Raw genomic sequence first — 57671 nt, forward strand, 5'->3', positions numbered from 1 at the left:
TGTCCGGCGCGACCGTCACCAGCGACGGCTACCGGGAGTCCCTCCAGGCCGCGATCGACGCGAAGGGCGCCTGACGTGCACCGCGTGGAACACGTCATGGGCTTCCCGGTCTCCCTGCGCATCGACGACGAGGGGGACCACGACGGCCCGGCGGACGCCGTCTTCGCCTGGCTGCGGGAGGTCGACGAACGGTTCAGCCCGTTCAAGCCCGGCAGTGAGGTGTCCCGGTACGGCCGGGGCGAGCTGCCGGCCGCCCGGATCAGCGCCGACCTGGCCGAGGTGATCGGCCTGTGCGAGCGGTACCGGGTGGCGACCGGCGGCGCCTTCGACGCCCGGCTGCCCGGCCGGGGCTTCGACCCCTGCGCCGTCGTCAAGGGCTGGTCGGTGCAGCGGGCGGCGGAGCTGCTGACCGCGGCCGGGGTGCGCCGGTTCTGCCTCAACGCCGGCGGCGACGTGGTCGCCGCCGGCGGCCCGTGGCGGGTCGGCGTACGCCACCCCGAGATCGCCGACCGGCTCTGCACGGTCCTGGAGCTGACGGACGGCGCGGTCGCGACCTCCGCGCGCTACGAGCGCGGCGACCACATCCTCGACGGGCGCACGGGCGCGCCGGCGACCGGACTGCTCAGCGTCACGGTCGTCGCGCCGACGCTGACGGTGGCGGACGCGGTGGCCACCGCCGCCTTCTCGCTGGGCGCGGAGGGCGTCGAGTGGGCGGCCGGGCAGGAAGGCTGCCAGGTCTTCGCGGTGGACACCGGGCGGCGGGTCCTGCGGACGCCGGGGTTCCCGGCGGCGGGGGTGGGGGCCGCCGCGTGAGCGCCGGGGCGGGGGCGCCGGCGGTGACCCTGTGGCCGCTGGGGCGGGGCGCGGCCGTGGTCGCCCGGGCGTGTCCCCGGCGGCACCGCTGAAAGGGGCGGTACGGGATGCCGTACCGCCCTTTCCGGCTTTTCGGCCGGCGCGTCCTCAGCCGTCCTCAGCCGGCGTCGGAGGCGTCCAGCCGGTACAGCCCGCTGTAGTCGCTCACGGCGGTGCCGTGCTTCTTCACCCAGGCCGTGATGTCGCTGCTCGCGGAGTTCTGGCCGCTGTCGCCGACCACGACGTAGTGCAGCTTGCCCGCCTTCACCAGGCTCTTGAGCTTGGCGAGGGTCATGGCCTCGTCGGTGCCCGACCAGCCGCCCATGGAGATCACGGGCTCGCCGGACTCCAGGATGACCGAGGCCGCGGTCTGGTCGGTGGCGACCGCCACGAGCCAGGTGGCACCGTCCTGGTGCTTCTTCAGGTACGTGATCATCGCGGACGACACCTGGGTGCCGCCGCCCATGCCGCCGCCGCCCGTGCCCCCGCCGGTGGACCCGGCTTCGGCGGTGGACCCGGACTCGTCCGTCGACCCGGTCTCGCCGGTGGACCCGGCCCCGGTGGTGGAACCGGAGCCGTCCGTGGACCCGGTCTCGCCGGTGGACCCGGCCCCGGTGCCGGAGGACGGACCGGCACCGCCCGACGGGGGCTGACCCGGCTGCTGCCCGTCGCCCGTGCCGCTGCCCGTGCCCGTCGGCGCCTCGCCGCCGGGACGCTGGCCGCCACCGCCCATGCCGCCCATGCCGCCACCGGTGGTGGGGCCGGCCGTCGGGTTGGTGCCGTCGGGGGTGGAGGCGGCCGCGGACACCGCGTACGCGGCCGGACCGGCCAGCAGCGCCACGACCGCCGCGAGGGCGGCGACCACCGTCAGCCGGCGCCGCCGGGTGAACCGTCCGACCAGCAGCCCGATCACCGCGGCCGTGCCCGCGGCCCCGGCCACGACCTCGGCGACCGTGTACGCCGTCCCCGAGCCGGAGACCCGCTGGAGCAGGACGACCGCCCAGACGGTGCTCGCCGCGACCGCCGCCGGCAGCACCCACCCCCACCGCGCCGCCGAGCCCTCGCGGAAGGCCCGGAACAGCACCACCGCTCCGATACCGGTCAGCGCCGCGACGCCCGGGGCCATGGCGGTCACGTAGTACGGGTGGAAGGTGCCCTCGGCGAGTGAGAACGTCAGGTAGTGCAGGACGAACCAGCCGCCCCAGAGCATCAGGGCCGCCCGCCGGGCGTCGGTGCGCGGGGCGCGGCCGCGCAGCACCAGGCCGCCGACCAGGGCGACCGCGGCGAACGGGATCAGCCAGGAGATCTGGCCGCCCATCGTCTCGTTGAACATCCGGTACAGGCCCGCCTCGCCGCCGAAGCTCGCGCCGTTGCCCTGCGAGCCCGCCGACGAACTCGCCCCGAGGATCCGGCCGAGGCCGTTGTAGCCGACGACCAGGTCCCAGACCGTGTTGTCGGTGGAGCCGCCGATGTAGGGGCGGGACGACGCCGGGATCAGGTCGACGACCACCATCCACCAGGCGCTGGAGACGACCAGGGCGAGCGTGCCGGCGGCGAGGTTGCGGACCCGCCTGCCCAGCGGGGCCCGTGCCGCCCACAGGTACACCAGGAAGAACGCGGGCAGCACGACGTAGGCCTGCATCATCTTCGTGTTGAACGCGAAGCCGATCGCCACGCCCGACCACACCAGCGGCGCCGCCTTCCCGGTGCGCACGGCCTTCAGCAGGGCGGCCGCGCCGAGCAGCATGAGGAAGACCAGGACGGGGTCGGGGTTGGTGTCCCGGGTGATGGCCACCGTGATGGGCGTGAGGGTGAGCGCCAGGGCGGCGATCGTCGCCGCGACCGGGCCGAAGTCCCGCCTTACCATCCGGTGCAGCAGCGCCACCGAGCCCACGCCGGCCGCGACCATGGGCAGCGCCAACTGCCAAGTGCCGTAACCGAACACCCGGGCCGACAGGCCCATCACCCACAGGGCGAAGGGGGGTTTGTCGACGGTGATGAAGCTGCCCGCGTCCAACGCGCCGAAGAAGAACGCCTTCCAGCTCTTGGTGCCGCTGTAGACGGCGGCGTTGTAGAAGGAGTTGCCGGTGACGGAGGTCAGGTTCCAGGCGTACAGGGCCGTGGCCAGCACCAGAATCGCCCACAGGGCGGGGCGGGCCCAGCGCGGGTCGTCCGGGGCGCCGGTGAGCAGCCGGCGCGTACGGGCCGCGAGTCCGCGGGCTGCGGGCGGTCCGGCCCGGTGCGGGGCACCGTCCTCCCGGGCGGGGGCGGGCGGCGGGGCGAGGGTCGTCATGGCGCGTACTCCAAAAGGTGTTCGCCCGGGCCGGGCAGGACGGTGGGACGAGGGAACCGGACGCCTCCCGCGTCCACGCACCCCCATGGCAGTGACGATCGGTGCCGCGTCTGGGGGATCCCTGAGCCGGCTCTGAGGGGAGGGTGAGAACCAGCGAACTCACAGGCGGGTCACAGAGGGGGCCGGTCCGGCTCGTCAAAACCCCCGCAACACAAGAGGTCTAGACTCTCCCCGCAACGGCCCGACCTCACCCGGTCGAGAGCGGGCGGAACTTGCCAGACCCGAAGGGTATTCGGCGTTTTGATACGGATAGATTCAGTCACCAAGCGGTATCCGGACGGCACGGTGGCGGTCGACCACCTCTGCCTGGACATCCCGGACCGTTCGATCACCGTCCTCGTCGGGCCCTCCGGATGCGGCAAGACGACGACCCTGCGGATGATCAACCGGATGGTCGAGCCCAGCGGGGGCCGCATCCTGATCGACGGTCAGGACATCCAGCAGCAGCCGGTCGACACCCTGCGCCGCTCCATGGGGTACGTCATCCAGAACGCCGGGCTGTTCCAGCACCGCACGATCGTCGACAACATCGCCACCGTGCCGCGGCTGCTCGGCTGGAGCAAGGACAAGGCCCGGTTCCGGGCGCGGGAGCTGATGGAGCGGGTCGGACTCGACGCCTCGCTCGCCCGCCGCTACCCCTACCAGCTCTCCGGCGGACAGCAGCAGCGTGTCGGCGTGGCGCGGGCACTCGCCGCCGATCCGCCGGTGCTGCTGATGGACGAGCCGTTCTCGGCCGTCGACCCCGTCGTCCGCAAGGGACTCCAGGACGAACTCCTGCGCATCCAGGACGAGCTGGGCAAGACCATCGTCTTCGTCACCCACGACATCGACGAGGCCGTCAAGCTCGGCACGATGGTCGCCGTCCTGCGCACCGGCGGCCGGCTCGCCCAGTACGCCCCACCCGCCGAGCTGCTGTCCGACCCGGCCGACGCGTTCGTCGAGGACTTCCTCGGCGCCGACCGCGGTATCCGCCGGCTGTCCTTCTTCTCCTCCGCCGGCCTCGCCCTGCTCACCGCGCCGATCGTCGCGATCGACGCGAGCACCGAGACGATCGCCGCCCGGGGGGCCGCGGACGACGTGCCCTACCTCCTCGTCACCGGCGTCGACGGCAAGCCCCTCGGCTGGGGCGAGCCGCGCGACCTGACCGCGGGGAGCATCGACGCCGGCCGGCTGCTGCCGTACGGACGGCCGTTCACGGCCGGTACGGACTCGCTGCGGTCCGCGCTGGACTGCGCCGTGCTCTCGCCGACCGGCTGGGCCGTAGCGGTGGACGCGGAGGGCCGGGCCGCCGGGGTCGTCTCCCAGCAGGCCATCGCCGAGGCGATCCGCGGCGCCCACGCGGAGGGCCGCCGGACCGGCGCGACCACGAAGGCCGCCGGATGAACTGGGACCGTGTCCTCGACATCCCCAGCGACCTCCAGCACAGCTGGATCGGCCTGGTCGGACTGCATCTGCGCGAGGCCCTGCTGCCGGTGCTGGCCGGGCTCGTGATCTCGCTGCCGCTGGCCCAGCTCTGCGTGCGCTTCCGCTGGCTCTACCCGCCGGTGCTGTGGGTGACGACGGTGCTGTACGCCGTCCCCTCGCTGGCGTTCTTCGTCCTCCTCATCGACTACACCGGCCAGACCGAGCTCACGGTCATGATCCCGCTCACCGTCTACAGCCTCGTCGTCCTGGTCCCCGCGATCGTCGACGCCGTCCGCTCGGTGCCGCAGGAGACCCTCGCCGCCGCCACCGCCATGGGCTTCGGGCCCGTACGCCGTTACGTCCAGGTCCAGTTGCCGATCGCGGTGCCCGCGATCATCGCGGGGCTGCGGGTGGCGACCGTCTCCGGCATCAGCCTGGTCAGCATCGGCGCCCTCATCGGCAACCAGGGCGCCCTCGGCAACCTGATCAACGACGCCAGCATCTACAACCGGCCGGAACTCGCGGTGAACGCCGTGTTCAGCATGGCCCTCCTCGCGATCCTCGCCGACGGCCTGCTGGTCCTGGTACGCCTGCTGCTGACGCCGTGGATGCCGCGCCGCGCGGGCAGGACACCGAAGGCGGGCAGGACACCGAGCGCGGGCAAGACACCGAAGGCCGGCCGGCCCGACCCGGCCGCCGCAGCCCTGGAGGACGCAGTCCGGTGAACCTGCTCCACTTCATCAGCGCCTTCTTCGGCGACGGCTCCCACTGGCAGGGCTACGACGGCATCCCCACCCGCGTGGGGGAGCACCTCCAGTACACCCTGGAGGCCCTCGCCATCGCCGCCGCGATCGCCCTGCCGGTCGGCCTCGTCACCGGCCACTACGGGCGCGGCGGCAACGCCCTCGCCCTGATCGCCACCGCCGGGCGGGCGCTGCCCACGTTCGGCCTGCTGGTGCTCATGACCCTGCTGCTGGGGTTCGGCCTGGTGAACGTGATGACCCCGCTGGTCGTCCTCGCCGTCCCGCCGATCCTGGTCACCACCTACGAGGGCATGCGCTCCGTCGACCCCTCCCCGGTGGACGCCGCGCGCGGCATGGGCATGAGCGAGGCCGGAATCCTCTTCCAGGTCGAACTCCCCGCCGCGCTCCCCCTGATCCTCAGCGGCCTGCGCTCCGGCGCCATCCAGATCGTCTCCACGGCCACCATCGCCGCGTACGTCAGCCTCGGCGGCCTCGGCCGCTACATCGTCGACGGCCTCTACCAACGCGACTACGAGAAGGTCGTGGGTGGCGCCACCCTGGTCGCAGGCCTGGCCCTGGTCACCCTCGCGGTGTTCTGGGCCGTCGGGCGGATCGCGGTGTCACCGGGGGTGCGGAGGGGGGCCCAGTAGGCCCATCGGACCCCTGGGCCCGGCTTCCGGCCGTCCCGGGGCCTGGTCGGCATGCCGGGTGAGGGACGCGCCCCGTAAGGGGCGCGGGGAGCTGCGCGACCGGCCCCGGACGGCCCGCGGTGTCGATACGGTCTCCTCCGTCCGGGCGGGTCCGTCCGGGCTTTCTCGGGGCTTCCCCGGGACCGTCTCAGCCCTCCGTGCGTGCCAGTGCCTGTTCCAGGACCACCAGCAGGGCGTCCCGGACCGAGCCTCGTTCGCGGGCGTCGAAGACCAGGACGGGGACGCCGTCGGAGACGTCGAGGGCCCAGCGGACCTCCTCCAGCGCGTGCTCGACGCGGCCGTCGAAGGCGTTGACGGCGACCGCGAACGGGATCCCCTTGTGCTCGAAGTAGTCGACGGCGGCGTAGCAGTCGTCGAGGCGGCGGGTGTCGACGATGACGAGTCCGCCGACCGCGCCCTCCACGATGTCGTCCCACATGAACCCGAACCGCTCCTGGCCGGGCGTGCCGAACAGGTACAGCTTCAGGGTCGGGTCGATGGTGATGCAGCCGAAGTCCATCGCGACCGTCGTGGTCGTCTTGCGCGGGGTGTGGCTGAGGTCGTCGACACCCGCCGCGACCTCGGTGATGGCCGCCTCGGTGGTGAGCGGCTCGATCTCGGAGATCGCGCCGACGGCGGTGGTCTTGCCCACGCCGAAGCCGCCCGCGATCACCAGTTTCACCGGCAGCGGCGGCCGTACGGAGACCTGGCCGGCGGTGTGCCGGACCAGCGGTTCAGTCGGAGTCACGGAGTACCCCCCGGGAGTCGGGGATGGCGCGGAGGCCATCGATGAGCCTGCGCAGGACGGAAGCGTCGTGGGTGGCGCCGGAGTCGGGCACGTGCACCGACAGCTGCCCCGCCGCGCGCAGGTCCTCGGCGAGGACCCGCACCACGTTCAGGTGCAGCCGCAGCCGGGCCGCGATCTCGGCGATCGACTGCGGCACCCGGCAGGCGGCGACGATGTCGTGCTGTTCGAAGGAGAGCAGGCCGAGGGCGTCGAGCCCGGTGGTGGTGGCCACCAGCTGGGTCTCGACGGGCATGGTCCGTCCGGACGACGCCTCACCCGCGCCCGCCACCCGGCCGGCCGTGACCAGGAAGGGCCGGACGGCGGGGGCGGGGCCGACGGGTACGGCACCGTCCTCGCCGGCGCCGCGCGGAGTGCGGCCGTCCGCCATCGGTGGTTCGCTTCCTCTCTGGACCGGCGGTCTTCGCGATGACTGCCGGTCAGCGCGACCTGGTGGCGCCGACGCTGTTCTTCAGCTCCAGGACCAGCTGGGGGCTGAGCGCGCTGCCGGCGCGGTTGGCGAACACCGTCATCTCGTAGGCGATGTTGCCCAGCTTGGCCTCCTTGTCGGTGACCACGCCGAGCACCGCGCCGGAGCCGATCGCGGAGACCAGCACATGGCCGCCCTCGAGGTCGATGATGACCTTGTTCAGACCGCCCAGGCCGTAGTTGCCGGAGGCGCCCGCCGCCAGGCTGGTGATGCCGGACACGATCGCGGCCAGCCGCTCGGAGTCGGCGGGCTCACGCAGCTCCGACACGGCGATCAGCAGGCCGTCGGAGGACACCGCGATGGCGTCCACCACCCCCGCGGTCTCGGTGGCGAAACGGTTGAGCAGCCAGGTGAAGTCGGCTGCGGCGGCCCGCAGATCGGTCGGAGTGGCGGCTCCGGAGGGAGTCTCACCTGTCGACGTGCTCACTGCTCGGCTCCTTCCGGAGTGTGGTTCTGGTGGTGCCCGGGGGTGCGGTGGTGGTCCGCGTGGTCGCTCCGGCCGTTCGGGACGGGCCGGTGGTTCGAGGCGGTCCGGTCGTTCGGGGCGGCCGCCCGGTCGTTCTCTTCGGTGGTGCGCGGGGCGGGAGGGCGGGGGTGCTCCCCCGTGCCGCCGCCGCTGTCGCGGTGTGCGCGTTCGACGGCCGCCTCGAACTCCTCCAGCGCGCTGCGGACGGCGTCCGCGTCGGCGAGGGGCACGGTGCGGCGCGCGGCCTGCTGAGCGGCCGCGTCGACGGTCGTCCGGAGCGTGGCCCCCCGGACACGCCGCCGCAGCGGCCGCGCGCCGCCGCCGGCATCGGCGTCGACGGTCCGGCCCGAGGGCCGCCCGGGTGACCCCGGACGCCCGTCCGGGCTCAGCCGTCCGGAGGCGCCGTCGGCGGGGGTGCGGGCGTCTGCCACAGCCGGGGTGCGGGTGCCCGTGACCGGGGTGCGGGGGGCGTACGGCGTGGGCTCCCCGCCGTCCGCCTCGGCGCGGGGGGCGTCCGCCTCGGCGGCGCGGGAGGCCCCCGTCGGCCGGACGGCGGGCGCCTCGGAGGCGCGGGAGGCGCCCGTCGGCCGGACGGCGGGCGCCTCGGAGGCGTCGATGGCCTCTGCGGTCCCGACGGCCTCCGCCGCCCTGACGGTTTGTGCGCCCCCGACGGCTCGTGCCGCGGCGGCGGCTTCTCCGGCTCCGGTGGAATCCGCGCCCCCGGCAGCCCCGGTGGAATCCGCGGTCTCCGCGGTCTCCGCGGTCTCCGGGGTTTCCACCGCCTCCGCGGCCGCGTCCGTCTTGGGGCGGGCCTGGGTCTCGGTCCCGCCCGGTTCCGCACCCGTACGGGCGTGAACCGGCGTTTCCTCCGCGCGGGGCCCGGGGTCGGCCGTGGGGCCGGGCGCCGTCCGGTGCGGTTCCTCGGCCGCGGCCGCCTCGCGCCGGGGGACCCGGCGGGGGAGGGCGCCCGGTTCGCGGTCGTCCGCCGAAGCGGGCGGCACCGCGAGCGCCGGGGACGGTCCGGCGGACGAGGACGAGGACGGGGACGGGGACGAGGACGAGGACGAGGGCGTGGACGGGGACGGGGACGAGGACGAGGACGAGGGCGTGGACGGGGAAGAGGACGAGGACGAGGGCGTGGACGGGGAAGCGGACGGCTCCTGCGTGGCGGCCGCCTCCACGGCGGACGCGGCGGTCTCCGTCGCCCCCGCGGGCGCCGCCTCCGCTCCGCTCGGCGTGCGCAGCAGCGGGGACGGGAGTGCCACCTCCGCCGTCACACCGCCGCCGGGCGTGCGGGAGAGCGTGACGTCGATGTCCCAGCGGCGGGCCAGGGCGCCGACCACGAACAGGCCCAGCACCTTCGTCGGGACGAGGTCGAGGCGCTCACGGCGGACCAGGCGGGCGTTCTCCTCGGCGAGGCGCTCGGCGCTCATGCCCAGGCCGTGGTCGGCGATGGTGACCGTCGCCCCGTCGTCGTCGGAGTCGACGCCCACCTCGACCGGGCTGCCCTCGGGGGAGAACGACACCGCGTTCTCCAGGAGCTCGGCGATCATCAGCGTCAGGTCGCCGATGATGTCCGGTTGCACCAGGGCCTCGGTGCCGGCGTGCAGCCGTACCCGCTGGAAGCCCTCGATCTGGCCGAGCGCGGCGCGCACCACGTTGGTGAGCGCGGCCGGGCCGGAGTCGAGGACGGTCTCGCGGATGCCGGCCAGCAGCATCAGGCTGTCGGCGTTGCGGCGCAGCCGGACCGCGATGTGGTCGATGGAGTAGAGGCGTTCGAGCAGCGCCGGGTCGGTCTCACCGCGCTCCACGGCGTCGATCAACGACAGCTGACGGGACGTCAGGTTGCTGACGCGGCGTCCGACGTTGCCGAACATCTCGGCGACGTTGCGCCGGCTCAGCGCCTGACGCTCCAGCAGCGCGGCCGCCGTGGTCTGGACGTTGTTGAAGGCCTCGGCGAGCTCGCCGATCTCGTCGTCGGCGGTGACCGGCAGCTCGCGCAGCCGCGGCGGCCCGCCCTCCTCGGCGTCGTCGTCCGCCACCCGCGCGAGCTCGCGCCCGGCGACGTCGGCGACCTCCTGCGCGGCGCCGGTCAGGGCCCGCACCGGCCGGATCACCGAGCGGCGCACCAGCACCGCCAGGGCGATCCAGACGACGAAGCCGAGCAGCGCCATGCTCAGCAGCAGGCCCGCGCGCCACTGCGCGGCGGAGGCGGCGGAGTCGGCCTGCTCGGCGATCTGGTGGATGAGCGAACCGGTGACCTCCAGCCGGGTCTCGGCCTGCTCGTTGTACAGGTGGTAGGAGTCGAGCACCTCCCGCAGCGCCTTGCGGATCTCCTTCTTCGAACCCGCCTGCAGCGCGCTGGGGTCGACGGCCATCTCGGCGTAGTTCCGGCTGATGGTCGCCATCGCGGTGTTGTGCTCGATGCCACCGAACTCCTCGGTCTGCGCCTCGCCGGCGAATCGCGAGAACCGCTCGGCCTGGTAGGCGTACACCTCCTGGGAGCCGACCGCGCCGGTGAACTCGATGAGGGCGTTGCTGTCGCCGGTGCCCGCGGAGAAGACACCGGTCTCGAAGGCGCCGTGCGCGGCGTCGGCGCGCAGCAGCGAGTCGAGCAGGTTGCCGGTGAAGGTGGTGGCGAGCGCGGAGTTGCGGTCGAGGCCGAGGCCGTCGATGAGGCCGTCGGCGGCTCCCGAGTACGCCGGGTCGATGTTGTCGGCGGGCAGATAGCCCTGCTCGATGGTGCTCCGCAGACCGGCGAGGCCCTCGATCTCCCTCAGGGCCTGCGCCTCACCGGCCGGCAGCCGGTCGCCGAAGGTGTCGCGCACCTCCTGGATCTGGGTGTCGACGTCGAGCTGGGCGACCCGGTAGGCGGAGGTGGAGGGCGTGCCCCCGTCGAAGGACGCCTCGTGCCGTACGGACAGGAGGATCGCCTGCTGGTGTTCGGCCTGTACCGCGGCGACGAGTTCGGCGACCTGGGAGCTGTTCCGCACCAGTTGGGCGGCGGTCTCGGCGCGCTCGGACTCCTGCCCCAGGTCGACGATGAGATAGCTCAGCAGCAGGGCGATCACCGTCAGCGGAACGCCGACGAGGACGTTCAGCTTGCGCTGGAAGGGCCACCGGTCGGTGACACCCCGCAGGCCGCGGCGGACGGACGGGGAGGCCGGGGGTGCCGAGGACACCGGGGGTGCCGAGCCGGCGGGCGCGTCCACCGTGTTCGTGGACACCGGGCCTCCTTCATGGGGTCGTGCAAGGCGTGCGCGCCGCTGTGGCAGGCGTCGACGTCCGTGACACTATCGCTTCTCTGTGCGAAGGGGTGTGGCCCCACGTCAAGAATCCATTACGAAGACCCGCCTGATCGGGCCACAACTGGCCATGGATCGAAGCCATTCGGTGACCCGAACGCTCTTGACTGATCGAGAAGAGGGTGGATTGGATCGAGTCAGGGGGCTCGGCTTCCACTTCTCCCCCGCCTTCTCCCCACAGACTCCCCCCATCGATCTCCCCCAGCAACTTCCCCCACAGACTTGCCCATCGACCTCCAGAGCCCGGAACGGGAACCGTGACTTCCAACGCCCACAGCAGCAGGTCCCTCAGGAACCACCCCGGTGCGGCGGCCGTCGCGCTCGCCGCGACGACGGTCCTGCTGGCGGGATGTTCCTCCTCCGACGACACGTCCGACCCGCTCGCCGAGGAGAAGGCCGACGGCAACACCGTCGTCGTCGGATCCAACAACTTCGCCGAGAGCATCCTGCTCGCCGACATCTACGGCGAGGCCCTCAAGGCCAAGGGCATCAAGGTGTCCTACAAGCCGAACATCGGCAGCCGCGAGACCACCTACGGCCTGCTCAAGAACGGCTCCATCACCGTCCTGCCGGAGTACAACGGCTCCCTGCTGGCCTACCTCGACGCGAAGGCCGAGCAGACGTCGCTGGAGGCGGTCAACGCCGCCGCCAAGGCCAAGCTCGACCCCAAGCTGACGCTGCTGGAGTCCTCGCCCGCCGAGGACAAGGACTCCGTCACCGTCAACCAGGAGACCGCGGAGAAGTACGACCTGACGGCGGAGTCGACCCTCGCCGACCTCAAGGACGCCGCCCCCGAGCTGGTCCTCGGCGGTTCCCCCGAGTTCCAGACCCGCCAGCAGGGCATGGTCGGCCTGGAGGAGGTGTACGGCCTGACGTTCAAGTCCTTCAAGGCCCTCGACGCCGGCGGCCCGCTGACCCAGGCCGCGCTGAAGAAGAACACGGTGCAGGCCGCGGACCTCTTCACCACGGACCCGACCATCACCAAGGAGAAGTTCGTCGTCCTCCAGGACCCGGAGAACCTCTTCGGCTTCGCGAACGTGACCCCGCTCGTCTACAAGAGCGGGCTCTCCGACGAGGGCGTCGCCGCGCTGGACGCGGTCTCCGCCAAGCTGGACACCAAGACCCTGCTGGACCTGGACTCCCAGGTGCAGCTGGAGAGCAAGGACCCGCTGGACGTCGCCAAGGCGTGGCTGAAGTCCGCCGGCCTGGCCTGACGTACGCAGGGTGGACACGACGGCATCCGGACCGGCCCGGGTCCCTCCCGCACCGGAGGACACCCGGGTCGTCCTGAACGGCACCACCCTCACCGTCGGCGGGCTGATCGCGCTCGCCGACGGTGAGGCCGTGCCCGCGGTGGCCCCCGAGGCCCGCGAGCGGGCCGCCCGTTCCTGGCACACCGCCCAGCGACTGGCCGCCGCCGGCCGGCTCTACGGCCGCGGCACCGGCGTCGGCGCCCACCGCGCGGTGACCGTCGACGCCGACGACGCGTCGGCGCACGGCCTGCGGCTCCTGCGCAGCCACGCCGGCGGCGCGGGCGCCCTCCTCCCCGCCCGACAGGTCCGCGCGATGCTCGCGATCCGCGCCAACCAGCTCCTGGCCGGCGGTTCCGGCATCCACCCCTCCTTCGTCGACGCGCTCACCGAGGCGCTCCGCCTGGGCGTCCACCCGGCCGTCAACGAGTACGGCGCCGTCGGCACCGGCGACCTCACGGCCCTGGCCCAGACGGGTCTGACCCTGATCGGGGAACGGCCCTGGCTGGACGGCCGCCCGGAGAGCCGGCGGTCCGGCGGGCCGGGCGGCGGCCCGGCGGACACCGCGGACGGCCTCCTCGACGGCCGCTCCACCGCGGGTCTGTACGACTGGCTCGACAGCCGCCCGGCCGACCGCCGGGGCCCGGGCCCGGCCGGCCGTCCACACGACCGAGCGGCCGGAGAGGCGGAGAGGGGCGACGCCTCACCGGCCCGTCTCCCCGCCCCCGTCACCCTGCGCCCCGGAGACGCCCTCGCCCTCCTCAGCAGCAACGCCCTGGCGCTGGCGCAGGCCGCGCTCGGCCGGCACACGCTCGACGTGCTGCTGCGGGCCACGCACGCCGTGGCCGCCCTGTCCCTCGCCGGGGTCTTCGGTGCGGCAGAGGCGTACGCCGCACCCGTGCACGCCCTGCGGCCCTACCCGGGTGCCGCCCGCGCCGCCGGTGAGGTACGGCGGCTGCTGGGGCTGCCCGACCGCCCGGCCGGACCGGGCCGCCGTATCCAGGACCCCTACGGCTTCCGGGCGTTCCCCCAGGTCCACGGCTGTGCGCTCGACGCCGGCGAGAGGCTGCGCGAGGTCGTCGAGGTGGAGATCAACTGCGCCTCGGAGAACCCCGTCGTGATGCCCGACGGCACCGCGGCCTACCACCACGGCGGCTTCTTCGCCGCACCGCTCGGCCTGGCCGTGGAGGCCGCCGGCCTCGCCCTGCTCCAGACCGCCCAGCTCTCCGCCGCCCGCCTGGCGGCGCTGGGCGACCCCCGGCTGACCGGTCTGCCCGCGTTCCTCGCGGCGGGCCCCGCGAGCAGTTCGGGCACGATGATCCTGGAGTACACCGCCCACTCCGCGCTCGCGGAGCTGCGGGCGTGCGCGGCCCCCGCCTCCACGGGGCACGCCGTCCTCTCGCACGGCCTGGAGGAGGCCGCCGGCTTCGCCGGCCAGGCCGCCCGCCAGCTGCTGCGCGCGACCGACGCCTACGCCACCGTCCTGGCCTGCGAACTCGTCGTCGCCGTACGGGCGTTGAGGCTGCACCCGGTGCGGCCGCCGGCCGCCGTCTTCACCGTGGCGGACGCCGCCCTGCCCGACGGACTGGACGACCGCCCGCTGACCGCGGACGTGACGGCAGCCGCCGAACTGCTGCCGCGGCTGGCCCGGTTGTGACAGGACACGGGTGAACGCGTGAACAGGGGAGGGTGGAGGAGAGCGTGAACAGACGCAGACAGAAGAAACTGACGCGGCGTCTCGTGGCGGCGGCCATGCACGGCGACGCCGCCGAGGTCGACGTGCTGCTGCGGGCCGGGGCCGACCCGGCGGCGGGGGACGCCGACGGCACCACACCCCTCTACCTGGCGTCGGTCGAGGGATTCGCAGGGATCGCCGCACGGCTGCTCGCCGCCGGTGCGCCGCCCGACGCCGAGAGCGCCGGCCCCGGTGCGGAGGGAACGCCCCTGTGCGCGGCCGCCGCCTGGGGCCACACCGACACCGTCCGCACCCTCCTCGCCCACGGCGCCGATCCGAGCCTGCGCGAGGACCACGGCACGGGGATGACGCCACTGGAGTGGGCGACCAGGGAGCCCCACCCGGAGACGGTCGCCGTGCTGCGCGCCGCGGGAGCCCGCTGACGGCGGTCAGTCCACCGGACCCGGCCGGGGCGTGACGCTCGCGATCACCCGGTCGATCAGCGCGATCAGCACGTCCCGGCACGAGTCGCGCTCCCGCGCGTCGCACAGCAGCACGGGAACGTCCGCGGGCAGCGCCAGCGACTCCCGGATCTCCTGCGCGGGGTAGGGGTGCAGGCCGTGGAAGCCGTTGACCCCGACGACGAAGGGGATGCCGCGGCGTTCGAAGAAGTCGATCGCGGAGAAGCCGGCCTCCGGCCTGCGCACGTCGATCAGCACCACCGCCCCCAGGGCGCCGACGGCCAGGTCGTTCCACATGAACCAGAACCGCTGCTGGCCCGGGGTGCCGAAGAGGTACAGCACCAGGTCACCGCCGATGGTGATCCGCCCGAAGTCGAGGGCCACGGTGGTGGTCCGCTTCTCCTCGATGCCCTTCAGGTCGTCGACGTCCAGCCCGGCGACGGTCAGCGGCTCCTCCGTGCGCAGCGGCGCGATCTCACTGACCGACCCGACCAGGGTGGTCTTGCCGACGCCGAAACCGCCGGCGACGAGGATCTTCACCGTGTCGGGCGCGGCGACCGGACCGTGCGTCCCGGCCGTCCCGGCGGTGGGATCAGATACGGCCAAGGCCGTCCCTCACTTTCTGCAGCAGCTCCAGGTCCAGGGCGGCGCCGAGGGGACGCGGCGGGCGGGCCGTGATCAGACCCGCCTCCAGCAGGTCGCAGAGCATGATGACGACCACGCTCACCGGCAGGTCCAGCCGGGCCGCGAGCTCCGCCACGGCGACCGGCCGGGCGCACAGCCGCAGGATCCGGGTGTGCTCCGGCTGCGGCCGCACGGCCCGCTCGGGCGGCGGGTCGACCGCGGTCACCGTCGTGATGAGGGTGAAGTCGGCGCGGCTGGGCCGGGTCCGCCCCCCGGTGAGCGTGAAGGGCCGGACGAGCCGGCCCGTGGCGTCGTCTCCGCTCACCTCACCCGCCGTTGGTGCGCACGGCGGGACCGATCCCGGTCCGCGGCGCCGCGCTGAGGTGCTCACCGATCTTCTTCACCAGCATGTTCATCTGGTACGCCACCACGCCGACGTCCGCCTTCGAGCCGGTGAGCACGACGAGATGGGCGCCCGGCCCGGCCGACGTGAGGATGAGGTAGGTGTGGGCCATCTCGATGAGCGCCTGGCGCACCGGGCCGCCGCGGAAGTCCATGCTGACGCCCTTGCTGAGGCTCATCAGGCCGGACGCGGTCGCCGCCAGCCGTTCGGCGTCCTCGCGGGGGAACCCGGTGGACTTGCTGACGACCAGCCCGTCCTCGGAGAGCACGACGGCCTGGTGCACATCGGCGACCCGGTCCACCAGACCGGTGAGCAACTGGTCGAGCTGGGTGTTCGTGGCGGGGGCGGGGTGTGTCATCGCGGTGTCCTTCATCAGCGGTCTGCGGGCGGTGTCGGGGTCTGGGAGGGGCCGGCGGCGCTGCCCGGCGGGCCCGGGTCGGACGCGGCAGCCGTCGTGCCGGGGTGTGTCTCCCCAGGGCCGGACGGCGGCACGCCGGAGTCGTCGCGCGCCCGCAGCGTGCCGCGCTGGAACCCGGCGAGGGAGGAGGCGGCGCGCTCCGCGGTGAAGTCGTCGTCGGGGTGGCCGTCCGCCCCAGGGGGCACGGGAGCCTCGCGCAACTCGTCGGCGAGGCTGGTCTGCGGCACCCGGCGGGGCAGCGGGGTGAGGCCGCCGGGGCGGTCGGGCCCCGCACCGGCCGGGGCCGTCGCCGCCCCACGTGCCCGCGCCTGCGCGCCGACCGGGGGAGTGCGGCGCGCGACGGACGGACCGGCCGACGGACCCGGCACGGTGCCGGACCGCTCCGCCGGGCCGTCCGCGCGTTCCGCCGGGCCGTCCGCGCGTTCCGCCGGGCCGTCCGCGCGTTCCGCCGGGCTGCCCGCGCGTTCCGCCGGGCTGCCCGCGCGTTCCGCCGGGCCGCCCGCCTGGTCCGAGCGGGAGACCCCGGTTCCCGGGGGCCCGTCGTCGGGGCACCCGGGGACCACGATGTCGTGCGGGACCAGCACGATCGCGGTGGTGCCGCCGTACGGGGAGTTGCGCAGGGTCACCGCGACGCCGTGCCGGGTGGCCAGCCGGGCGATGACGAACATGCCCAGCCGCAGGTCGTCGGCGAGCGCCAGCACGTCGAACTGCGGGGACACCGCCAACTGCGCGTTGAACGAGGCGTAGTCCTCCTCGGACAGGCCCAGACCGCGGTCCTCCACCTCGATCGCCAGACCCCGGGCCACCAGCGCGGCACGCACCACGACCGGGCTCGGAGCGGCCGAGTAGGTGGTCGCGTTGTCGATGAGCTCGGCCAGCAGATGGATCAGGTCCGCCACGGCGGGCGGGGCGACGCACACCTCCTCCTCGGTCTGCACCTCCACCCGCCGGTACTCGGCGACCTCGCCGACGGCGCTGCGCAGGATGTCGATGAGCGCCACCGGCTCCGACCAGCTGCGTCCGGGCCGGCCGCCGCTGATGATGACGAGGTTCTCCTCGTAGCGGCGCAACTGGCTCGCCGTGGAGTCGAGTTCGTAGAGCCCCTTGAGGACCTCCGGGTCCTGGTGTCGGCGTTCGAGCGTGTCGAGCTTGCTGAGCTGGAGGTTGACCAGGTTCTGGCTCTGCCGTGCGATGCCCAGGATGACCTTCTGGAAACCGCGCCGGGTGTCGGCGAGTTCGACGGCCGTGTGCACGGCGGTGCGCTGCGCCGTGTTGAACGCCGCCGCCACCTGCCCGAGTTCGTCGCCGCCGTAGTCCAGCGGAGGGGTCGCCGAGTCCACGTCGACAGTCTCCCCCCGGTCCAGCCGGGCCACCACGTCCGGGAGGCGTTCGTGCGCCAGGCTCAGCGTGGCCCTGCGCAGGCCGCGCAGCCGCCGCAGCAGCGAGCGGGTGATCCGCCAGGACATGCCGACGCACAGCAGCAGCGCGACGAGTCCGCCGGCGCTCAGGGACGCGGCCGTGACCAGCAGCGCGCTCGCCTCGTCGGCGCTGGCCCGCAGCAGCGCCGCGGTCTGCCGCCGGATCAGCTCCGCGTACCGGTCGGACACCTCGAGGAGCGCGGCCCGCCACTCCTTCTGCACGTCCGGCAGGGCGATGTCGCCGTTCCCGCGCCGTTCCGCGCGCGCCGCGAGCACCTTGTCCTCGACGGCCTCGAGGGTCTGCCACTCCTCGCTGAGCAGGATCTCTTCCGTCTGGGTCTTGGCGTCGCCGGTCAGCAGGGGGACGATCTGGTCCCGCACGATCCAGCGGCGGGCGTGCACCGTCTCGGCGAACGCGGCCCACTGCTCCTCGTCCATCCGCCGCTCCGGCCCGGCCAGGGTGAGGTACAGGTCCTCCTCGGAGACCAGTTCGGCCGCGTGCTCCAGGGCGACCAGCGGTCCGGCCCGCGAGGTGAGGTCGCCGTCGTCGACCTGGGAGAGCTCCTGGAAGGCGTGGATCTGGTCGTCGATGATCGACGTGTACTGGTCCAGTGCCTGCGCGGCGGTGATGTCGGTGGGATCGTCCACCTGGCCCCGGTAGTACTCCAGACTGCCCACGGAGGCGACGACCGAGTACATCCGGTCCCGCACCCGGGCGGGTGCCTGCTGGATGTCGTCGGCCCGGGTCACCAACTGGGCGACCGCCGCGTCCGTCCTCCTGCGCTGGGCCTCCAGCGGGGCCCGGGAACCGTCGGGATCGGCCAGCCACACGGCCGACAGGCTGCGCTCCTGCTGGAGCGCGAGCGTCGCCTCGGTGCCCATGGCGCCGGTCGACCGGCTCAGTTCGGTCTGCGCGCGCAGCCGCAGCCCTTCCGAGAACATCTGGATCGTCGTCACGCCCCACATGGCGGTGAGGGTGACGCCGGGCACCAGCGCCAGGAGGATCAGGGAGAGACGTATGGAGCCGAGACGGCGGCGGCGCCGGGCACCTGTCCGTGGAGGCATGGTCGTCCTTGGGCGATGAGCGGGGAGCGGGGAGCGGGTGGCGACGGGGGAGAGAGCCGGATGATCCGGGCGGACCGGGTCTCGGTGGTACGGCCGGGGCGGGCGCCCGGTGTCAGCGGGTTCCGGCGGCGGCGAAGCGCGCGACCTCGGCGACGTTGGTCTTCGTGACGAAGGCCGGGCCGGTCAGCACGGGTGCCACCCCGCCGCCGCTGACGTTGCCGTTGGTCCGGTACAGCCAGAGCGCGTCCACGGCGAGGTACCCCTGGAGGTACGGCTGCTGGTCCACCGCGAACTGCACGCCGCCGTCGCGCACGGCGTCGACCAGGTCCTCGTTGAGGTCGAAGGTGGCGACCTCGGCCTCGCTGTCCGCCGTGCCGGCCGCTCGCACCGCGGCGAGCGCGAACTGGGCGCCGTTGGTGACGACCTCGTCGACGCCGGGCTCCTGGCGGAGGCGGGCCGTCACGGCGGTGGTCATCGCGGTCATGTCGGTTCCGTCGACGTACAGCATCTCGGTCGTGCCGGCGAAGGACTTCTTCACGCCGGCGCAGCGCGCCTCCAGGGCGATGTTGCCCCGCTCGTGGATGACGCACAGGGCGTGTCGTGCGCCGAGGGCGTCGAGCTTGTCGCCGACGGCGCGGCCGGCGACGCTCTCGTCCTGGCCGAAGTACTCCAGCAGGCCCGTCGCACGCCAGGCGTCGATCCCGGAGTTCAGGCCGACCACGGGTATGCCCGCCGCGTCGGCCTCGGCCACGGGGCTCTTCATCGCCTGCGGCTTGGCGAGGGTCACCGCGATGCCGTCGACCCCGTCCCGGACGGCGTCCCGCACCAGCTCGGCCTGTCCGGCGGCGTCGGCGTCGCTCGCGTAGGTCAGCTCGACCCCGTCCTTGGCGGCCGCCGCCTCGGCGCCCTTGCGTACCAGCTCCCAGAAGGCGTCCCCCTTCCCGCCGTGGGTGACCAGGGTGATCCTGATCCGGTCGCCGGTCCGGTCCGCCGCCCCTGCCCCGGACGACGCGTCGGAGCAGCCGGCCAGGAGCAGACAGCAGGCCGCGGCCAGGGCGGCGAGCCGCACGGGTCTCCGGGAACCCGGCAGGCGGCGGGCGGGGAGAGGAGTGTTCATGAGGGGCTGTACCTCGGTGTGCACGGCGGAGCAGGGGACGGGCGCGAGCGCCGCCGGAGCGAGGGTGGTGCACCGGTGAAAGGCTTTCGCTGGCTCGGAGCCAACCGCGTGTGACCGCCGGTAGTCAAGTGAACAACCACTGGGGGTGAGGTGCCGCTGCCGCATCGTGATGCGGGAGGACGTCCTGAGCGAGCAGACCTGCGCCGCAGGTGGATTGAGGGGGCGTCAGGACACGTCGACCGCCTGAACGCCGGACCGCCGGCTCTCCGGCCCCCCTTGCCGCACGCGCTCCGGGCGGTGTGACCGCCGGGCGCCCGGCGGGCGGCGGGCGGCGCCCGGCGGGTGGCGGGCGGCGCCCGGCGGGTGGCGGGCGGCGCCCGGCGGGTGGCGGGGCCGACTGGTGTGACCACCGGGCAGGGGGCGCCGGCTCCGAGCGGTGTGACCGCCGGGCGCCCGGCGGTGGGCGGCGGGCGGCGCGCCCGGCGGGCGGCGGGGCCGACTGGTGTGACCGCCGGGCAAGAGTGTCGCTCCGGGCGGAGTGCCCCCCGGGCGCCGCCGGGCACCGGGTCGGGGCGGAACGATCGCCGGCCGGCGGATCGTACGGCCCCGGTACCCGGCCCCGGCGGCGGTGCGCTCAGGCGGGTTCGCCCGTCCTCGGCAGCGGCAGCGTCTCCGTGCCGGTCCGCGCCTCGGCGGCGGCCCGTGCCTCCTTGCGGCGCCGTCGACGGCTCCGGCGCGGCTCCTGGTCGGGGAGCCAGCCGAAGGCCAGACAACTGCCCACGGCCCCGAGGAGCAGGCCGATGAGGAAGCCCCCGAGGTTGGAGGTGAGCCAGGTGCCCAGGGAGACCAGGACGCCGATGATCGAGTAGAAGAGGCGCTGCGACGGGTTGAACAGGATCAGCAGCCCGACCAGCAGCATCAGGGTCGGCAGGAGGTACCCCGCCAGGCCCTGCATCCCGATGTGCAGGATGACCGGGAGCGGAGCCTTCATGGTCACCAGGATCTCCGCGCCGCCCAGGAACAGCAGCAGCCCGCCGGCGAAGGGCCGCCGCCCCCTCCACCGCCGGAAGCGGGTCACTGCGGGCAACCCTTGCTCCCGAACCTCATGTGCAGGTCAGGCAGTTTGAAGACGGCCGCGGTGGCGGCGTAGTTGTGCTGGTACAGGTCGGTGATGACGACCTTCTCGGCCTGCTGGCCGTAGACGCCCGGGTTGCCGCGGGTGTCGACCTTGTCGAAGGTGCTGGCGTCGCGGCCGATCTCGATATTGTTGAACGACGCGTTGCCGGTGATGTCGTCGGAGTCGATGGCCAGGTTCTCCACGCTGACCTTGGTGTCCTTGTCGCCGGCGGTGAGGACGAGCTGGATGCCGCCGAGGTCGACGCTCTGGCAGAGGTTGGTCAGCTTGCCGTTCTTCACCACCGAGGTGACGACGAGCACCTGACCGCCGGTGTCGCCCTGGTTGGGGCTGTCCTCGATCATGTGGTCCAGCGAGCCGAACTGCGCGAAGCCGTCGCCTTCGAGCTTGTCGGCGGTGACCACGAACGGCATGCCGGAGATCGCGAACTGCACGCCCAGCGCTCCCTGGGCCGTGAGGACCGCGAGCGTCGCGGCGACGACGGTCGCCGGCACCGCCATCACGGCGGCCCGGCGCAGCCGGACCCGGCCGTGTCTGTCTGCGGAACCGCTGTCCGGGTTCTCGGGGGTGTTGTCGGCGGACGACGTGACGTCCGGGGACGAGGCCATAACTGCTCCCAGTGGCAAAAGTCTTGCGTGTCGGGCATCAGTGGCGCGTTGTCCTGGCGCGGACAGCGGCTGCCGCGCACGTCTCCTCGCAACTCCCGGAAGCCACGCGGGCTTTCACGTTACGCGGCAGTAGCCAGTTCGGAAGTTACCGATGGTTACACCAAGGGGTCAAGGGAGATGTGGAAAAACGGTGTCCCTTCTGTGTCACCTGCGGGGCGACTCGCCCCCACTCCGCTCGCATATATCTGTCGTTCCATCAACTTCCGTTCAACTGCTTGACTCTGACGAAACATCAGGTTTACAACTCTCGTGGCTCAAGCCCGGATCCGTGGCGCCGGATCCGCCGCGCGGCGACACCGTCCGCGCTCCCGGACCCAAGGCCCGGCCGTCGTTCGCCGGCGGCCGGGCCGCCCGCCAGTACGGGTACATCAGCCCGGGCATCCAGCACGGGCCGCACGCGCCCCGAGTCCGATCTCTCCAAGGCGCCGCCACGGCCGCTTCCCCCCTGCCGGCCGCGTCCGACGCCGTTTCCGCTGTCGGCCCGTCACGTACGGAGAAGGCGTCACGGGCCGGCACCGGCGGACGCGGGACGCGTCCCGGGACCACCACCCTCACCAGTGCGCCGAACCCCCCACCCGTGCGCCCTCATCGCCATCGCATCTCTCGCACGCAACCCCACACAAGAAGAGAGGCCCCGCATGCGCATCCGCTCACTCCTCGCCGCCGCCGGTATCGTCACCGCCCTTTCCCTGACGGCGGTCACCCCCGCCTCCGCGGCCGGCGCGGTGCTCACCACCACGGCCGGCGACGTCGCCGTCGGCAGCGTCCTCACCGCGTCCCTGGCCAGCGGCACCAAGGCCACCTTCTACTCCAGCGCCACCGGCACCAGCGGTGTCTCGTGCACCTCGTCCAGCTTCTCCGCCACCGTCACCGCCAACCCCACCGCGCCCGGCACCGCCACCGAGTCGCTCACCGCGCAGACCTTCACGGGCTGCACCTCGAACGTCGTCGGTGTGCTCGGTGTCACGAGCATCACGGTCAACAACCTGCCGTACACCGCGGCCGTGTCCTCCGGCGGAGCCCTCACGGTGTCCCCGCCCTCCGGCTCCAACATCCGCACGACCGTCGTCCTGAGCACCCTGCTGGGCAGCGTCACCTGCGTCTACGAGGGACCCAGCCTGACCGGCACGGCGAGCGGCAACAGCATCGCCTTCAGCAACCAGCCGTTCACCAAGCTGTCCGGCTCGACGCTCTGCTTCTCCAACGCCTACTTCACGGCCAATTACTCCCCGGTGACCACCGGCGGCCTGGCCGTGACGGTCAACTGAGCACCGTCCGGCCGGACCCGGCGCCCGGTGAACGGGCCGGGCGCCGCCCGGCCGGACTCAGCGCCGCCGCAGGCGCAGCACCAGGGCGGCACCGCCGGTGAGCAGCAGCACCGCACCGGCGCCGCCCGCCGGCAGCGGCGCGGACGGTCCCGCACCCACCCCGGTGGCCTCCGCCGCCGGGGCACCGGCGGGTACGGTCGAGGTGGCGTCCGCCGCCCGGCCGGCGGACGCGGAGGCCGGGGCCGGCGCGCCGGATACGGCCGGGGCCGACGGGCTGCCGGTCGGACGCCCCGGTGTCGAGGCCACCGCGGAGGCCGACGGCGTGGCGGCCGACGCTGCGGCGGCCGGCGGTGCGGAGGTCTTCGCCGGTGCCTCCGGGAAGACCACGTCGGAGCACGAGTAGTACGTGTCCGGGGTGCTGCTGTTCTGCCAGACGGTGTACAGCACCTGACGTCCCGTCCGGTCGGCGGGCAGCGTCGCCGTGATGCGGTAGGCGCCGTCCGTCAGCGCCGGGTCCCTGACCTCGGCGAACGGGCGCGCCGGTAGATCGTCCCAGGTCAGCGGCTGCGTGGGATCGTAGCCCTGGGTCGTCAGGTACAGCTTGAAGGTGCCGGTGTGCGGGATCGTCGAGACGTACGTCATCCGCAGCGTCCCGCCCGGCGTCAGCCGGGTCGACGGCCAGTCGGCGCGGGCGAGGTCGAGGCCCCGGTAGGCGGACAGGCCGCCGCTGCACAGGTGCCCGTCGGGCACGGCCCGCCGGTCACGGCCGTCGACGTCCGCGATCTGCAGGTTGTCCCAGGCCGTGAAGGGGGCGCCGTTGGCCGCGACGGCGGCCCGGCAGGCCGCGGACCGGGACGGCGCGCCGCCGTCGGGGGAGCAGGCGTACACCCGGCTGACCGGGTCGGTGGGCGCGCCGTGCGCGTGCGCGGGACCCGCGCCCCACAGCACCGCCGGCAGCGGGCTCAGGGCGGCGACCGCCAGGGCGGCGGTCCGGTGTGCGGTCGTGCGGGGCATCGGGGACGTCTCCTCGGCCGGCGCGGGAACGGTCTGCCGTGCAGTACGGCCCACCGGCCCGGCGCGTTCACCGCCCCGCGAGCCCCATGAGCTCGACCAAGTGCCCCATGAGCTCGGCCTTGTACCCCATGAGCCCGACCATGTGCCCCATGTGCCCCATGAGGCAGGCCCTCAGGAAGCCGCCCGTTCCAGCGAGGCCAGCACGCGTTCCCCCCGGTCGGCTCGGGCGTCGAGGCCGGGGAGCAGACCGGGCACCGCGATGCTCGGCAGGATGTGCGCCCACAGGACCGACAGCCGTCCGGCGAGGTCGGCCCGGTCGGTCAGGGCCCGGGACATCAACTGGATCCCGGTGAAGGCGCCCACCAGCAGCTCCACCGTCTCCCGCGGCCGCACCGTCGGCAGCAGCTCGCCGCGTTCCCGGGCCAGCTCCAGCAGCTCGGTCAGTGCCTGCGCCCACTGCCGGAACGGCTCGCCGTGGTCGACGCCGGACGGTGTCTCCTGGTCCACCGCCAGCCGTACGCTGCCCCGCAACAGGGCATTGCTCAACAGCCGTTGGCCCACCACGAACGTCATGTCGACGATCTCCTGCAACTTGCAGGGCTGCGGCGGGACCGCACCGAAGGGGACCTGCTCGTCGAGCACCGCCTGGGCGAGGGACTCCTTCGACGGGAAGTGGAAGTACAAGGCGCCCTTGGTGACTTCGGCGCGCTCCAGGACCATCGCGATCGTGGTGGACGTGTAGCCGTGCTCGTCGAAGACCGCGCCGGCCGCTTCCAGGATCGCCCTGCGCGTCCTGATCGCGCGCTCCTGTTTCGCCATAAGAGCCCCTTCACGGCGCCGAGACGGCACCTTCCCGCGATCACGCGCGGTTTCAGCCCGATCATAGGATGCCGTCGACTGATCTCATTGAAAACAAACCGGTCGCCTCGTACTCTAACGCTCACCGGAGCGGGCGGTTCGCCGTCTGCCGTGGCCTTCGGGGGACCGTAGGGAGAGACATGACTCGACCGCGGCAGCTTGCCGACGCCCCCGCCCTGACGGCAACCGTGCCACGCCAACTCGTCCACCGCGCCGCCGTCGCCGAGACGCTCCTCACCGGCTGGCGGCGCACCGGGGCCGACCGCTTCTCGGTCACCGCCCAGTGGCCCCGGGCGCACGGACTGCACGTGTCGTCCGACTGGTCCGCGTACGACCCGCTCCTCGTCGTCGAGACGATCCGGCAGAGCGGCACACTGATCACCCATGCCGAGTACGGCGTGCCCCTGGATCACCAGTTCGTGCTCCAGGAGTTCCAAGTCGGCACTGTTCCAGGGCAGTTGGCGGTGGGCGCGCTGCCCGCGGAGCCGCAGGTCGACGTCGTCTTCACCGACGTCCAGTACCGCGGCCGCCGCCCCGCCTCCGCCCGCTACACCGCGCACGTCCTGCGCGAGGGCGAGCGCGTCGCCACCGCCGACGTCGCCTTCATGTGCGTCGGCGGGCCGGTCTACCGCAGGCTCCGCGGCGGCCGCACCCCGGACGCCGTGACCGCCGTACCCGTGCCGGCGGGCCTGCCCGCCGGTGTCGTCGGGCGTGCCCTGCCCTCGGACGTGGTCCTGGCCGCCACCGGCCGGCCCGACCGCTGGCAGCTGAGAGTAGATACCGCACACCCCGTTTTCTTCGATCACCCCCTCGATCACGTCCCCGGAATGCTGCTGCTGGAGGGCGCCCGCCAGGCGGCCTGGCTGAGAACGGACCCCGCGCGGGCGCCGGTCGCCTACCACGCGCACTTCCACCGGTACGCGGAACTGGACGAACCGGTATGGATCGAAGCGAAGGGAGGGCGGGGAACGGATGTCCAAGTCCTCGGAACGCAGGGCGAGTCGGCCGTCTTCGAATGCCTCGTCGGCACCGCGTGAGGGTGAGCTATTGTGTCCCAGGGGCAAGAAACAAACGGCATGACCCGTTCTTTACCGGCCCGGGAGAATCCAGTCGATGGCGAGGCAGCTACGTGCCGAACAGACCCGCGCGACGATCATCACGGCGGCGGCCGACCTGTTCGACCGGCACGGCTACGAGTCGACCAGCCTGAGTGACATCGTCGAGCACGCCCAAGTCACCAAGGGAGCCCTCTACTTCCACTTCGCGGCCAAGGAGGACCTCGCCCACGCCATCATGGAGTTGCAGTCCCAGGCTTCCCTGAGGGTGGCCGGCGAGATCGACGGCCGGGGCTACCCCTCCCTCGAAGCCCTGATGCGTCTCACCTTCGCCATCGCCCGGCTGTCGGTGGAGGGTCCCGTGGCCCGCGCCGGACTGCGGCTCGCCACCGGAGGCCTGCCGGTCCGGCCACCCGTGCCGCACCCCTTCGCCGAGTGGCTGGACCTGGTCTCCCGGCGGCTGGTGGGCGCGGTCAGGGAGGCGGACATCCATCCGGACGTCGACGTGGACGCGGTCGCGCACTCCCTGGTCTGTTTCTTCGTCGGCACCCGCGTGGTGGGCCGCTCCCGCGAACCCGGCGCACGCCTCCCGCGCCGTATGGCCGAGATGTGGCACGTCCTGATCCGCGGGCTCGTCCCGGTACCGCGCCGCCCCCGCTACCTGACCCTCGCGGTCCGGCTGGAGCGGGAGGTCATGGCGGCGGTGTGAGCCGGGGGCCGGGGCGGTGGCACCTGGGCGGCGGGGGAGCGGAGCCGACGGTGGATCAGCCGCCGGGCGGTGGGGGAGCGAAGCCGACGGTGGAGCAGCCGCCGGGCGGCCCGGGGGAGCGAAGCCGACGGTGGATCAGCCGCCGGGCGGCGGGTGAGCGAAGCCGACGGTGGAGCAGCCGCCGCGCTGCGGGTGATCCGAAGCTGACGGTAAGTCAGCTGCTCCGGCGGAGGGTGAGCGGACCCGGCTCGACGTGGCGGGACCCGGCGCGGCGAGCGGGGCCGGCGGCGGAGTCGCAGGCGGTGGTCCTCCAAGCGGTGGTCCTCTTACCGCGCGCGGTCTCCTCGGCTACCGGGCGCGGTCCCCTCGGCTACCGCGCGCGGTCTCGTCGGCGGCGCCGACCGGGGGTCGCGCGCCGCGGACGCCGTACGTCCCCGCGGGGGCGGCCCGCCGAGCCGCTACGGTGAGCCGCATGCCCGACACGCCCGCCCCGCCCGTGCTCACCGGCGACGAGCCCGGCTCCTTCCCCCACGGTGTCCTGGCCGAACGGCACCCCGCGATCATCCGGCAGGTGCGCGACGCCCTCCCGTACGGACCTGACGTCCACCGCGCCCTGGACGCCCTGCTGGCGAGCTGTACCGAGGGCGTGATCGAACCACTCCCCGCCGACGCCCACGACCAAGACCGGTGGCGGACCTGGGGACTCGACACGTACGCGGGACGCTCCTGGTTCGAGGTGCCGTGGCTGTGGTCGGAGAGCTACTTCTACCGGCGGCTCCTGCACGCCGTCGGATACTCCGGCCCCGGACCGTGGCAGGGCGTCGACCCGTTCCGCCCGGCCAAGCTCGCCGAACTCGACGCCCCCGAGACGGACGAGGAACTCGCCGCCCTCGACGGCCTCGCCGCCCGCCCGGTCGAGGAACGGGGCCGGGCGCTGCTGCACGGCTCGCTGTGGGGCAACCGCGCCGACCTGGGCTTCCGGCTGTCCGACGCCGGGGCGGAGGAACGGGCCGCCGCGCCCGCGCTGGTCGCCGACGACAGCGAGGCCCTCCACCCGCTGCTGGCCCCGTCCCGGCCCGCCACCGGGACCCTGTGCCTGGTCGCCGACAACGCGGGCCGCGAACTGATCCCCGACCTGCTCCTCGCCGCCCACCTCCTCGCCCACGGCCGGGTCGCGCGCGTGGTCCTGCACGTCAAGCCCTGCCCGTACTACGTCTCCGACGCCACGACGGCCGACGTCGTCGACGCGCTGCGCCGGCTGACGGCCGCGCCGGGCGAGGCCGCCTCCTACGGCCGGCGCCTGTGGGCGGCGATGACGGACGGCACCCTCACGGTCCGCGCCCACCCCTTCGCCGCCGCCCCGCTGCCGTACGACCGGATGCCGGACGACCTGCGCGCGGAGTTCGCCGCGGCCACCCTGACGATCACGAAGGGCGACCTCAACTACCGCCGGCTCGTGGGCGACCGGCCCTGGCCCGCGACGACGCCCTTCGCGGACGTCACCGCGTACTTCCCCGGCCCGGTCGCCGCCCTGCGCACCCTGAAGTCCGACGTGGTCACCGGCCTGTCCGAGGACACCGAGGCCGCCCTGGACGCCGCGGAGGACGGGCGGTGGCGCACGGGCGGCACCCACGCGCTGATCCAGGTCAGGACCTGACACCGCCCCCGCCCCGACAACCGCCGGGGGCGTGCCCGGGACGCCCACCAGGGGCGCGCGTCTCGCACGCATTCCCGGCACGTTCACGCGATGGTGTGATCATGTGTGGCCCCGGGGATGCCCGTGGGAGGCCGCGGGTAGGGCCCGGCCATGACTCAGCCGTTCGAACTCCCGCACTTCTACATGCCGTATCCCGCGCGGCTGAACCCGCACGTCGAGGAGGCCCGCGCCCATTCGACGGCGTGGGCGCGCGAGATGGGCATGCTGGAGGGATCGGGGATCTGGGACCAGGCCGACCTGGAGGCGCACGACTACGGCCTGCTGTGCGCCTACACCCACCCCGACTGCGACGGCCCCGCCCTGTCGCTGATCACCGATTGGTACGTGTGGGTGTTCTTCTTCGACGACCACTTCCTCGACATGTTCAAGCGCACCCCGGACCGCGCCGCCGGCAAGGCACACCTGGACCGGCTGCCGCTGTTCATGCCGCAGGACCTGTCGACCGCGGTGCCCGAGCCGCAGAACCCGGTCGAGGCGGGCCTCGCCGACCTGTGGGCGCGCACGGTGCCGGCGATGTCCGCCGACTGGCGCCGCCGGTTCGCCGTCGCCACCGAACACCTGCTCAACGAGTCGATGTGGGAGCTCGCCAACATCGACGAGGGGCGCATCGCCAACCCCGTCGAGTACATCGAGATGCGCCGCAAGGTGGGCGGCGCCCCCTGGTCGGCCGGCCTCGTCGAGTACGCGACCGCCGAAGTCCCCGGCGCCGTCGCGGAGACCAGGCCGCTGCGGGTGCTGATGGAGACCTTCTCCGACGCCGTCCACCTGCGCAACGACCTCTTCTCCTACCAGCGCGAGGTCGAGGACGAGGGCGAGAACAGCAACGGCGTGCTCGTCCTGGAGACGTTCTTCGGCTGCACCACCCAGGAGGCCGCCGACACCGTCAACGACATCCTCACCTCCCGCCTCCACCAGTTCGAGCACACGGCCCTCACCGAAGTGCCCGCGCTGGCCCTGGAGAACGGGCTGCGGCCCGACGAGACCGCCGCGATCGCCGCCTACACCAAGGGACTCCAGGACTGGCAGTCCGGCGGCCACGAGTGGCACCTGCGCTCCAGCCGCTACATGAACCAGAACGTCACCTCCACACCCCTCTGGCAGGCGCCGAGCGGCCCCGGCACCTCCGCCTCCGACGTCGGCGCGCTGCTCGCCTCGGCCGCCGCCGACCGCCTGCGCGCCCACACCCACGTGCCGTACCAGAAGGTCGGCCCGTCCCGGCTGCCCGACTTCCACATGCCCTTCCCGGTGCAGCTGAGCCCCCATCTCGACGGAGCCCGGCACCGCCTCGCCGAGTGGAGCCACCGCATGGGCATCCTGACGGAGGGCGTGTGGGACGAGGACAAGCTCGACTCCTGCGACCTCGCCCTGTGCTCGGCCGGACTCGACCCCGACGCCACCCCCGAGGCCCTCGACCTCAGCGCCGCGTGGCTGGCGTTCGGGACGTACGGCGACGACTACTACCCGCTCGTCTACGGCCACCGCCGCGACCTGGCCGCCGCCCGCCTGACCACGGCCCGGCTCTCCGCGTGCATGACCCTCGACGGCGAGGAGCCGCCCGGCGTCCCCGCCAACGCCATGGAGCGCTCCCTGATCGACCTCTGGGCCCGCACCACGGCCGACATGACCCCGGACCAGCGGCGCACCCTGAAGGAGTCCGTCGACAAGATGACCGAGAGCTGGGTGTGGGAGGTGGCCAACCAGCTCCACCACCGCGTCCCCGACCCGGTCGACTACCTGGAGATGCGGCGCGCCACCTTCGGCTCCGACCTCACCCTGAGCCTGTGCCGCATGGGCCACGGCCCCGCCGTCCCGCCGGAGATCTACCGCAGCGGCCCCGTCCGCTCCCTGGAGAACTCCGCCATCGACTACGGCTGCCTGATCAACGACGTCTTCTCGTACCAGAAGGAGATCGAGTACGAGGGCGAGGTCCACAACGCGATCCTCGTCGTGCAGAACTTCTTCGGCTGCGACTACCCGGCCGCGCTCGGCGTCGTCCACGATCTGATGACCCAGCGCATGCAGCAGTTCGAGCACGTCGTCGCGCACGAACTGCCCGTCCTCTACGACGACTTCGACCTGTCGGCCGAAGGCCGTGCGGCGATGGACGGATATGTGGCCGACCTGCGCAACTGGCTGGCCGGCATCCTGAACTGGCACCGCGAGGTCGACCGCTACAAGTCCGCCTACCTGGCCCGCCGGGCCCACGGCTTCCTGCCGGACCGCTCGCCGGCCCTCCCCGCACCGCCCCCCGCCGCCCCCGCCGTCTCCGCCGTCTCCGCCGTCTCCGCCCCCGGTGTCCCGGCCGTCTCCGCCGTCTCTGCCCCCGGCGTCCCGGCCGTCTCCGCCGTTTCCGCCCCCGGCGTCCCGGCGCTGTCCGGCGTCCGCTCGGTGTTCGTCGCCCCCGTGGCGCCGGCCGCGCCCGTCCTGCCGGTGGGCTGACGCCTCACACGGGCCGACCCGCCGCACCCCGGTCGGCGAGCCGACCCGCCGACCGGCGTGCGGCGTGCTCGGCCGCGGCTCGGGCCAGCCCCCGGACCATCGGGTGCGGGCGCGAGCCGTCGCCGTACAGCTCCGGCTGGAAGAGGGAGGTCAGGAAGAAGGGGTGCCCGGGGAGCTCCGCCATCCGTACGGCGCCCGTCGTGTCCCGCCCGGAGAACCGCAGACCGTGGGCGCTCAGCGTGTCGAGGTGGCGGGACGGCCCGTAGTGGCAGGAGTAGCGCTCGACCGTGCGGTCCGCCCCCAGCAGTGAGTGGGCGAGCGAGTCCGGCTCCAGCACGACGGTGTCCTCGTGCCCTGCGAGGGAGCAGGCCAGTGGCTCGATGAGGAAGTCCCCGGCGCCGGGGTCGTTCTCGGCGTGCGCCACGTGCGGCAGCCCGCAGACGTTCCGGGCGAACTCCAGCAGGGCGTGCTGGAAGCCGCCGCAGGTGCCGAGGAAGGGGATGCCCTCCTCGCGGGCGGTGCGGATCGCGGCCAGTACGCCCGCCTCGCTCCGGTAGGGGCTGCCCGGCACCACCCACACCGCGTCGAAGCCACGTACGGCGTCCTCGGCCCCGGCGTCCGGCGAGGGGATCCAGTAGGCGTCGAGGACCAGCCGGTCCCGTGAGGCGAGGGCGTCCAGCAGGAGCGGGACACGGGTGTGCGAGACGACGTGCGGGGAATGGTCGCCGACCAGGGCGACCTTGGCGATCTGAGCTGCGCTGTCGGTCATGCCCCCATCCTCGGAGCGGCCCGCGCTTCACGTCCAACGATGATTCCTGCACCCTCCATAAGCAGCACTGATACAGCTGCCACAAGCTGGACCGAAGCGAGGATGATGCGGCCTGGGACCCTGACCCCATGGACCCGCACCTCCTGCGCACCTATGTCGCCGTGGCCCGCCTCGCCTCCTTCTCCGCGGCCGCCCGCGCACTCGGCTACACCCAGTCGGCCGTGTCCCAGCACATCGCGGCCCTCGAACAGGACCTGGGCGCCCCGCTGCTCACCCGCCGCCCCGTCGCGCCCACGGCGGCCGGCGAACGGCTCCTGGAACACGCGGGCCCGCTGCTGCTGCGCCTGGACGCCGCCCGCGCGGACGTCGCCCGGATGGCCGCCGTGCCCGCGCACGGCCTGACGCTGGCCGCCTCACCGACCGCCCTCGTCCCCGTGGCGGCGGCCGCCCTGCCGCCCGCCGGGGTGACGCTGCGGGTCATCGCCCGGGACGAGGTGCCCACCGCCGTCGCCGCGGGCAGCGCCGACCTGGGCCTCGTCGACGGCCTGGCCGCCCCCAGCGATCCGCTCCGCCTCCCCGACGTGGCCCCGCTGACCACGTACGGCGTCCTGGAGGAGCCGGTCTGCGTGCTGCTGCCCGCCGGTCACCCCCTGGCCCGGCGCGCCGGTCTGCGTCTGGGCGACCTCGCCGACGCGCGCTGGATCGACGCCCCCGACACGGGCCTGCCCCTGCCCGCCCTGCGGGCCGCCCACGGCGGCCCCGGTTTCCGCCCCGCCCTGCGCTACGACGGCACCGACGTCCGCGTCCTGACCGCCCTGGCCGCGGCCGGTCACGGCCTGACCCTCCTGCCCCGCTCGGCGGCGGCCGGCGTGCCGGGAGCGGCCGCCGTTCCCCTCGCCACGCCCCACCTCGTCCACCGGGTGGAACTCGTGCAGTCGGGGACGCCGACGGGCGCGGCGGCGGCCCTGGCGCGGGTGCTGTCGGCGCGGGGGTGAGCGTGCGGGGGTGGTGCGGGGCCGTCAGTCTCACTCGTTCGTGGCTCGTGGTGCGCCGGTGCGCCGGGTAGGGCACCAGCCGGAGGCGATCGATGGAACAGATGGCGTTGCGTCCCAAGCCCATGCCCGGACAGGAGCCCGGCGACGACCGCTCCGGCGGACCGGCCCACCGCCCGCACGCCGCGCCCCGGCGCGGCCGGCGGCTGACGACCCTGCTGCTCGGCCTGTTCGCCGGCGCGGTCCTGGTCCTGTCCGGCGTCGGGCTGGGAACCGTCGGGGCGAGCGTGATCGCCATGAGCAGACTGGCCGAGCTGCAACGGCAGGCCGCGCAGCACGGACCGGGAGGCCCGGGCGCCGCGCCGGCCCCGGACCGCCCGGACCCGTCCGCCTCGACCGGGTCCGCCCCGGCGCGGGGCTCCACCGGCGCCACGTTGGGGGTGGAGGCCGTCGACGCCGAGAAGGCGGGCGCCGAGATCGTCGCCGTCCACGTCCCCGGCCCCGGCTACGCGGCCGGACTGGTGCGCGGCGACGTCCTGCTGGTGTTCGGCCGTACCCGTGTCGACTCGGCGACGGACCTGGCGCGGGCGGTCGACGAGGCCCGGCCGGGCCGCGAGGTGAAACTGACGGTCCGGCACGAAAGCGGCGGCTACCAGCAGCTGACCGTGATCCCGGGAGTCGTCACCTGACCGGGAGCACCCGCGGGCCGTCCGGCGTCAGGCGACCGTCCGGAGCCCCCGGCCGTCCGGCGCCCCCCAGCCGTCCAGCGTCACGCGGCCGTCCGGTGTCACGCGGCCGGGCGGCCGTCCGGCGTCCCCCGGCCGTCCGGCGCCAGACGGCCGTCCGGCGGTGCCCCGCGCGCCCGCGGACGCGCACGCGGGCTCAGACGACCACCCGGAAGTGGCTCGTGAGCCGCCGCTCGTCGTCCAGGACGTGGAAGGCCAGCCCGACCGGCGCTTCCCGGTCGGCGACCTGGTCGCCCTCCCACGGCAGCCGCAGCGTCCACGTCACCCCGGGCCCGACGACCAGCGGCCGGCCGGCGAAGGCGGTGGCGGCCGGTGTGTGGGCGTGGCCGGCGATGATCCCGGCGATCTCCGGCCGCCGTTGCAGGAGCGCGGCCAGCCGGCCGGGATCGCCCAGCCGGTACGCGTCGGGCAGGGGGTGGTGCAGGGCCACCGGCGGGTGGTGCAGGGCGAGCAGGGCCGGTACGTCCCCGCCCAGCTCGTCGAGGGTCTGCTCGATCCAGTCGTACGTGTCGTCCGTCAGGGCCCCGTCGTCCTCGCCGGGGATGCTGGAGTCGCACATCAGCACCGCACCGCCGTCGAACACCTGGACGCTGTTGACCGGCCCGTCGGAGGGCGGTTCGCCGAGCAGGGCCTTGCGGTAGGGCGCGCGGCGGTCGTGGTTGCCCGGGCAGGTGAGCACCGGGAAGGGGCCGCTCGGATCGCGCAGACCGAGGATCCGCGCGGCCTCCTCGTACTCCGCCTCCGCCCCGTGGTCCGCGATGTCGCCGGTGACCAGCAGCGCGTCCACCCTCCCCGGCAGGCTCCGCAGCCGGTCGCGCACCCGCTCGGCCCGCTCGGTGGCCCGGGGGCTCCCGTCCAGGTGCAGATCGCTGATGTGGGCGAGTACGAGCACGGTGGTGGGCCTTCCTGACGTCCTGACGTGATGGGCCGGCGGAACACGGAGATCTAACCATCGGATCTAATGACACGGCAATCATCAACCATTAATCCGTCGTCGTCCGTGTCGACCGGCTCGCGTCGCCCCCGCTGTCCGGGCAGGATGCTGCCCGTAGCCCCACGCCTCGAGGAAGCCCGTCAGGGAGGCCCGGATGACCGGCAGCACGCCCGCGCCCTTCACCGCCGACGACTACCGGGCCCGCATGGAGCGGGCCGCCCGCGCGGCCGACGACGCGGGGCTGGCCGGCCTGCTGGTGGCGCCCGGCCCCGACCTCGTCTGGCTCACCGGCTACGCTCCCCCCGCCGCCACCGAACGGCTCACTCTGCTCGTCCTCGCCCCCGGCCGGGACCCCGTCCTCGTCGTCCCCGCCCTGGAGGCCCCCGACGCCGCGAAGGCGACCGGCGCCCCCGCCCTGTCCCTGCGGGACTGGACCGACGGCACGGACCCCTACACCACCGCCGCCGCCCTCCTCGGCACCGGCGGACGGTACGGCGTCAGCGACAACGCCTGGGCGATGCACCTGCTCGGCCTCCAGAAGGTCCTCCCCGGCAGCTCCTACGCCTCCCTCACCGAGGTCCTGCCGATGCTGCGGGCCGTCAAGGACGCGGCCGAGCTGGAGCTGATGGCCGCGGCGGGAGCGGCCGCCGACCGGACCTTCGAGGAGATCCGCACGGTCCCCTTCGCCGGCCGCAGGGAGTCCGACGTCGGCGCCGACCTCGCCGACCTGCTGCGGCGCTTCGGCCACTCCCAGGTCGACTTCACCATCGTCGCCTCCGGCCCCAACGGGGCGAACCCGCACCACGAGGTCGGCGACCGCGTCATCGAACACGGTGACATGGTCGTCCTCGACTTCGGCGGCCTGAAGGACGGCTACGGCTCCGACACCTCCCGCACCGTCCACGTCGGCGAACCCACCGACGAGGAGCGCCGTGTCCACGACCTCGTGCGCGAGGCCCAGGAGGCCGGCTTCCGCGCGGTCCGGCCCGGTGTCGCCTGCCAGGAGGTCGACCGGGCCGCCCGCGCGGTCATCGCCGACGCCGGCCACGGCGCCCACTTCATCCACCGCACCGGCCACGGCATCGGCGTCACCACCCACGAACCGCCGTACATGATCGAGGGCGAGGAACAGCCTCTCGTGCCCGGCATGTGCTTCTCCGTCGAACCCGGCGTCTACCTGCCCGGTCGTTTCGGCGTCCGCATCGAGGACATCGTCACGGTGACGGAGGACGGCGGCCGCCGCCTCAACGACACCACCCGCGAACTGGTCATAGTGGACTGAACCCCCGCAGGAGCCCCTGGCACCCATCCGAACGGCGACGCGCGACCATGACCCAGGCACCCACCCCCACCGCGGACACCGTCCGCCGGCTCGTCCACGCCCTCCTCGCGGAGGGCGTGGGAGGCACCAGGGGCAGGAACGGCGCGGGCGGCGCCGTCGGCCCCGACGTACGGCCCGTCCACGAGGAGGCCGGCGAACAGTGCGCGTGGTGGGTCGGCGCACGCCATGTGCTGCGGCTGGCCCCCGACCGGGACGCGGCCGTCCGCCAGCGCCGCGAACTGCGGCTGCGCGACCTCGTCCGCCCGCACGTCCCCGTCACGGTGCCCACGAGCGTCGCCCACGGCGAGTGGTCGCCGGGCCTGACCTACACCCTGGACACCAGGGTGCCCGGCGGCACCGGCGAGGAGCACGAGGTGTCGGCCCTCGGCGAGGCCGACCTCGCCGGACTGCTCGCCGGACTGCGCGAGGTGCCGCCGCGCCAGGCCGAGACCCTCGGCGTGCCGCGCGCCGCCCCCCGCTCGCTGGAGGCCCTGCGCCGCATGGCCGTGGCCGCCGCGGAACACCTCGCCCACGCCGACGAGTTCGATCCCGCCCGCCTGTACCAGCTCACCCCGCCGGGAGCGGCCCAGCTGGCCGCCCAGCCCGCCCCCGCCGTCCTCGTCCACCACGCCCTGCGGGGCGAACACCTCGTCGTCAGCGCCGACGGCCGGGTCCGCGGCGTCCTCGACTGGACCGGCGCGGTCCTCGGCGACCCGGCCGAGGACATCGCCGGCCTCGCGCTCGCGGTGGGCTCCGGCGCCGCCGTCCGCGCCGCCACCCTCGCCGGCTACGGCGCCCGCCCCTGCCTGCGCGGCCTCTGGCTCGCCCGCTGCGACACCGTCGTCCACCTCGCCGAACGCCTCGACGGCCACGGCACCGCCCCCCTGCCCCCGCTCCGCACCCGACTGCGCCGGGCCTGGGAGACGATCCTGCTGGAGCGGGTGACGGAGTTCCGGGAGGACGACGAGAGCTGGTAGTCCCTTCTACGGGCGCTTCCGGTGGTCGTCCCTTCCACGGGCGCTTCTGATGGATTTCCGCGGCGTCGCCGCGGAAATCCATCGCAGCGGGGTGCCGATCGGGGCGGGCCCGCAGTCGGCGTCCAGGGGTGCGGGCCGGCGCATCTCCTGTGTGCCCAGCTGCCGGCCCCGCCGGGGCCTACGGGCTCTGCGGCCATCGTGAGGGAGAACGCCGGGTCCAGGGCCGTCCCGGCTGACGCGTTCGTCATCTCCCGGCCATACCGGCGCCATTGAATAGACGCGATTGAATAGACGCGACGACTAGTCTAATCTCCAGAGTAGACGCAACGGTAAGTCTCGGCATCTGCCGCGCCCGCCGTTCCTTCCGCACACTCAATCGCTCACGAGAGGCCACTTCAGTGGGGAACTCCACCGTCCGCGCCGTCGATGGGACCGGCGCTCCAGAGAGGGCACGCGGCGGCGGCCTCGCCGTGTTCAGCGTGGCCTTCGCCTTCTGGATCACCATGGCGGGCACCACGGCGCCCACCCCGCTCTACCCGCTCTACGGCGAGGAGTTCGGCTTCACGCCGTTCACCGTGACGGTGGTCTTCGCCGTCTACGCGCTCGGTGTCGTCCTCGGGCTGCTGGTCTTCGGCCGGCTCTCGGACCAGGTGGGACGCCGTCCCGTCCTGGTCGCGGCCACCCTGCTGTCCGTGGGCGCCGCGGTGGTCTTCCTGCTGGCCGAGAACGTCGCCGCGATGCTCGTCGGCCGGGTCGTCTCCGGTTTCTCGGCGGCCCTGGTGACCGGCGCCGCCACCGCCTCGCTCACCGAGCGGCTCGGGCAGCACCGCCGTATCAAGCCCGCCACACTCGCGCTGTTCGCGAACATGGGCGGGCTCGCGTGCGGCACGCTGATCGCAGGCATCCTGGCGGACCTCGCGCCCTCGCCGCTGCGCACCCCGTGGGTCGTCATGCTCGCCCTCGCCGCCATCGGCGCGCTCGGTGTCGTCGTGAACGGGGAGAGCTCCGCCCACCGTTCCGGCTTCTCCCTCCAGTTCCAGCCGCTGCACATCCCGGCCGAGATCCGGTCGGACTTCCTGCGCTCCGCGATGGCGGCGGGCGCGGGCTTCGCCGTGCTCGGCGTCCTGACCGCGGTGACGGGTCTGTTCCTGGGGACGGTGCTGCACGAGTCCAGCCACTCGCTGACCGGACTCGTGGTCTTCATCGCCTTCGCGTGCACCGCTCTCGGCCAACTCCTCGTCCGCACCCTCAAGCCCGCCACCGCCCTGCCCGCGGCGTGCCTGGGCCTGATCGTCGCAGCCGGCCTGATCGCCGTCGCGATGGCCACCAGCTCCCTGGCCCCCCTGCTCGTCGGAGCCGCGGTCAACGGACTGGCGACGGGCGTCGCCGTCGGTCACGGCCTCGGCGGCATCACCACGCGCAGCGCTCCCCAGCACCGGGGCGCCTCGGTCTCCACCTTCTTCGCCATCCTGTACTCGATGCTGGCGGTGCCGGCGATCGGAGTGGGCGTCCTGATCCGCGAGACCAGCCTGCGCCCGGCCGGCGAGACGTTCAGCGCCGTGGTCGCCGCGCTCTCCCTGGGCGTCCTGCTCAGCCTGGTGCGGAGCGGCCGGAAGGCCGCCTGAGCGAGGTCCGCCGCGAACCGGTTCGCGGCGGACCCCGCTGTGCCAGAATCACAGCGACGGACACGATGCGAAGGGTCGGCGGAACCATCAGCGCCACGCGGAAACCACAACCTGCCTGTGCGAAGAGCACGGTCATCAGCCGAACCGGTCCACGCCGCAGTGAGAGCGTCCGGCTCGCGGTGCTGCACGCCGCGGACGACCTGCTGGTCGAGCGGGGCTTCGCGGCCCTGACCATCGAGGGCATCGCCCAGCGCGCGGGCGTGGCCAAGCAGACGATCTACCGCTGGTGGAAGTCGAAGGTCGACATCCTCCTCGACACCCTCACCGACGACGCCCGCGAGGCCCTGGAGTGGCGCGTGGACGAGGACGGCAGCGTCGAGGAGAGCCTCACCTCCCACCTGCGGCGCGTGGCCGACTTCTTCGACGAGCCGGCCGGCCAGGTACTGCTGGCACTCCTCGGTCACGCCCAACTGGACAGCGAGACGGCCGCGTCGCTGCGGTCCGGGTTCCTGCGGGAGCAGCGGGAACGTGACGTGGCCGGCCTGCGCCACCTGCTCGCCCGCGACCAGGGGCTCGTCGTCGACGACCGTACGCTCGACCATCTCGTGGATCTGCTGCTCGGTCCGTTGTACTACCGCGTGCTCGTGTTCGGTTCCCCGATCGACAGGGAGCTGGTGGATGCCACGGCCCGCCTCGTCCTCGGGCTCGCCCGCGAGCCGTCGAACCGGGATTCCTGACCTCGCCCCGACCTGAACGAGTGGCCCCCGGCGTTTTCCGTCGGGAGCCACTCGCGTAAGAGGGTCAGTGCAGGCTGATACATCCGCTCCTTATTCCCTCGATAACCGCTTCGGTACGTGATGCCGCGCCCCGCTTGATGAAGATCGAGTGCAGATGGACCTTGACCGTGCGCTCGGAAATGCCGAGCAATCGGGCGACCATCCTGTTGGAGTTCCCCTCCTTGACGTCAGGACCTGACGCTCCCGCGGAGTGAGTGCCGAGACCGTTCTGGTCGCCATGCGACCTGGCACCTGCTCGGAGTCGAGAGTGGTCACTAGTCCTTCGGGCGTCGGACGGGATGCGTGAGACATGTACTTCCCCCTGTCATGCATGATCATCACTCATCAAGACGTGCACGCAAGCGCCATTGCCCACGCGGCCGCATCTTCAACGATTGCTCGTCGCGCAAGCAGTATATTTTATGGGTTCACCGCCATTCATATCGCGGCGGCACTCCGCGACAACGGATCGGGGACGCTGTACACCGTGGATCTCACGAAGGAAAGTGCGCGGCGGCCCGGGAGCATCTGAGATCCGCGGGCGTGGACGAGTCGTGGCCGGCCGTCGCCGCGCTCGGTATGTGCGTCATGCTGGTGTTCGGTCTCGGCGCCGGCGTGAACCTGGCGGTCGGCCGACTGGCCACCAGCGCGCTGCACCCGACGCCGACCGAGGTGCTGTGGATCGTCGACAGCTATCTCATCGTCTTCGGCTGTCTGCTGATTCCGAGCGGAGCCGTGGGAGACCACTTCGGACGAAAAGGAGCCCTGCTCACCGGCCTGGCCCTGATGGTCGTGGGATCCCTCGGATCCACCGTCTCCCCGACCGTCGCCCTGCTGCTCGTGGCCCGGGCGGTGACCGGCGCCGGCGCCGCCCTGATTCTGCCCAACAGCCTTCCACTCCTCATCGGCTGCTATCCGCCCGCCAAACGCGGTCACGCCGTCGCGCTGTGGACCGCGTTGAGCGGCGGCGGGGTGGCGGGCAATATCGTGGCCGGCGCCGTTCTCCACTTCCTCGACTGGCAGGCCCTGTTCGTGGTCGCCGCCCCCCTCGCCGCATTCGGAATCGTCGTGGCGGCGAAGTCCCTGCCCCGGGTCGAACGCCATCAGCACTCGCTGGACGCGGGCGGGGTTCTGCTCCTCGTGACCGCGGTCTTCGGTGTGCTGTTCGGCATCATCGAGGGGTCCGAACTCGGCTGGACGTCCCCCGGCGTACTGCTCGGTTTTGCCGCCGGCGCGGTTTTTCTCGCGCTTTCCGCCGGTACGAACTCCGCCAGGAGCAGCCTCTGCTGGACCCCCGCGTATTCCGCCGTCCCGGAATGCGCGCCGGGACCCTCGGCATCGTCGTGTCCTTCGTCGCCATGTACTCGGTGTTCTGTCTCAACGGCCAATACCTGATGAACGTCAAGGACTGTCCTGCCGTGCCGGCGGGACTGGGCACGGCCCCGCTGGCCGTCGTGATCTTCCTGGTCCCGCCGCGGGCCGCCCGACTGGCCGACCGGTACGGCTCGCCTCCCGTCGTCGCCTGCGGGCTGCTCATGGTCGTCGTCGGGCTGGGGCTCTTCTCCCTGTGCGGTCCCGATACCGCCTACGTCTCGTACGCCGGGTGCATCGTCGTGGTCGGCGTCGGGTCGGGGCTGTCCAACCCGCCGCTGTCCCGGGCCGTCGTCAGCTCGGTGCCCGCGCGTCAGGCGGGCGTCGGCTCCGGCCTGACCAGCTTCAGCCGGGAGATCGGCGGGGCGTTGGGGTTCGCCGTGTTCGGCACGCTGCTCGACGCCCGGTTCACCGAGGCCCTCCCGGCCGGGCTGCGGCACCTGAGCGGGGCGTCCGGAGGACAGGCACTGGGCACCGTCCTGCGCGGTGCGGAACACTCCGGGTCCGCCGCGGCAGTACTCTCCGCGCAGGCACGGGAGGCGTTCACCACGGGGATGGCCGAGTCGTTGCGGTGGATCGCCCTGCTGTTGCTTTTGGCGGCACTCCTGGTCATAGCGTGGCTGCGTCCCCATGCCGCGGAGCGGACCACTTCCCAGGAGCAGCCTTGAGCGGAACCGGCGTCGACGACCCCGGCCAGGACGGTGACTGGGCCCACGAGCTGCCCGGCGTCCCGGCGCCCCACGTGGACCTGCGGCTGCTGCCCGCCCTGGACGCGCTGCTCCAGGAGGGCAGTGTCACCGGGGCGGCGGAGCGGCTGGCGCTGTCCCCGCCCGCCATGAGCCGGACCCTGTCCAAGATCCGCCGTGTTCTCGGCGACCCCGTGCTGGTGCGCGCCGGGCGGGGGCTGGTTCCCACGCCGCGGGCGCTGGAGCTCCAGCCGAAGGTGCGGGCCCTGATGCGGGAGGCCGAAGCCCTCCTCGCCCCGAGCCGGCAGGAGGACCTCACCCAGGTCAGCAGGACCCTGACCATCGTCGCGGACGAGGCCTACGCGGCGGTGCTGGCTCCGGCGCTGCTGAACCGGGCGAGCGCGGAGGTGCCGCTCGCCCGGTTCACGTTCACGGTGGAGAGAACCCACGGCAGCGCGCCCCTGCGGGAGGGGGCCGTGGACATCGAGGTGGGCGTCATCGACGAGTGCAGCCCGGAACTGCGCATCGAACCGCGCTTCGAGGACCGCTTCGTGGGAGTGGCGCGATCAGGACATCCTCTGCTGGACACGGCCGTGAGCGCGGCGGCGTTCGCCTCCGTACGGCACGTCAGCGTCTCCCGCAAGGGCCGTATGACGGGCCCGATCGACGAGGCGCTGCACGCGCGTGGTCTGCGCCGGGACGTCATCGCCTCCGTGCCGAACTACGGCGAGGCGCTGCTGATGATCGCGTCGAGCGACCTGGTGACCGCGATGCCCCACTCGCTCGCCGCCCGCGCGCGGGAGTGCGTGGGCATCGAGCTGTTCGACCTTCCGGTGGAGACCGAGCCCGTCAACATCTGCCAGGCCTGGCACCCCCGCCGTGAGACCGAGCCCGTCCACGTATGGCTCCGCCACGCCGTCCGCTCCGCACTGACCCGGTCGGCGCCCCCGGCCCGCCCCGCCGACCAGGACGTCCACGGCCGGCGGTGACGCCGGCGTGCCCGGCCGGGCACCGACGACCGCTTCGACACCGGCCCGTCGAGCAGGACGTCCACGGCCGGCGGTGACGCCGGCGTGCCCGGCCCGGCGACGGCGCCGACGAGCAGTCGGGCGGCCAGGTGGGGAGCGATGTCGCCGCGTATGCCGCCGCCCTCGACGGCCCGTTCCAGCAGTTCCGTCAGCCGCCGGACCACCGCTGCACGGCACACGGCGTCGGGGGCGCGCGGGCCCGGCTCGCCGTCCGGTCGGTCAGAAGAGGGCGTACCGGCCCGGGTGGGCCGCCGCGGCGCCGGCCAACCCGTGCAGCAGCGCGACGAGTCGGTCGACGGGCCGGCCCGCCCCGGCGGCGCTCTCGGCCAGCAACGCCCGCACGTCCGCGCGGACCGGCCGCGTGATCGCCCGCCGCAGTTCGGCCTTGCCCTTCACGTGCCGGTACAGCGCCGCCTTGGTGAAGCCGAGGCGCGCGGCGATGTCGCTCATGCTCGTCGCGTCGTAGCCCCGCTCGTGGAACAAGGCCGTCGCGGCCGTGAGGACGTCCTCACGGCCGCGACGGAGGCGGGGCGACGACGGCGTCGTCGGTGGCGGGCTCACCGCGGTGACCGCCCCCGGCACAGCTCCAGCAGCGCCTCGGCGACGCCCCGCTCCGCCTTCCCCCAACTCTTCGGCGTACCTGCCCCGTACGGAGAGCTCGCGCCCGGAGTCGACCTGGGAGCCGCCGCCTCCGGTACGGATCCGCTGGATCTCCCGGGACGTCTTCAGCCGTTCCTTGAGCGTGCCGATGAGGAAGCGGTCCAGGGCGTCGATCTGTTCGCGCAGCCGGGCGATGTCCCCGGACGCGATGTCCCCGGACGCGGTGTCCGCGGAGCCGTCGGCTTCGCCGGTGATCTCGGTGTGCATCGTCTTGCTCCGTTCGTACGACGGGACATGGGTCGCCGAGGGATACGACCCCAGGGATCTCAGCCCGGGCACACGCAGGCGCAGCAGCCCGGCGGCGCGCTCGGTCGCGGCCGGTTCGGCGCCGCCCGGGCAGTCGGCGAACAGGACCGAGCCGCCGCGCCCGTCGGGCACGGTCCGCAGGGACACGGACCGCAGGAAGGGGTGGCGCCGCAGGCCGTCGAGCAGCCCGCCGAGTTCCTCGGGCCGGCCCGGGAGACGCCCGACCAGCGAGGTGCGGTCGGCGGCGGGCCGCGGGCCGCTCCGCCCACCGGGACGCGCGCACAGCAGGAACCGGGTGGCCGCGCCGGCGGTGTCCTGTATCCCGGTGACCAGGACCTGAAGGCCGTAGTGCGCGGCGGTGAAGTCCCCGGCCACCGCGGCGTCGCACTCCCGGTCCCGGACCCGGCGAGCGGCCTCGGCGTTGGACGGTGCCGGCGTCCAACGCGCCCGCGGCACCCGCCTGTCGAGCCATCCGCCGACCTGTGCCCCGGCGTGCGGATGGCCGCTCACCGTGCGGATCTGCGCGAGCCGCGTGCCGGGGCGGACCAGGAGGGCGAACTCGACGGGCAGCACGACCTCCCTGAGCACGGTCAGCGCGGGTGACTCGGAGAGGGCGCGCACCGTGTCCGCCACCAACCCGGCCACCGTGTTGTGCACGGGCAGCATGGCCGCGTCCACGGCACCCCGGCACACCAGCGTCAGGGCCTCGGCGGCTGTGGCGGCCGGTGACAGCCGGGAGCCCGCGGCCTCCGGGAGGGACCGCAGGGCCAGTTCGGTGAAGGTGCCTTCCGGGCCCAGATAGGCGAACCGCCGCTCCGGGTACGGGAGTCGTCCCGGTGCGGGAAACACCTGGATGTCCGGTGTCGGCGTCCTCATGTCACGCGGTGGCCAGCGCGGCGTCCATCGTGCTCGCCACCGCGCTCTTGGCCCGCCGCAGCTCCTTCTCCTCCAGCAGCCCGGGGGCGAACGCGGCCGCGTCGATGGTGACGGCGGCGGCGGTCCGCCCGGCCTGCTCCACCTCCACCGTCGTACGGAACGTGAGCCGGCTGGGCTCCGACACCTGCGACTCGTCCACCGTCAGCCGCACGGTGGCGCCCACGGGGAAGAGGAAGTTGGAGAACGTGGTGTTCATGGAGTTGAGGACGATGTAGTAGCGCTGCTGCGGCCAGCGTGCCGTGAAGTAGCGCTCCACCACCGCGACGAACATCTGGCGGGCCGCCTCGACGGCCACCATGCCCTGCACGTGCACCCGGTCCTGGACGTCGACGAGCAGTTCGTTGTGGTCGTGCAGCCCTAAGGAGGCCTCGAACGGCGCGTAGTGCTCCTTGTTCGATCCCAGGGTGGACAGGAACGCGGCCTTGAAGTCGGGGGTGCGGCCCAGCCAGCCGTACGTCATGCGCGCCCACTCCTCCATGGCCCGTGCGGCGGCGCGCAGGTCGCCGGAGGTGTACGGGGCCTTGAAGCAGGGGTGGGTGAAACCGCCGTTGCCGGTGTCGGTGGGGACGACCAGTTTGCTGTTGCGCTCGGGGTCGTGGAGCGCGTCGAAGAGCCGGGCCACCATGCGGGAGTTGTTGCGGAAGGCCGCGTGGCTCGTGACGTCCCGCACCTTCTCGCCGTAGATCCTCACCTCCCGGCCGTCCCGGCCGTGTGGGTGTGCGACCCGATGCACGGCAACACCTTCACCGCGCCGAGCGGCCACAAGAGCCGGCGCTTCGAGGACGTCCTGGACGAGATCACGGGCTTCTTCGAGGTGCACCGGGCGCTGGGTACGCATCCCGGCGGGGTGCACGTGGAGCTCACCGGCGAGGACGTCACCGAGTGCGTGGGCGGGAGCAACGAGGTCCTCTCCGACGACCTGCACCTGTGGTACGAGACCGCGTGCGACCCCCGCCTGAACCGCGGGCAGTCGATGGACCTGGCCTTCCGGGTCGCCGAGTGGTTCAGCGCCGAGAAGCGCCGCCTCGGCCGCCCCCGCCCGGAGCCCGCCTCGATCCGCCCGGCGGGCGTGCCGGTGTACGCGGCCTACGCGGCGTCCCCCGGCTGAGCGCCGGATCCCGACCGTCGCGAGACTCCCCGAGAGGAAGGACCACTTACCGTGCGGCACTTCGAGTACTTCCGCGTCGGCAGCACCTACGAGCTGGGGGCCACCCGGCTCACGAGCGAGGACATCATCGGCTATGCGCGGGCGTGGGATCCGATGCCCTTCCACCTGGATCCCGAGGCGGCGGCCCGCTCCCCTTTCGGCGGCCTGGTGGCCAGCGGCTGGCACACCGGCGCCGTGGTCATGGGGCAGTTCGTCCGCGCCCTGCTCGCCGGCTCCGCCTGCCAGGGCTCCTACGGCATGGACGAGGTCCGGTTCCTGCGCCCGGTGCGCCCCGGCGACGAGCTGCGCGGACGGGCCACCGTGGAGGAGGCCGCGCCGCATCCCCGGCGCCCGGACACGGGCACGGTCCGTTTCGTCGTCGAGGCGGACAACCAGCAGGGCGAAGCGGTGTACCGGATGCGTACGCGGCTGCTGTTCGGACGCGCGGAGACCAGCGGCGCCCCGCGTGAGGAGGCGGTCGTGCACCGCTGAGGGCGCCCGTGCCGCCCGTCGACTCCCGTTTCCCTTCGGATTCCCCCGGTCCGGGGGAAACGGGGCACCTCCCGAAGGACCTGGCGGATGCCTGGGCTTTGACCATACGCACCGTTGCGTCTAGTCTCGTAGGGGCGATCTTCCGGACCGGTCCTCGCCGACCGCCCGGGACGGACGCCGCGACGCGAGGAGGAGGGCACGCCATCGACGCCCCACACGACACCCGGCAGCCGGCCGACGCGCCCGCGGTGCGCACCAGGAGCGGCCCGCGGCGCAGCGAGGCCGCACGCGTCGCGGTCCTGCGAGCGGCCGACGACCTGCTGATGGACGTCGGCTTCCACGCGATGACGGTGAGCGCGATCGCCGAGCGGGCGGGAGTCGCCAAGCAGACCATCTACCGGTGGTGGCGGTCGAAGGTGGCCATCCTCCTCGACGTCCTGGAGGAGGACCTGCACGACAGGGCGTCCTGGCCGGAGCTCCCGGACTCCGCGCAAGCCGCCCTGGAGCAGCATGTGACACACCTGAGCCGGGTCTTCACCCAGTCCCCCACCGGCCACGTGCTGTTCGTGCTCATCGGTCACGCCCTGCACGACGCGAAGACCGCCACGGTCCTGCGCGACCAGGTGCTGCCCCGTCAGCGGCAGTACGACCGCTCGCGCGTCCGGCAGGCCCTCGCCCCCCTTCCCGGCCGCGAGGTGACCCCGGACGAGGCCGACCAGCTCCTCGACCTGCTCATCGGCCCCGCCTTCCACCGGGCCTTCACCACGGGACAGCCGCTGGACCCGCGGTTCGTCGAGCGCCTGACCGCCACCGTCCTGGCCTGCCGGCACGGCGTCCCGCAGGCACCCCCCTCCACCTGAAGGGCTGTTCCCCATGTTCCGCACCCGTCGCACCCGCCATACCGCCACGGTGGAGGCGGTCTCCCTGATCGCCCCGCGCATGGCCCGCATCACCCTGTCCGGACCCGGCATGTCCGCCTTCCACCCCGACGAACCCACGCAGTGGGTGAAGCTGTTCGTGACCGACCCCCTCGACGGCCGGTCGGTGGGCCGCGCCTACACCGTGCGCCACTACCGTCCCGCCGAACCGCGGCTGGACGTCGACGTGGTGCTGCACGGCAACGGTCCGGCCGCACGCTGGGCCGAAGCCGCCCGCCCGGGCCAGGAGGTCTCCTTCGGCGGCCCCAAGGGGTCCTTCCGCCCCGTCCCCGGCACGGACTACTACCTCCTGGCCGGCGACGAGAGCGCCCAGCCCGCGATCCTCACCATCGCCGAGAGCCTGCCGCCCGGTCAGCGCGGCGCGGTCTACCTGGAGGTGGAAGGCCCCGAGGCCGAGACCGAGGTGAGCCGCCCGGCCGGCCTGGACGTCGTGTGGGTCCACCGGGGCGCCGGCCGTCCGAAGGGCGAGGCGCTGCGCGACGCCGTCCTCCGAGCCACCGTCCCGCACGCGCGCGTCACCGCGTGGGCGGCCGGCGAGTCCGGTGCCGTCAGGGCCATCCGCCGCCACTTCACGGAAGCCCTCGGCCTGGACCGCCACCACGCCTACGCGAAGGGCTACTGGAAACAGGACGAGGCGGACCACCGCGATCCACTGGCCTCGGATCAGCAGTGCTTCCTCATCGTGCGGAGGCCACCGCCGGGCAGGCCTTCCCCACGCTCGGGCGGCCCGGCCCACCGGCACACGCCCGGGTCTGACCCGCCACCCCTGCTCCAGCACCGAACACGCCCTACTCCTGCTCCAGCACCACACACGCCTCCCCCGGCACATGCAGCAACCCGTCCGCCCCCGGCGCCGCCACCGGCTCCCACGCGGCCAGGACGCGGGCGGGGCGTGGCCCCAGGGGGATCGCCGCCGTCTCCTTGCCGAGGTTGACGGCCACCCGTACGTCCCCGCGCCGGAAGGCCAGCCAGCGGGCCTGGGGGTCGTGGGCGGTCTTCAGGTCGGTGAGGTCGGGGTCGGTGAGGTCGGTCTGGGCGTGGCGCAGGGCGATGAGTTCGCGGTACCAGGCCAGCACGCGCGCGTGGGGCTCGCGGCGCGGCTCGGACCAGTCCAGGCAGGAGCGGTCGCGCGTCGCCGGGTCCTGCGGGTCGGGCACCTCCTCCTCGGCCCAGCCGTGCGCGGCGAACTCCCGCCGTCTGCCCCGCCGTACGGCCTCGGCGAGGTCGGGGTCGGTGTGGTCGGTGAAGAACTGCCAGGGGGTGCCCGCCGCCCACTCCTCGCCCATGAAGAGCATCGGGGTGAAGGGGGCGGTGAGGACCAGGGCGGCGGCGCAGGCCAGCAGGCCGGGGGAGAGGGTGGCCGACAGGCGGTCGCCCTGGGCGCGGTTGCCGATCTGGTCGTGGGTCTGGCCGTAGCCGAGGAGCCGGTGCGCGGGCAGCCGGGTGCGGTCCAGGGGACGGCCGTGGTGGCGGTTCCGGAAGCTCGAATACGTCCCGTCGTGGAACCAGCCGCCCGTGAGGGTCTTGACGAGCGCGGCGAACGGGTCGCGGGCGAAGTCGGCGTAGTACCCCTGGGACTCGCCGGTGAGGGCGGTGTGCAGGGCGTGGTGGAAGTCGTCGTTCCACTGCGCGTGCAGGCCCAGCCCGCCCTCCCGGCGGGGGGTGATCAGCCGCGGGTCGTTCAGATCGGACTCGGCGATCAGGAACAGGGGCCGGCCCGTCTCGGCGGCCAGGGCGTCCACGGCCGCCGACAGCTCCTCCAGGAAGGGGTACGCGCGCGTGTCGGCCAGCGCGTGCACCGCGTCCAGGCGCAGCCCGTCCAGCCGGTGGTCGCGCAGCCACGCCAGCGCGCTCTCCAGCAGGTACGCGCGGACCTCGTCCGAGCCGGGCGCGTCGAGGTTGACGGCCGACCCCCACGGCGTGTGGTGCGTGTCGGTGAAGTACGGGCCGAAGGCCGGGAGGTGGTTGCCGGACGGGCCGAGGTGGTTGTGCACGACGTCCAGGACGACGCCGAGCCCGAGGCCGTGCGCCCGGTCCACGAACCGCTTCAGCGCCTCCGGCCCGCCGTACGGCTCGTGCACCGCCCACAGCGAGACACCGTCGTAGCCCCAGCCGTGCCGGCCGGGGAAGGGGCACAGGGGGAGCAACTCGACGTGTGTGACGCCCAGTTCCGCGAGGTGCCCGAGCCGCTCGGCGGCCGCGTCCAGGGTGCCCTCGGGGGTGTAGGTGCCCACGTGCAGCTCGTACAGGACCGCGCCCCGCAGCGGGCGGCCCGGCCACGGCGTGCGCCAGGTGAAGCGCGACTGGTCCACCACGGCGCTCAGGCCGTCGGGGCCGTCCGGCTGACGGCGGGAGCGCGGGTCGGGCAGGACCGGGCCGTCGTCCACCGCGAAGCCGTACCGCGAGCCGTCCGCGGCCTCCGCCTCGCCGGTCCACCAGCCCGCCCGCCCGGGATCACGCTCCAGCGCGCGCGTGGCCCCGTCGCACTGGAGCGTCACTCGTTCGGCCTGCGGTGCCCACACCTCGAACTGCACGGACGGTTCCCCTTCGTCTGCTCACCGTGATGCCCCAGCCCTCCCATCGTGCTCCACCCGCGGTGGATCCGCCGGGCGAACACCCGGGCACGCGCGCGAGGAGCACGGATTTCCCGTTTCCTGGACACCCGGGGTTCACTGACCGACAATCACCAGCGTGACGTCGTCCTTCGAGTTCAACACGTACCCCGCGCGGCTGTCCGACGCGGAGCGCGACAGGGCGCTGAAGGTGCTGCGTGACGGCGTCGCCATGGGCCGCCTGTCGCACGACACGTTCATCCGCCGGATGGAGCTGGCGCTCACCGCCCGGCGCTCCGACGAACTCGCCGCCCTCACCGCCGACCTGCCCCGGGAGAACCGCTTCTCCCGGGTCGTCTTCGGCACCGTCGAGGCCGTCTCCGGGTTCACCGTCCGGCTGCGGCGGGCCTGGCAGGCCGAGCGGCTGCCCAAGCTGCTCCTGCCGCACCCCGGCACCGAGCACACCCTGCGCATCGGCCGGGACCCCGCGAGCGGCCTGCGGCTCACCCACGAGAGCGTCTCCCGCGTGCACGCCGAGCTCTGCCGCCAGGGCGGCATGTGGGTGCTGCGCGACCTCGGCTCCACCAACGGCACGACCGTCAACGGGCGCCGTGTCATCGGCGCGGCCGTCGTCCGCGAGGGGGACCAGGTCGCCTTCGGACAGCTGGCGTTCCGCCTCTCGGCGAACTGAACACCGCCCCAAGTCCTCGCGCCCGCGGCGGTGTTGACGTACCCCCCGCGCCATGACTCACTGTGCGTACACCGCGCACTCCCGGTGAACCGACGAACCGACGAACCGACGAACCGGCGAACCGGCGAACCGACGAACCGACGGCGCTCCGACGCGGAGGTGTGCCCTGCCGCCACTCCTGCGCTACCCCACCGTGGACGAGATCGCGGCCCGCGCGGCCGCGCTCGCCGCCCGCCGGCCCGGGGACGCCCGGCTGCGCCGCGTCGGGCTCTCCCGCGCGGGCACGCCCCTGTGGCTGCTGTCCGTCGGACACGGCACCCGCCAGGCGCTCGTCGTGGCCGGACCGCACGCCAACGAGCCCGTCGGCGGCGCCACCGTCCTGCGGCTGGCCGAACGCGTCCTCGCCGACCCCCGCCTCGCCGAGGGCGCCGACGCCACCTGGAACCTGCTGCTGTGCCTGGACCCCGACGGCCTGCGCCACAACGAGGGCTGGCTGACCGGTCCGTACACCCTCGGCCGCTACTTCCGGCGGTTCTTCCGCCCGGGCTTCCTCGAACAGCCCGAGTGGCTGCCCGAGGGAGCGGCCGCCGCCGCCCTGCCCGAGACCCGCGCGCTGCTCCGCCTCCAGGACGAGCTGAAACCTTTCTTCCAGTGCTCGCTGCACGGCGTCGACGTCGGCGGCGGCTTCGTGGAACTCACCCGTGACCTGCCCGGACTCGCCCAGCGGACGGCCCACGCCGCCGCCCGCCTCGGCATCCCCCGCGAACTCGGCGCCTACGACACCCTGTACTGGCCCCGCCTCGGACCCGCCGTCTACCGCATCCCGCCGCCACGCCCGCGCGACCTGGCCGCCGCCATCACCGAGGGCCGTCGAGTCGACCTGGTACCACCCGCACCGGCACGGCACGGTCACCGCCGTCGTCGAGTCGCCCATGTGGGGGGTCGCCGCCGTCGAGGACGCCTCCCCGCCCGCCGACCGGGACGCGGCGCTGCGCACGGTCAGCGGGACCCTGCGGCACGACACCCGCCTCCTGGAACGGCTCCTCACCCGGGTACGGCCCCACCTCCCCGGCACCCCCGACGCCGCACGCCTGCTCGCGCCGGTCGACGACTATCTCCTGGTCTGCCCCGGCCTCGCCACCGCCTGGGACCCGGACACCGCCGACCCCACCCATCCGCTCCCGCCGCTCAGCACCGCCCATCTGACCGCCCTGCGCATCGCCGGCCGCCGCATCGCCGTCCGGACGGCCGGTCTGCTGCACCAGCTCGTCACCGGCGCCGGACACGACCCGGCCGGGGCGCTGCCGGAGCTGGACGGGCTCATCGACCGGTGGTGCGCCGACTACCGCGACGGCTTCCAGGCGCGCTGGATCCCCGTCGCCCGCCAGGTGGAGTACCAGGTGCGGGTCGTGCTCGCGGCGTTCGACCTCGCCGGGCGCCACGCCGCCGGTCCCGCACGATCGGGTGAGCCGGACTGGGGAAGCCGGCCCGCCGTGCCGATGCACCGGGAATGAGGCACTTCCCCCCACACCCCGTGCTCGGCGCCCTCTCCGCCGCCACCGCGCTCCTCCTCGCCGCCGCCCCGGTGCCGGCCGCCGCGCCCCGCGACGGGCTGCCCGGCGACTGGGTCCGGCTGACGGTCACCGGGGGCGGCCCCCGTTCCGCCGGCACCCGCGGCACCCTGCTGCTGTGCGACCCGCCCCGGGGCCACTCCCGCGCCGCCGAGGCCTGCGCCGACCTCGACGCGGCGCGCGGTGACATCCGCTCCATCCCCGCGGGGGACGGCATCTGCTCCCTGGTGTACGCCCCGGTGACCGCCGAGGCCCACGGGCGGTGGAAGGGCCGCACCGTCACGTACACCGAGGACTTCGCCAACGCCTGCGTGATGTACGCCGAGACGGGCGCCGTGTTCGCCCTGGACGACGAGCGGCCGCCCGGCCTTCCCGGTCTTCCGCCCGCCCTCCCCGGTCCTGCCGAGCGGTCGGGGGACTGACCTCCGCGGTCCGCTTCGGGGCTCCCCGTAGGCGGGCGGGCGGCTCCGGGGGCGTACGGCCGTGTGCGCACCCGTCCACCTGTGCAGCCGTGGCACCTGTGCAGCCGTGGCACCTGTGCAGCCGTGGCACCAGTGCAGCCGTGGCACCAGTGCGGCTGTAGCACCTGTGCACCTGCATGTTCCGCGTGCCGCCCGCGGTCTGCCGCGTGCCCGCGCCTACGCCGCCCCCTCGCGCGCGTGCAGCGCCGCCGCCACGACCGTACGGGACTGGTGCTCCACCTGGTGCTCCACCGGCACCCAGCGGGCACGGAAGCGTTCGGCGAAGGACTCGCTCCAGGCCGCGACGAGGTGCTCCAGCCGGGGGGCCGCCCGGTCCTCCCGCTCCCGCAGGACCCGCCACAGCATCGCCGCCGCCCGCAGCGGCAGCCGCCGGGCGAAGGCGTCCACGCTGCCGACGTACGCCATCGTCGTGTCGGCCGGTGGGGTGTGGGTCAGGTCCGCGGCCAGACCCGGCACCAGCTCCAGTCCCCACCGGGCCGCTCTGAGCAACGGCCCGTCCACCCCCTCCAGGCGCGGCAGCGCCTCCGCCAGCACCCGCTCCACCTCCCACGCGTCCCGCAGCAGCCGGTGCGCCAGGCGGCGGATCGCCGCGGCCGGGGCGGGGTGCGGGGCGGGGTCGTCCACCATGTCGCTCGCCCACATCGGCACCTCGACGACCGCGGTCAGACCGCCGTAGCGGTGGGCGTGGTACCAGGTGCTGTGCCGGGCGTCGTCCGGCATGCTCGGGTACGCCGCGCCCGCCCCCGGCTCCGGCATCACGTGCACCCCGGGCCCGGACGCCGGCCAGCCCGCCGCGTCGGAGGAGCCCGTCTCCACCGGTATGTGCAACTGCGCCGCCGACTTGGCGAACGGCTCGGCCAGCCCCGGGATGTCCTTCGTCAGCTGCACCCAGCTGCCGCCCAGGTCGGTGCCGTGCAGCGTCACCTGGAGGTAGGGCCGCAGCTCGTCGATGACCCGGGTCAGCGCGCGCGTCTCGGGCGGCAGCCGGTCCGGCGGGAGGACGGCGGGCGACCACTCCGGCTGCTCCGGGCCCGCGGGCCGGAAGAAGCCGAGGTGGTAGTCGAGCAGGCTGCGCGGCGACGGGGCGCGGTGCAGGCTCGCCCCGTCGGGGTCGGCGCACAGCAGGAAGTGCCAGGACAGACCGTCCCGCAACTCCCTCTCGTGCACCACCCGTTCGGCGAGCGCGAGCAGGGTCGGCCCGCCGGTCGGCTCGTTCGCGTGCGCCCCGGCGACCACCAGCACCGCGCGTCGGGCACGGCCCACGGACAGCAGGTGCAGCGGCCGTCCCGCACGGGAGAGCCCCACCCGGCGCAGCGCGCACAGACCGGGTTGGAGCGCGGTCAACGACCCCGCGAGCGAGGTCAGTTCGCGCACCGTGGGGTAGCGCTGCTCCGGCACCAGACTCACCCCCGTCACGTCAGCCCGGCCTTCGCCATCCGCAGTACCCCATGGACGCCCCGCGCTGTCAAGAACGCCCAGGGGAGCCTCCCCGGGGCGCCCGGATGCGCGTACCGGACCGCGTCGGAGCGGCCGGCGCGCTCAGGGCGCTCCCGACGGATCTCCGCGACGCCGCGGGCGGCCGGCAGGCGACGGGCGGGAGCGCCGGCCGGCGACCCGCTGCCGCCGCCCGTCCACAACCTCCCAGGACAGAACACCTAGTCGGCCACCCGTTCCAGCAGCGCCACCGGCAGCCGGTGGAACAGCTCCGCCACGCGCGCGTGCCCGGTGAACTTCCGTCCGCCGTCCAGGGCGTCGGCCCACCGCCCCGGCGGCAGCGCGAGCCGGGTGTCCCGCCAGCCGCCCGCCTCCGCCAGCCGCAGCGACAGACGTGTCACGGCCGTGACGACCTCCCCGGAGCGCGCGAACGCCAGACAGTGGCCGGCGGCCGGCCCCTCGGCGGTCAGCGGCGCGTACGTCGCCGACTCCCCGAAGACGTCCGGCCGCCGCCGGCGCAGCCGCAGCGCCGCCGCCGTCACCTCGCCCTTGGCACCGGGAGCCTCCGGCGGCAGGGACACGGGCCGGCGGTTGTCCGGGTCCACCAGGGCCCGGTACTCGCCCTCCGTGCCCTGGTAGACGTCCGGCACCCCCGGCATCGTCAGGTGCACCAGCGCCGTACCCAGCACGTTCGCCCGGATGTGCGGCTCCAACGCCTCCCGCAGCGCGGCCACCCGCTCGCCGGGCGCCCCGCACGGCCCCGCCGCGACGAACGCGGCCACCGCCTCCTCGTACGGCGGCTCCTGCTCCGTCCAGCTCGTGTACAGCCCCGCCTCGCGCACGTGCTTGAGCAGCGCCTCCCCGACCCGCTCGGGGGCCGCCGGCCCGAGCCCGAACACCGTCTGCCAGACCACCCACGCCGTCTGCCCGTCCGGCACGGCCTCCTCGGCCCGCGTCACCTGCTCCAGGACCTCCTCCCAGCGCCGCGGGCACTGCGACAGCACGGCCAGCGCGGCCCGCACGTCGGCACTGCGCTTGGTGTCGTGCGTCGACACCACCGTCCCGGTCGCCGGCCAGTCGCGCTGCACGCGCGCGCAGTAGGCGTGGAACCGGTCCGGGGACACGCCCGGCCGGCCCGGATCGCCGCCCACCTCGTTCACCGACAGCAGCGGCACGTACCGGTAGAACGCCGTGTCCTCGAGAGCCTTGGCCCGCAGCGCGGACGCCGTCTGCGCGAACCGCGTCCGGAACTCCACCGCCGCCGGGCCCGAGCCGCCGCCCAGCACCAGGGCGCGCACCACGTCGACCGCGCCCGCCTCCTCGGGGACCACGAAGGCGTGCCGCGCCTCCCCGGCGGCCTCCTCGGTGACCACCTCGGACGCGTCACCCGAGGCGTAAGGCCGGTACACCTCCAGCCGGACCAGCAGCTCCTCCAGGGCCGTGCGCAGCGCCCAGGGCGCCCGGTCGCGCAGCGCAGGGTCCGGGGAGGCGGCGCACACCCGCACCGCCGTCCGGGTCAGCCGGTCCAGCTCGGTGGCCAGCTCGTGCGCGAGCACCCCGTACGCCGCCCGCCGGGCCGTCGCCGCCCACTGGCCGCCCCGGTCGGTCTGCGGGGCCGCGAAACGCCGGTACAGCGCGAGCAGCTCGCCGGCGCCGCGCGGGTCGGTGAAGAGCCCGTCGACGTGGCGCAGGGCGTCGTAGCCCGTGGTGCCGGCGACCGGCCAGGAGTCCGGCAGGCGTTCCTCGTCCGCAAGGATCTTCTCCACGACCGTCCAGCGGCCCCCGCTCGCCCCGTGCAGCCGCTCCAGATAGGTGTCGGGGTCGGCGAGGCCGTCGGGGTGGTCGACGCGCAGCCCGTCCACCACGCCCTCGTGCAGCAGCTGGAGGACCTTCGCGTGCGTGGCCTCGAACACCTCGGGGTCCTCCACCCGCACCCCGATCAGCTCGGAGATGCTGAAGAACCGCCGGTAGTTGAGCTCGGTGCGGGCCAGCCGCCACCACACCGGCCGGTACCACTGCGCGTCCAGCAGCTGGGGCAGCGGCAGGTCCTCGGTGCCCTCGCGCAGCGGCAGCTCGTGGTCGTGGTAGCGCAGGACACCGCCGTCGACGCGGAGCCGGCCGAGTTCGTCGCCGACCGGCCCGCCCAGCACCGGCAGCAGCAGCTGGCCGCCCTGCGCCTCCCAGTCGATGTCGAACCAGCGCGCGTACGGCGACCTCGGGCCCTCCCGCAGCACCTCCCACAGGGCCCGGTTGTGGCGCGGGGCCACCGCCATGTGGTTCGGCACGATGTCCACGACCAGTCCGAGCCCGTGCTCCCGCGCGGTGCGGGACAGCGCCCGCAGACCCTCCTCCCCGCCGAGCTCCTCGCGCACGCGCGTGGGGTCCACGACGTCGTACCCGTGCGGGGAGCCGGGCACGGCCTCCAGCACGGGCGACAGGTGCAGGTGCGACACCCCCAGCGACGCCAGGTACGGCACGGCCGCCGCCGCGGCCGCGAACGGGAACGCCGGCTGCACCTGGAGCCGGTAGGTGGCCGTGGGCACGACAGGGGCGGTGCGCTCAGAGGTCATGCAGACCTACGTACCCGCCGCGCCCCTGATCGTGTCACCGCACCCGCCAGGTGGACGGACGCCGGCCCACCCGGGACAGCACTGCTAGGCCGGTCGCTGGAGCACCGTCATGCCGCGGTCCACCAGGGTCAGCCGGTCCCCGGCCGCGACCTTGGCGCCCACGCCCCGCGCCGGTGCCGCCGGGTCCGCCGTGTCCACGACCACCTGCCACTGCCGCCCGTGGTCGACCGGCACCACGAACTCCAGCGGCCGCGGCGAGGCGTTGAACATCAGCAGGAAGGAGTCGTCGGTGATCCGCTCCCCGCGCGCGCCCGGCTCGGAGATCGCGTTGCCGTTGAGGAACACGGTCAGCGCCGACGCCTGCGCCGAGTTCCAGTCCCGCTGGGTCATCTCCTTGCCCTCGGGGGTGAACCAGGCGATGTCCGACAGCTCGTCGTGGGTGCCCTCCACGGGCCGCCCGTGGAAGAAGCGGCGCCGGCGGAAGACGGGGTGCTCCGCGCGCAGCCGGACGAGCGCCCGGGTGAACTCCAGCAGGCCGGCGCCGTCGTCCTGGCCGGGGTCGGGCCACCGCACCCAGGACAGTTCGCTGTCCTGGCAGTAGGCGTTGTTGTTGCCGCGCTGGGTGCGGGCCATCTCGTCGCCGTGGCTGATCATGGGCACGCCCTGGGACAGCATCAGCGTGGCGAGGAAGTTGCGCATCTGGCGGGCGCGCAGCTCCAGGACCGCCGGGTCGTCGGTGTCGCCCTCCGCACCGCAGTTCCAGGACCGGTTGTGGCTCTCGCCGTCCCGGTTGTCCTCGCCGTTGGCCTCGTTGTGCTTGTGGTCGTAGGAGACCAGGTCGTGCAGGGTGAAGCCGTCGTGGCAGGTCACGAAGTTGATCGAGGCCAGCGGGCGGCGGCCGTCGTCCTGGTAGAGGTCGGAGGAGCCGGTCAGCCGGGAGGCGAACTCCGCGAGCGCGCGCGGCTCGCCGCGCCACAGGTCCCGCACGGTGTCGCGGTACTTGCCGTTCCACTCGGTCCACAGGGGCGGGAAGTTGCCCACCTGGTAGCCGCCCTCGCCGACGTCCCACGGCTCGGCGATCAGCTTCACCTGCGAGACGACGGGGTCCTGCTGCACCAGGTCGAAGAACGACGACAGCCGGTCCACCTCGTGGAACTGGCGGGCCAGGGTCGCCGCCAGGTCGAAGCGGAACCCGTCGACGTGCATCTCGGTGACCCAGTACCGCAGCGAGTCCATGATGAGCTGGAGGACGTGCGGGGACCGCATGAGCAGCGAGTTCCCGGTGCCCGTGGTGTCCATGTAGTAGCGCGGATCGTCGGTCAGCCGGTAGTACTGCGGATTGTCCAGGCCCCGGAAGGACAGCGTCGGGCCCAGGTGGTTGCCCTCGGCGGTGTGGTTGTAGACCACGTCGAGGATGACCTCTATCCCCGCCTCGTGCAGCGCCCGCACCGCCGACTTGAACTCCAGGACCTGCTGCCCGCGGTCGCCCCAGGAGGCGTAGGCGTTGTGGGGGGCGAAGAAACCGATGGTGTTGTAGCCCCAGTAGTTGTTCAGGCCCATGTCGACCAGCCGGTGGTCGTTGACGAACTGGTGTACGGGCATCAGCTCCAGTGCCGTGACGCCCAGCTCGGTGAGGTGTTCGATGATCGCCGGGTGCGCGAGGGCCGCGTAGGTGCCGCGCAGTTCGTCCGGCAGCCCGGGGTGGCGCATCGTCAGGCCCTTGACGTGGGCCTCGTAGATCACCGTGTGGTGGTACTCGGTGCGCGGGCTCCGGTCGTCGCCCCAGTCGAAGTAGGGGTTGACCACGACCGACGTCATCGTGTGGGGAGCCGAGTCGAGGTCGTTGCGCCGGTCGGGCGAGCCGAAGTGGTAGCCGTACACCTCCTCGCCCCACCGGACCGAGCCGCTGATCGCCTTCGCGTAGGGGTCGAGCAGCAGCTTCGCCGAGTTGCAGCGCAGCCCGCGCTCCGGCGCGTACGGGCCGTGCACCCGGAAGCCGTAGCGCTGTCCGGGCATGATGCCGGGCACGTACGCGTGCCGCACGAACGCGTCGCTCTCGCGCAGTTCCACGGCCGTCTCGGAGCCGTCGTCGTGCAACAGACACAGCTCCACTCGGTCCGCGGCCTCGGTGAAGACCGCGAAGTTCGTACCGGCGCCGTCGTACGTGGCGCCGAGGGGATATGCCTCTCCAGGCCAGACCTGCATGGATACGACTCTTTCAGGTGTGCCGCCCCGCTGGGGGTGCCTTGGCATCGAGTCTCCCGGAAAGTGAGGGAACCACCTGTGACGTATGTCCCTCTTACCCGTCGACCGGTGCATACGCCGGAAATCGGTGTGTGCCGAACCA

48 protein-coding genes and 4 pseudogenes are annotated in these 57671 nt (G+C 73.7%); 29 read left to right on the forward strand and 23 right to left on the reverse strand.

The features are described 5' to 3' along the window. Nucleotides 1-74, forward strand: a pseudogene (locus tag ACIP67_RS19205) (FMN-binding protein); the annotation flags it as partial. Between the two features lies 1 nt (nt 75). Further along, nucleotides 76-813, forward strand: coding sequence for an FAD:protein FMN transferase (locus tag ACIP67_RS19210; protein WP_401693054.1), 738 nt, complete (start codon nt 76-78; stop codon nt 811-813). 157 nt (nt 814-970) lie between these two features. Here the strand turns inward: ACIP67_RS19210 and ACIP67_RS19215 are convergent, their stop codons facing one another. After that, the gene (locus tag ACIP67_RS19215; RefSeq protein ID WP_401693055.1) at nt 971-3145 is read right to left on the reverse strand and encodes a glycosyltransferase family 39 protein; all 2175 of its coding nucleotides are present in this window, start codon (nt 3143-3145) and stop codon (nt 971-973) included. A gap of 300 nt (nt 3146-3445) precedes the next feature. On the opposite strand from ACIP67_RS19215, the gene ACIP67_RS19220 reads away from it, so the two are divergent. Genes ACIP67_RS19220 through ACIP67_RS19230 form a run of 3 tightly spaced genes read left to right on the forward strand, consistent with a single transcriptional unit; the run spans nt 3446 to nt 6002 of the window. Next, nucleotides 3446-4588, forward strand: coding sequence for an ABC transporter ATP-binding protein (locus ACIP67_RS19220; RefSeq protein WP_401693056.1), 1143 nt, complete (start codon nt 3446-3448; stop codon nt 4586-4588). Further along, complete coding sequence (locus ACIP67_RS19225) at nt 4585-5334, forward strand: ABC transporter permease (RefSeq protein ID WP_401693057.1); 750 nt, start codon at nt 4585-4587, stop codon at nt 5332-5334. The genes ACIP67_RS19220 and ACIP67_RS19225 overlap by 4 nt, the downstream gene beginning before the upstream one ends. Next, complete coding sequence (locus tag ACIP67_RS19230) at nt 5331-6002, forward strand: ABC transporter permease (RefSeq protein ID WP_401693058.1); 672 nt, start codon at nt 5331-5333, stop codon at nt 6000-6002. The genes ACIP67_RS19225 and ACIP67_RS19230 overlap by 4 nt, the downstream gene beginning before the upstream one ends. A gap of 187 nt (nt 6003-6189) precedes the next feature. Here ACIP67_RS19230 and ACIP67_RS19235 read toward each other — a convergent pair whose 3' ends face one another. From ACIP67_RS19235 to ACIP67_RS19250, 4 genes are read right to left on the reverse strand one after another with little or no spacing between them, the layout of a single operon-like run. After that, the gene (locus ACIP67_RS19235) at nt 6190-6789 is read right to left on the reverse strand and encodes an ATP/GTP-binding protein (RefSeq protein WP_389515323.1); all 600 of its coding nucleotides are present in this window, start codon (nt 6787-6789) and stop codon (nt 6190-6192) included. Continuing rightward, entirely contained in the window at nt 6776-7216 is a 441-nt protein-coding gene (locus ACIP67_RS19240) for a DUF742 domain-containing protein (RefSeq protein ID WP_401693059.1), read from the reverse strand. The genes ACIP67_RS19235 and ACIP67_RS19240 overlap by 14 nt, the downstream gene beginning before the upstream one ends. 49 nt (nt 7217-7265) lie before the next feature. Continuing rightward, entirely contained in the window at nt 7266-7742 is a 477-nt protein-coding gene (locus ACIP67_RS19245) for a roadblock/LC7 domain-containing protein (RefSeq protein ID WP_401693060.1), read from the reverse strand. After that, complete coding sequence (locus ACIP67_RS19250; RefSeq protein ID WP_401693062.1) at nt 7739-11008, reverse strand: ATP-binding protein; 3270 nt, start codon at nt 11006-11008, stop codon at nt 7739-7741. The genes ACIP67_RS19245 and ACIP67_RS19250 overlap by 4 nt, the downstream gene beginning before the upstream one ends. A 335-nt stretch (nt 11009-11343) precedes the next feature. On the opposite strand from ACIP67_RS19250, the gene ACIP67_RS19255 reads away from it, so the two are divergent. Genes ACIP67_RS19255 through ACIP67_RS19265 form a run of 3 tightly spaced genes read left to right on the forward strand, consistent with a single transcriptional unit; the run spans nt 11344 to nt 14454 of the window. After that, entirely contained in the window at nt 11344-12300 is a 957-nt protein-coding gene (locus tag ACIP67_RS19255) for an ABC transporter substrate-binding protein (protein WP_401693064.1), read from the forward strand. Between the two features lie 10 nt (nt 12301-12310). Then, nucleotides 12311-13993, forward strand: coding sequence for an aromatic amino acid ammonia-lyase (locus ACIP67_RS19260; RefSeq protein ID WP_401693065.1), 1683 nt, complete (start codon nt 12311-12313; stop codon nt 13991-13993). A 44-nt stretch (nt 13994-14037) separates the two neighbouring features. After that, nucleotides 14038-14454, forward strand: coding sequence for an ankyrin repeat domain-containing protein (locus ACIP67_RS19265; RefSeq protein WP_401693066.1), 417 nt, complete (start codon nt 14038-14040; stop codon nt 14452-14454). 6 nt (nt 14455-14460) lie between these two features. Here ACIP67_RS19265 and ACIP67_RS19270 read toward each other — a convergent pair whose 3' ends face one another. The 7 genes from ACIP67_RS19270 to ACIP67_RS19300 all read right to left on the reverse strand — a co-directional run bounded on the left by ACIP67_RS19270 (nt 14461) and on the right by ACIP67_RS19300 (nt 21260). Continuing rightward, entirely contained in the window at nt 14461-15078 is a 618-nt protein-coding gene (locus ACIP67_RS19270) for a GTP-binding protein (RefSeq protein WP_401693067.1), read from the reverse strand. Continuing rightward, nucleotides 15065-15421 carry a DUF742 domain-containing protein gene (locus ACIP67_RS19275; RefSeq protein WP_401693068.1) on the reverse strand — a complete coding sequence of 119 codons (357 nt, stop codon included), beginning with the start codon at nt 15419-15421 and terminating at the stop codon, nt 15065-15067. Before ACIP67_RS19275 ends, ACIP67_RS19270 begins: the two co-directional genes overlap by 14 nt. 1 nt (nt 15422) lies before the next feature. After that, nucleotides 15423-15857, reverse strand: a complete 435-nt coding sequence (locus ACIP67_RS19280; RefSeq protein ID WP_401693069.1) for a roadblock/LC7 domain-containing protein — start codon at nt 15855-15857, stop codon at nt 15423-15425. Nucleotides 15858-15871: 14 nt separating this feature from the next. Continuing rightward, nucleotides 15872-18400 (reverse strand): nitrate- and nitrite sensing domain-containing protein, encoded by a 2529-nt coding sequence (locus ACIP67_RS19285; protein WP_401693070.1) that lies wholly within the window; start codon nt 18398-18400, stop codon nt 15872-15874. A gap of 112 nt (nt 18401-18512) precedes the next feature. Further along, entirely contained in the window at nt 18513-19517 is a 1005-nt protein-coding gene (locus ACIP67_RS19290; RefSeq protein ID WP_401693071.1) for a substrate-binding domain-containing protein, read from the reverse strand. Nucleotides 19518-20151: 634 nt separating this feature from the next. Next, nucleotides 20152-20595: a DUF6114 domain-containing protein gene (locus ACIP67_RS19295; RefSeq protein ID WP_401693279.1), complete on the reverse strand. Its 444-nt coding sequence runs from the start codon at nt 20593-20595 to the stop codon at nt 20152-20154. Then, entirely contained in the window at nt 20592-21260 is a 669-nt protein-coding gene (locus tag ACIP67_RS19300) for a DUF6230 family protein (RefSeq protein WP_401693073.1), read from the reverse strand. The genes ACIP67_RS19295 and ACIP67_RS19300 overlap by 4 nt, the downstream gene beginning before the upstream one ends. Nucleotides 21261-21958: 698 nt before the next feature. On the opposite strand from ACIP67_RS19300, the gene ACIP67_RS19305 reads away from it, so the two are divergent. Then, nucleotides 21959-22588: a Tat pathway signal sequence domain protein gene (locus ACIP67_RS19305; RefSeq protein WP_401693075.1), complete on the forward strand. Its 630-nt coding sequence runs from the start codon at nt 21959-21961 to the stop codon at nt 22586-22588. A 57-nt stretch (nt 22589-22645) separates the two neighbouring features. Here the strand turns inward: ACIP67_RS19305 and ACIP67_RS19310 are convergent, their stop codons facing one another. Both ACIP67_RS19310 and ACIP67_RS19315 read right to left on the reverse strand, forming a co-directional pair. Further along, complete coding sequence (locus tag ACIP67_RS19310) at nt 22646-23602, reverse strand: lytic polysaccharide monooxygenase (protein ID WP_401693077.1); 957 nt, start codon at nt 23600-23602, stop codon at nt 22646-22648. A gap of 171 nt (nt 23603-23773) precedes the next feature. Next, nucleotides 23774-24421 (reverse strand): ScbR family autoregulator-binding transcription factor, encoded by a 648-nt coding sequence (locus ACIP67_RS19315; RefSeq protein ID WP_401693078.1) that lies wholly within the window; start codon nt 24419-24421, stop codon nt 23774-23776. Between the two features lie 179 nt (nt 24422-24600). Here ACIP67_RS19315 and ACIP67_RS19320 point away from each other — a divergent pair, with 179 nt between their 5' ends. The 4 genes from ACIP67_RS19320 to cyc2 all read left to right on the forward strand — a co-directional run bounded on the left by ACIP67_RS19320 (nt 24601) and on the right by cyc2 (nt 30380). Then, nucleotides 24601-25497, forward strand: coding sequence for a ScbA/BarX family gamma-butyrolactone biosynthesis protein (locus ACIP67_RS19320; RefSeq protein ID WP_401693079.1), 897 nt, complete (start codon nt 24601-24603; stop codon nt 25495-25497). Nucleotides 25498-25573: 76 nt separating this feature from the next. Next, the gene (locus ACIP67_RS19325) at nt 25574-26224 is read left to right on the forward strand and encodes a ScbR family autoregulator-binding transcription factor (RefSeq protein WP_401693080.1); all 651 of its coding nucleotides are present in this window, start codon (nt 25574-25576) and stop codon (nt 26222-26224) included. 472 nt (nt 26225-26696) lie between these two features. Next, the gene (locus ACIP67_RS19330) at nt 26697-27881 is read left to right on the forward strand and encodes a damage-control phosphatase ARMT1 family protein (protein WP_401693082.1); all 1185 of its coding nucleotides are present in this window, start codon (nt 26697-26699) and stop codon (nt 27879-27881) included. A 150-nt stretch (nt 27882-28031) separates the two neighbouring features. After that, complete coding sequence (gene cyc2, locus ACIP67_RS19335; RefSeq protein WP_401693083.1) at nt 28032-30380, forward strand: germacradienol/geosmin synthase Cyc2; 2349 nt, start codon at nt 28032-28034, stop codon at nt 30378-30380. A gap of 4 nt (nt 30381-30384) precedes the next feature. Here cyc2 and ACIP67_RS19340 read toward each other — a convergent pair whose 3' ends face one another. Further along, the gene (locus ACIP67_RS19340; RefSeq protein WP_401693085.1) at nt 30385-31149 is read right to left on the reverse strand and encodes a hypothetical protein; all 765 of its coding nucleotides are present in this window, start codon (nt 31147-31149) and stop codon (nt 30385-30387) included. 128 nt (nt 31150-31277) lie between these two features. Here ACIP67_RS19340 and ACIP67_RS19345 point away from each other — a divergent pair, with 128 nt between their 5' ends. Together ACIP67_RS19345 and ACIP67_RS19350 are read left to right on the forward strand one after the other, a co-directional pair. After that, complete coding sequence (locus ACIP67_RS19345; protein WP_401693086.1) at nt 31278-32144, forward strand: LysR family transcriptional regulator; 867 nt, start codon at nt 31278-31280, stop codon at nt 32142-32144. A gap of 92 nt (nt 32145-32236) precedes the next feature. Continuing rightward, nucleotides 32237-32830: a PDZ domain-containing protein gene (locus tag ACIP67_RS19350; RefSeq protein ID WP_401693088.1), complete on the forward strand. Its 594-nt coding sequence runs from the start codon at nt 32237-32239 to the stop codon at nt 32828-32830. Between the two features lie 193 nt (nt 32831-33023). Here ACIP67_RS19350 and ACIP67_RS19355 read toward each other — a convergent pair whose 3' ends face one another. Continuing rightward, nucleotides 33024-33779 carry a metallophosphoesterase gene (locus ACIP67_RS19355; RefSeq protein ID WP_401693089.1) on the reverse strand — a complete coding sequence of 252 codons (756 nt, stop codon included), beginning with the start codon at nt 33777-33779 and terminating at the stop codon, nt 33024-33026. A gap of 196 nt (nt 33780-33975) precedes the next feature. Between ACIP67_RS19355 and ACIP67_RS19360 the strand changes: the two genes are divergently transcribed. The 4 genes from ACIP67_RS19360 to ACIP67_RS19375 all read left to right on the forward strand — a co-directional run bounded on the left by ACIP67_RS19360 (nt 33976) and on the right by ACIP67_RS19375 (nt 38481). Then, the gene (locus ACIP67_RS19360; RefSeq protein ID WP_401693090.1) at nt 33976-35103 is read left to right on the forward strand and encodes an aminopeptidase P family protein; all 1128 of its coding nucleotides are present in this window, start codon (nt 33976-33978) and stop codon (nt 35101-35103) included. Between the two features lie 47 nt (nt 35104-35150). Then, nucleotides 35151-36119, forward strand: coding sequence for an aminoglycoside phosphotransferase family protein (locus ACIP67_RS19365; protein WP_401693092.1), 969 nt, complete (start codon nt 35151-35153; stop codon nt 36117-36119). Nucleotides 36120-36517: 398 nt separating this feature from the next. Continuing rightward, complete coding sequence (locus ACIP67_RS19370; RefSeq protein ID WP_401693094.1) at nt 36518-37744, forward strand: MFS transporter; 1227 nt, start codon at nt 36518-36520, stop codon at nt 37742-37744. Nucleotides 37745-37923: 179 nt separating this feature from the next. Continuing rightward, nucleotides 37924-38481: a TetR/AcrR family transcriptional regulator gene (locus tag ACIP67_RS19375; protein ID WP_401693096.1), complete on the forward strand. Its 558-nt coding sequence runs from the start codon at nt 37924-37926 to the stop codon at nt 38479-38481. Nucleotides 38482-38545: 64 nt separating this feature from the next. On the opposite strand, the gene ACIP67_RS19380 is transcribed toward ACIP67_RS19375, so the two are convergent. Next, nucleotides 38546-38821 carry a response regulator transcription factor gene (locus tag ACIP67_RS19380; protein WP_401693281.1) on the reverse strand — a complete coding sequence of 92 codons (276 nt, stop codon included), beginning with the start codon at nt 38819-38821 and terminating at the stop codon, nt 38546-38548. Nucleotides 38822-39108: 287 nt separating this feature from the next. Between ACIP67_RS19380 and ACIP67_RS19385 the strand changes: the two genes are divergently transcribed. Genes ACIP67_RS19385 through ACIP67_RS19395 form a run of 3 tightly spaced genes read left to right on the forward strand, consistent with a single transcriptional unit; the run spans nt 39109 to nt 41566 of the window. Then, nucleotides 39109-39915 carry an MFS transporter gene (locus ACIP67_RS19385; RefSeq protein WP_401693097.1) on the forward strand — a complete coding sequence of 269 codons (807 nt, stop codon included), beginning with the start codon at nt 39109-39111 and terminating at the stop codon, nt 39913-39915. Next, complete coding sequence (locus tag ACIP67_RS19390; RefSeq protein WP_401693098.1) at nt 39837-40559, forward strand: MFS transporter; 723 nt, start codon at nt 39837-39839, stop codon at nt 40557-40559. Before ACIP67_RS19385 ends, ACIP67_RS19390 begins: the two co-directional genes overlap by 79 nt. Further along, nucleotides 40556-41566, forward strand: a complete 1011-nt coding sequence (locus ACIP67_RS19395) for a LysR family transcriptional regulator (RefSeq protein WP_401693100.1) — start codon at nt 40556-40558, stop codon at nt 41564-41566. Before ACIP67_RS19390 ends, ACIP67_RS19395 begins: the two co-directional genes overlap by 4 nt. Nucleotides 41567-41824: 258 nt before the next feature. Here the strand turns inward: ACIP67_RS19395 and ACIP67_RS19400 are convergent, their stop codons facing one another. Further along, on the reverse strand, nt 41825-43387 hold the full coding sequence (locus ACIP67_RS19400; RefSeq protein WP_401693101.1) for a prephenate dehydratase domain-containing protein: 1563 nt from the start codon (nt 43385-43387) through the stop codon (nt 41825-41827). 1 nt (nt 43388) lies between these two features. After that, nucleotides 43389-44267 carry a 4-hydroxyphenylacetate 3-hydroxylase N-terminal domain-containing protein gene (locus ACIP67_RS19405; protein WP_401693102.1) on the reverse strand — a complete coding sequence of 293 codons (879 nt, stop codon included), beginning with the start codon at nt 44265-44267 and terminating at the stop codon, nt 43389-43391. On the opposite strand from ACIP67_RS19405, the pseudogene ACIP67_RS19410 reads away from it, so the two are divergent. The 4 genes and pseudogenes from ACIP67_RS19410 to ACIP67_RS19425 all read left to right on the forward strand — a co-directional run. After that, nucleotides 44154-44453, forward strand: a pseudogene (locus ACIP67_RS19410) (3-deoxy-7-phosphoheptulonate synthase); the annotation flags it as partial. The gene ACIP67_RS19405 and the pseudogene ACIP67_RS19410 sit on opposite strands and share 114 nt — an antisense overlap. A gap of 153 nt (nt 44454-44606) precedes the next feature. Next, nucleotides 44607-45086 carry a MaoC family dehydratase gene (locus ACIP67_RS19415; RefSeq protein WP_401693103.1) on the forward strand — a complete coding sequence of 160 codons (480 nt, stop codon included), beginning with the start codon at nt 44607-44609 and terminating at the stop codon, nt 45084-45086. A gap of 248 nt (nt 45087-45334) precedes the next feature. Then, a complete protein-coding gene (locus ACIP67_RS19420; protein WP_401693104.1) occupies nt 45335-45946 on the forward strand; it encodes a TetR/AcrR family transcriptional regulator in 612 nt (203 codons plus the stop codon). Nucleotides 45947-46055: 109 nt separating this feature from the next. Continuing rightward, nucleotides 46056-46640 (forward strand): annotated as a pseudogene (locus ACIP67_RS19425) (siderophore-interacting protein); the annotation flags it as partial. Nucleotides 46641-46812: 172 nt separating this feature from the next. Here ACIP67_RS19425 and treZ read toward each other — a convergent pair. Next, the gene (gene treZ, locus ACIP67_RS19430) at nt 46813-48558 is read right to left on the reverse strand and encodes a malto-oligosyltrehalose trehalohydrolase (RefSeq protein WP_401693106.1); all 1746 of its coding nucleotides are present in this window, start codon (nt 48556-48558) and stop codon (nt 46813-46815) included. 157 nt (nt 48559-48715) lie between these two features. Between treZ and ACIP67_RS19435 the strand changes: the two genes are divergently transcribed. The 3 genes and pseudogenes from ACIP67_RS19435 to ACIP67_RS19445 all read left to right on the forward strand — a co-directional run bounded on the left by ACIP67_RS19435 (nt 48716) and on the right by ACIP67_RS19445 (nt 51260). Beyond that, the gene (locus ACIP67_RS19435) at nt 48716-49267 is read left to right on the forward strand and encodes an FHA domain-containing protein (RefSeq protein ID WP_401693107.1); all 552 of its coding nucleotides are present in this window, start codon (nt 48716-48718) and stop codon (nt 49265-49267) included. Nucleotides 49268-49460: 193 nt separating this feature from the next. Further along, nucleotides 49461-50781: pseudogene (locus ACIP67_RS19440) on the forward strand (M14 family zinc carboxypeptidase). After that, entirely contained in the window at nt 50778-51260 is a 483-nt protein-coding gene (locus ACIP67_RS19445; protein WP_401693109.1) for an SSI family serine proteinase inhibitor, read from the forward strand. Before ACIP67_RS19440 ends, ACIP67_RS19445 begins: the two are co-directional and overlap by 4 nt. A gap of 216 nt (nt 51261-51476) precedes the next feature. Here ACIP67_RS19445 and ACIP67_RS19450 read toward each other — a convergent pair whose 3' ends face one another. The 3 genes from ACIP67_RS19450 to glgX form a co-directional block, all read right to left on the reverse strand. Beyond that, on the reverse strand, nt 51477-52727 hold the full coding sequence (locus tag ACIP67_RS19450; protein ID WP_401693282.1) for a M14 family zinc carboxypeptidase: 1251 nt from the start codon (nt 52725-52727) through the stop codon (nt 51477-51479). A 248-nt stretch (nt 52728-52975) separates the two neighbouring features. Continuing rightward, nucleotides 52976-55324 (reverse strand): malto-oligosyltrehalose synthase, encoded by a 2349-nt coding sequence (gene treY / locus ACIP67_RS19455; RefSeq protein WP_401693111.1) that lies wholly within the window; start codon nt 55322-55324, stop codon nt 52976-52978. Between the two features lie 84 nt (nt 55325-55408). Further along, entirely contained in the window at nt 55409-57529 is a 2121-nt protein-coding gene (gene glgX / locus ACIP67_RS19460) for a glycogen debranching protein GlgX (protein ID WP_401693113.1), read from the reverse strand. Nucleotides 57530-57671 lie beyond the last annotated feature (142 nt).

The organism is Streptomyces sp. NPDC088812 (genome assembly GCF_044750285.1).
Lineage (GTDB): Bacteria > Actinomycetota > Actinomycetes > Streptomycetales > Streptomycetaceae > Streptomyces.

Coding starts and splice junctions, on each gene's coding strand:
- ACIP67_RS19310 (WP_401693077.1), bottom strand. CDS start 23,602: ATGCCCCGCACGACCGCACACCGGACCGCCGCCCTGGCGGTCGCCGCC.
- ACIP67_RS19365 (WP_401693092.1), top strand. CDS start 35,151: ATGACCCAGGCACCCACCCCCACCGCGGACACCGTCCGCCGGCTCGTC.
- ACIP67_RS19445 (WP_401693109.1), top strand. CDS start 50,778: ATGAGGCACTTCCCCCCACACCCCGTGCTCGGCGCCCTCTCCGCCGCC.
- ACIP67_RS19390 (WP_401693098.1), top strand. CDS start 39,837: ATGCGCGCCGGGACCCTCGGCATCGTCGTGTCCTTCGTCGCCATGTAC.
- ACIP67_RS19340 (WP_401693085.1), bottom strand. CDS start 31,149: ATGACCGACAGCGCAGCTCAGATCGCCAAGGTCGCCCTGGTCGGCGAC.
- ACIP67_RS19300 (WP_401693073.1), bottom strand. CDS start 21,260: ATGGCCTCGTCCCCGGACGTCACGTCGTCCGCCGACAACACCCCCGAG.
- ACIP67_RS19285 (WP_401693070.1), bottom strand. CDS start 18,400: ATGCCTCCACGGACAGGTGCCCGGCGCCGCCGCCGTCTCGGCTCCATA.
- treY (WP_401693111.1), bottom strand. CDS start 55,324: ATGACCTCTGAGCGCACCGCCCCTGTCGTGCCCACGGCCACCTACCGG.
- ACIP67_RS19225 (WP_401693057.1), top strand. CDS start 4,585: ATGAACTGGGACCGTGTCCTCGACATCCCCAGCGACCTCCAGCACAGC.
- ACIP67_RS19320 (WP_401693079.1), top strand. CDS start 24,601: ATGACTCGACCGCGGCAGCTTGCCGACGCCCCCGCCCTGACGGCAACC.
- ACIP67_RS19315 (WP_401693078.1), bottom strand. CDS start 24,421: ATGGCGAAACAGGAGCGCGCGATCAGGACGCGCAGGGCGATCCTGGAA.
- glgX (WP_401693113.1), bottom strand. CDS start 57,529: ATGCAGGTCTGGCCTGGAGAGGCATATCCCCTCGGCGCCACGTACGAC.
- ACIP67_RS19215 (WP_401693055.1), bottom strand. CDS start 3,145: ATGACGACCCTCGCCCCGCCGCCCGCCCCCGCCCGGGAGGACGGTGCC.
- ACIP67_RS19400 (WP_401693101.1), bottom strand. CDS start 43,387: ATGAGGACGCCGACACCGGACATCCAGGTGTTTCCCGCACCGGGACGA.
- ACIP67_RS19290 (WP_401693071.1), bottom strand. CDS start 19,517: ATGAACACTCCTCTCCCCGCCCGCCGCCTGCCGGGTTCCCGGAGACCC.
- ACIP67_RS19345 (WP_401693086.1), top strand. CDS start 31,278: ATGGACCCGCACCTCCTGCGCACCTATGTCGCCGTGGCCCGCCTCGCC.
- ACIP67_RS19360 (WP_401693090.1), top strand. CDS start 33,976: ATGACCGGCAGCACGCCCGCGCCCTTCACCGCCGACGACTACCGGGCC.
- ACIP67_RS19350 (WP_401693088.1), top strand. CDS start 32,237: ATGGAACAGATGGCGTTGCGTCCCAAGCCCATGCCCGGACAGGAGCCC.
- ACIP67_RS19330 (WP_401693082.1), top strand. CDS start 26,697: ATGCCCGACACGCCCGCCCCGCCCGTGCTCACCGGCGACGAGCCCGGC.
- cyc2 (WP_401693083.1), top strand. CDS start 28,032: ATGACTCAGCCGTTCGAACTCCCGCACTTCTACATGCCGTATCCCGCG.
- ACIP67_RS19325 (WP_401693080.1), top strand. CDS start 25,574: ATGGCGAGGCAGCTACGTGCCGAACAGACCCGCGCGACGATCATCACG.
- ACIP67_RS19305 (WP_401693075.1), top strand. CDS start 21,959: ATGCGCATCCGCTCACTCCTCGCCGCCGCCGGTATCGTCACCGCCCTT.
- ACIP67_RS19280 (WP_401693069.1), bottom strand. CDS start 15,857: ATGACACACCCCGCCCCCGCCACGAACACCCAGCTCGACCAGTTGCTC.
- ACIP67_RS19240 (WP_401693059.1), bottom strand. CDS start 7,216: ATGGCGGACGGCCGCACTCCGCGCGGCGCCGGCGAGGACGGTGCCGTA.
- ACIP67_RS19385 (WP_401693097.1), top strand. CDS start 39,109: ATGCTGGTGTTCGGTCTCGGCGCCGGCGTGAACCTGGCGGTCGGCCGA.